Source organism: Streptomyces sp. NPDC093591, from assembly GCF_044764885.1.
Taxonomy (GTDB): Bacteria; Actinomycetota; Actinomycetes; order Streptomycetales; family Streptomycetaceae; genus Streptomyces.
The window spans coordinates 562,062-618,473 of the sequence record NZ_JBIWIY010000003.1 but is presented as its reverse complement, the minus strand read 5'-3'; the positions used below and the strand labels follow the sequence as shown (position 1 = coordinate 618,473).

Here is a 56,412-nt window from a genome sequence, read left to right as displayed (position 1 = left end):
CAGCAGGCGGAGGACTTCGCGCCCGGCACGGGGATGTCGAAGGAGACGCTGCTGGCGTGGGTGACCGGCGTGGGCGCGGTCGTGTCACTGCTGGCCAACCCGTTCTTCGGCGCGCTGTCGGACCGCACCACGGCCCGCTGGGGTCGCCGTACGCCGTGGATCGTGACCGGCGCGACGGGCGGCGCACTGTCGCTGCTGCTGCTCGGCGGGGCGGACGGGCTGTGGACGATGGCGGTCGGCTGGTGCCTGGTCCAGCTGACCCTGAACGCGGCCTTCGCCGCGGTGACGGCCGCGGTGCCGGACCGGGTGCCGCGGCTCCAACGGGGCGTGGTGGGCGGCTGGTTGGGGGCCGCGCAGATCCTCGGCGCGGTCGCCGGGACGGCGCTGGCGACGGCGGTGGGCGGGATCGCGGCGGGATACGCGGCGTGCGCGGTGTTCGCGGTGGCGGGGGTGCTGCCGTACGTGCTGCGGTACGGGGACCTCAGGCTGGGCGCTGCGAACCGGCCGCCGTGGTCCTGGGGGGCGTTCGTCCGCGGCTTCTGGCTGAGCCCGCGCCGCTACCCCGACTTCGGCTGGGCCTGGCTGACCCGCTTCCTGATCAACCTCAGCAACGCGCTCGTGATCCTCTACCTGCTGTACTACCTGCGGGACGGTCTGCACTACGCGGACCCCGAGCAGGGCGTGCTGATCCTGACCGCGGTGAACAGCGTGACCCTGCTCGCCACGGTCGTGGTGGGGGGCATCTGGTCGGACCGGGTGGGGCGCCGTAAACCGTTCGTGATGTGGTCCGGGGTGCTGATGGCGGCGGCCACGGTCCTGCTGTCGGTCTGGCAGACCTGGCCCAGCGCGATCGTCGTGGCGGCACTGCTGGGCCTCGGCCTCGGGGTGTTCATGTCGGTCGACTTCGCCCTGATGACGGACGTACTGCCGAAGGCAGGGGACCGCGGCAAGGACCTCGGCGTCATCAACGTGGCCAACGCCCTGCCCCAGGTGGCGGCACCGGCCCTCGCCGCCCCGATCGTCACCTACCTCGGCGGATACCGGGTGCTGTACCTGGTGGCGGCGGTGGCGGGGCTGGCGGGGGCGGTGTTGGTGGGACGTATCAGAGGCGTGGACTAGAACGCCCCCAGGGGCGCGGGGCTGTATCGATTTGCGGCTCCGCCGCGCGGGCGCGATCAACCCCCACACACCTGCAGACGCCCGACCACCCATCGCGGCACCCCCTCAGAGCGCTCCGGCCTCCCTCGCGGCGTAAACCGACGGATACACCGGCCGATACCCCAGCTCCCGCCGAATCCGCTCCGTGGACGTAATCACAAGCCACGGGTCGGGATCGGTCCGGGCATACAGCTCCTCAGGGACCTCGACCCCGTTCAGCTGGTGCAACTCCACCGCCGTCACAGGCGCGTCGTCGGCGATGTTGTAGATCCGCCCGGCGATCCCCGGCGCATGCAGAATCCGCAGCAACCCCTGGGCCACGTCCGCGTGATGCCCCATGTGCAGCCGCTGGGTCGCCGCCCAGTTCCCGGCCCACATCAGCGACTGGGCGAGATGCGGATCGCCCTCGCCGTAGACGAACGGGAGCCGGGCGACGCGTACGTCGAGGCCTTCGATCCCGAGCAGCTCCCGCTCGGCCTCGGCCTTGGACTCGCCGTAGGCGCCCCACATCGGGCCGCCGGGCCGGGTCTCGTCGTCCTCGGTCAGCGGGCGCCCCCGCCCGACGCCGTACACGATGCCCGTACTGACCTGCACGAAGCGCCGCACGCCGGAGGCCTGCGCGGCGCGCCCCAGCTCCACGGCCGCGTCCCGGTTGACGGCCCACGCCTCCTCGTCCGGCACCCCGCGGAAGGACGCCGCGACGTTCACGACCGCGCCGACCCCGGCGACGGCCTTTCCGAGCGTGTCGGTGTCCCGCAGATCTCCCACGACGACCTGGGCGCCGAGTTCGGCGAAGGGTTCGCCGCGCGAGGCATCACGCACGAGAACCCGTACCTCCTCCCCCGGCCGGCGCTGCGCCAGCAGCCTCGGGACGAAGCGTCGGCCGACCTGCCCCGTCGTGCCGGTCACCAGTGTCAACATGATCGGTTCCTCTCGGTCTGGTGCCACCACCCTCGGACGGAGCCGGTACGAGCGGGAGAGACCCGTTGATCAGGGGATCGGCAGTCCCTGGATAAGCGCGGAGCGCTACCGCAGGCTGGTGAGGTGAACCGAGCCGAACTCGCCGACTTCCTGCGCCGTGGCCGTGCCCGGCTGACCCCGTCCGACGTGGGCCTGACGCCGGGCGCCCGGCGTCGCACGCCCGGCCTGCGCCGCGAGGAGGTGGCGCAGCTGGCGGGCATGTCGGTGGACTACTACACCCGCCTCGAACAGTCCCGGGGCCCGCGCCCGTCCCGCCAGATGCTGACGGCACTGGCCCGCGCGCTGCGCCTGACCGACGTCGAGCAGGACCACCTGTTCCACCTGGCCGGCGAGGAGCCCCCGCGCCGCGAGACGGCGTCGGCGCATGTGCGTCCCGGGCTGCTGCTGATCCTGGACCGGCTGCACGACACCCCGGCGCACGTGGTGAACGACTGCGGCGAGGTGCTGGCCCAGAACGCGATGGCCAAGGCGCTGGTCGGCGACGTGATGTCCCGCCCGCGCCGCTCGCGCAACCTGACCCGTCTGTTCTTCCTGGACCCGGCCGCGCGCACCCTGTTCCCCCCGGAGGACCTCGCCGGCCACGCGCGCACCCATGTGGCCACCCTGCGCGCGGTGGCCGCGGCCCGCCCCGACGACCCGGAACCGGCCGGGCTGGTCGCCGAACTGCGGGCGTCCAGCGAGGAGTTCGCGCGCCTGTGGGACGAGCACGAGGTGTCCCAGCGCAACCGGGCGACGAAACGCTTCGTGCATCCGCTGGTCGGCCTCCTGGAACTGGACTGCGAGGTCATGGTCAGCCACGAGCACCACCACCTGCTGGTCGTCCACACCGCCCGCCCGGGCACGGAGGCCTACGAACGCCTGCGACTCCTGCGTGTGGTGGGCCTGCAGGACATGTCACCCAGCCAGGCCTGACCGGACCGAGGCCGCCGCCCGCCGCGGATCGTCCCCGGCCGCCACCGCGAAGTCCCTCAGCACCCCGGCGAGGACGTCGTCCGGGCCGTAGACGCCGATGATGTAGCCGGCGTGGGCGAGTTGGGCGAGCCCGTGCATCTGGACGAACAGCTGCCGTACGAGGAGATCGGCGTCGGCGTCCGCGCGGAACCGTCCGCGACGCTGGCCGAGGCGGCGTTGACGGAGGCGACGCTGCAGGTGAAGGGGGTTGAGGGGGCCGGTAGTTGACTCGTGGGTAGTTGAGGCCGGAAATCACCCTTGCCGACCCTCGTCCCACGCGCATCAATGGAAACGGCGGTTCCGACGGACCGTCAGATTCAGCTCCACGCAGTGTGTCCGTACCCACCTGCCGAGCAGTTCCCCCACCCTCCACACGCAAGGCAGACGGAAATCCCCCACCCCCGAAAGGGAGCGAATCCCCATGAGACGAACGCGCATCGGAGCAGGTGCGGCGCTGGTGGCCGGGGCCCTCGCGGTCACCGGCCTCGCCTTCGCACCCGCCGCCCTCGCCGTCGCCCCCGGCACCGCCACGATCACCGCCGACTGCGGCAGCTTCGGCGGCGGCGAGGCCACGCTCACGGCGACCCAGGACGGCACCGCCGCCACCATCACCGTCAACTCCTCCGCCATCACCGCGCCGATAGCGCTCGGGGAGGACTCGATCTCCTCGACGCTCACCCTGGTGAAGGCGAGCGGCGGCACCACCAGCTTCACCGGCACGGAGAACCCGGCGATGGCCGCCGGCGACCCCGTCCAGGTCGGCCCGCTCAGCGGCACCGTGGCCTCCGGCGACAGCCTCGAGGCCTTCGGCGGCTCGCTGCAGATGACCGTCTTCGGCATCACCATCACGTGCACGGCGACCGGGCCGCAGTCGCCGGGCCCGTTCGTGTTCGACTGATGCCCGTGCTCGACTGACGCCCATGCCCGACTGAGGCTCTGACGGGCGCGGTCCCGGTGCCCGGCCGACGACGTCGGCTACAGCGCGTCGGGGCCGCGCTCGCCCGTCCGTACGCGTACGACCGTCTCGACCGGCAGCGCCCACACCTTGCCGTCGCCGATCTTGCCGGTCTGCGCGGCCTTCACGATCGCGTCGATGACGTCGTCGGACTCCGCGTCGTCCACGACGACCTCGATCCGGACCTTGGGCACCAGGTCGACCTGGTACTCGGCGCCGCGGTACACCTCGGTGTGGCCGCGCTGCCGGCCGTAGCCGCTCGCCTCGGTCACGGTCAGGCCGTGCACACCGATCTCCTGGAGGGCGGTCTTGACCTCGTCGAGCCGGTAGGGCTTGACGATCGCGGTGATGAGCTTCATGCCTGCTTCTTGACCTTCTGCGCGGCTGGGACGGGGGAGGCGACGGACGCGGAGACCGGGGCGCCGTGCCCCAGGACCCCGTGATCGTAAGCGGTCTCGGCGTGCACCGTAAGGTCCAGGCCGGTGTGCTCCTGCTCCTCGCTCGCCCGGAAGCCCATGACCTTGTCGATGGCCTTGCCGATGCCGTAGGTGACGAGGAAGGCGTAGGCGGCCACGGCGACGACGGCCACCGCCTGCTTGCCGAGCTGCCCGAGCCCGCCGCCGTAGAGGAGACCCTCGGCGCCGCCGGTCATCGTGGCCGTCGCGAAGACGCCGATCAGCAGGGTGCCGATGATGCCGCCGACGAGGTGGACGCCGACGACGTCCAGGGAGTCGTCGTAGTCGAACTTGAACTTCCAGCCGACGGCGTAGGAGCAGACGACACCGGCGGCGAGGCCGACGACGAGCGCGCCGAGCAGGGAGACCGAGCCGCACGAGGGCGTGATGGCGACGAGGCCCGCGACCGCGCCGGAGGCCGCGCCCAGCGTCGTCGGGTGACCGTCGCGCTTCTGCTCGACGAAGAGCCAGCCGAGCAGGCCGGTGCAGCCGGCGGCGAGGGTGTTGAGGAAGGCGGCGGCCGCGAGCCCGTTGGCCCCCAGGGCCGAACCGGCGTTGAAGCCGAACCAGCCGAACCACAGCAGCCCCGCACCCAGCACGACCATCGGCAGGTTGTGCGGCCGCATGGCGTCCTTCTTGAACCCGAGGCGCGGGCCGAGGACCAGGGCGAGGGCCAGGCCGGAGGCGCCGGAGGTGATCTCGACGGGGAGACCGCCGGCGAAGTCGAGGGCGCCGAGGCGGTCGAGGATCCAGCCACCAGGGCCCCAGGTCCAGTGGGCGACGGGAACGTATACGAGCAGCGCCCACACGGGCACGAACACCAGCCACGCCCCGAACTTCGCGCGGTCGGCGACGGCGCCGCTGACGAGCGCGGCGGTGATGATCGCGAACGTGAGCTGGAAGGTGGCGAAGAGGAGGGTGGGCACGGTCCCCTGGACGCTGTCCGGTCCGAGCCCGGCCATACCGGCGTGGTCGAGCCCGCCGATGAGCCCGCCGAACGCGTCGTCCCCGAACGCGAGGGAGTAGCCGCAGGCCAGCCACACGACGGTGACGAGCGCGATCGACACGAAGCTCATCATCAGCATGTTGAGGACGCTCTTCGTGCGGACCATGCCGCCGTAGAAGAGGGCCAGGCCCGGGGTCATCAGCAGCACGAGTGCGGTGGCGGCGAGCAGCCAGGCGGTGTCGCCGGTGTCGGCCTGCGCGGCGGCGAGGGTCACGGTCGTCTCCATCGAGGTGGGGGCTCGTCAGAGATTCACCGGCATGCGTTTCCGGACGCGTACGGATTTGTTTCGGCGAGGTTTCATTGCGCCGGGGTTTCCGAAGTCTCACCGGGCGGGAGGCGGAGTGCCCGTGGTGCGGCGGGCCCTTGTGGATCAGGGAGAATGGGCCCCATGAGCGTTCGAACCCAGTCATCCGAGCAGCCGGCCGAGGCTACCCACCGCGCCGGCTTCGCCTGCTTCGTGGGCCGCCCCAACGCGGGCAAGTCCACTCTCACGAACGCTCTGGTCGGGCAGAAGGTGGCGATCACCGCCAACCAGCCGCAGACGACGCGGCACACGGTGCGGGGCATCGTGCACCGTCCCGACGCGCAGCTGATCCTGGTCGACACCCCGGGGCTGCACAAGCCGCGCACGCTGCTCGGCCAGCGGCTCAACGACGTCGTACGGACCACGTGGGCCGAGGTCGACGTGATCGGGTTCTGCCTTCCGGCGAACGAGAAGCTGGGTCCCGGTGACCGCTTCATCGCCAAGGAACTGGCGTCCATCAAGAAGACGCCGAAGATCGCGATCGTCACGAAGACCGACCTCGTGGACAGCAAGACGCTCGCCGAGCAGCTCATCGCGATCGACCAGCTCGGCAAGGAGCTCGGGTTCGAGTGGGCGGAGATCGTCCCCGTCTCGGCGGTCGGCGCCAAACAGGTGGATCTGCTGGCCGACCTGCTCGTCCCGCTGCTGCCGGAGGGGCCGGCCCTCTACCCCGAGGGTGATCTCACCGACGAGCCGGAGCAGGTGATGATCGCGGAGCTGATCCGCGAGGCGGCGCTGGAGGGTGTCCGCGACGAGCTCCCCCACTCCATCGCCGTCGTCGTCGAGGAGATGCTTCCCCGCGAGGACCGCCCCGCGGACAAGCCGCTCCTCGACATCCACGCCTTCGTCTACATCGAGCGTCCCAGCCAGAAGGGCATCATCATCGGCCCCAAGGGCAAGCGCCTGAAGGAGGTCGGCATCAAGTCCCGTCGGCAGATCGAGGCGCTGTTGGGGACGCCGGTCTTCCTGGACCTGCATGTGAAGGTGGCGAAGGACTGGCAGCGGGATCCGCGGCAGCTGCGCAAGCTGGGCTTCTGAGACGGCTTCCTCGCCCCCGCCGCCCCTACCCGTCCCATCCTCGAAGGGGCTCGGCCCCTTCCACCCCGCCAGGGGGCTCCGCCCCCTGGACCCCCTCTCCTCAAACGCCGGAGGGGCTGACCAACCCAGCCCGTCCGGCGTTTGAGGACGAGGCCCGTTCAGGGCCGAAGCGGGGGTCTGGGGGCCGCAGACCCCCAGGAGGGCGGGGTCGAAGGGGCGGCGCCCCTGGGGATGGGACGGGTAGGGGCGGCGGGGGCGAGGAACCGGACCCGGTGTGACGGGCCTCGTACCGGCCGTGAGCAGCACCGCGCCACCGTGGGAACCGAAAAGGCCTACGGCGTTGTCAGTCCCCCGGCGTACCCTGGAAATCGCCAGGCCGCCCAAGTGGCAGGCGAGTCGTATCGAGGAGGACGAGCAAGGCCTACGAGCCGGCCCATGACTCAGACACCCACAGCTCACACACCCGCGCAGGGGCAGGCGAGAGCACAGTTCACCGTCCCCGCCCAGCACCCCATGGTGACCGTGCTGGGTTCCGGCGACTCCCTGCTGCGCGTGATCGAGAAGGCCTTCCCGGGGGCCGACATCCACGTCCGGGGCAATGAGATCAGCGCGGTCGGCGACGCCGCTGAAGTCGCTCTCATCCAGCGCCTGTTCGACGAGATGATGCTGGTGCTCCGCACCGGACAGCCGATGACGGAGGACGCAGTGGAACGCTCGATCGCCATGCTCAGAGCGAGTGAGAACGGCGAGGGCCCGGCCGAGACCCCGGCCGAGGTGCTCACCCAGAACATCCTCTCCTCGCGCGGCCGCACGATCCGCCCCAAGACCCTCAACCAGAAGCGGTACGTCGACGCGATCGACAAGCACACGATCGTCTTCGGCATCGGCCCGGCCGGTACCGGCAAGACCTACCTCGCCATGGCCAAGGCGGTGCAGGCCCTGCAGTCCAAGCAGGTCAACCGCATCATCCTGACCCGCCCCGCGGTGGAGGCCGGTGAGCGGCTCGGATTCCTCCCGGGCACGCTCTACGAGAAGATCGACCCCTACCTGCGCCCGCTGTACGACGCGCTGCACGACATGCTCGACCCGGATTCGATCCCCAGGCTCATGGCCGCGGGGACCATCGAGGTCGCGCCGCTCGCCTACATGCGTGGCCGCACCCTCAACGACGCCTTCATCATCCTGGACGAGGCCCAGAACACCAGCCCCGAGCAGATGAAGATGTTCCTCACCCGCCTCGGCTTCGACTCGAAGATAGTCATCACCGGTGACGTGACCCAGGTCGACCTCCCGGACGGCACCAAGTCCGGTCTGCGGCAGGTCCAGGACATCCTGGAGGGCGTCGAGGACGTCCACTTCTCCCGGCTCTCCTCCCACGATGTCGTCCGGCACAAGCTCGTCGGCCGTATCGTCGACGCGTACGAGGTGTACGACAGCAAGCACGGCACCCAGAACGGCTCGCACAAGGGCCGGGGCGGCAAGGCCGGGCACAAGGGGAAGTAGAGACACAGCACGACCATGTCGATCGACGTCAACAACGAGTCCGGAACCGAGGTCGACGAGCAGGCGATCCTCGACATCGCCCGCTACGCACTCGCGCGGATGCGCATCCACCCGCTCTCCGAGCTCTCGGTGATCGTCGTGGACGCCGACGCCATGGAGCAGCTCCACATCCAGTGGATGGACCTGCCGGGGCCGACGGATGTCATGTCCTTCCCGATGGACGAGCTGCGGCCGCCGTCCAAGGACGACGACGAACCCCCGCAGGGGCTCCTCGGCGACATCGTGCTGTGCCCCGAAGTCGCCGCCAAGCAGGGGGCGGAAGCGCCCACGCAGCACTCCATGGACGAGGAGCTCCAGCTGCTCACCGTCCATGGAGTGCTGCATCTGCTCGGGTACGACCACGAGGAGCCCGACGAGAAGGCCGAGATGTTCGGCCTGCAGGCCGCCATCGTGGACGGCTGGCGTTCGGAGAAGGGGATGACGGGGCCCTCCCCGGCCCCGACCGTGTCATGAACCTCCCCCTCGTCTCCGGCGCGATCGCCCTCGTGGTCGTCGCCTGGCTCGCCGCCTGCGCGGAGGCGGGCCTGGCGCGCGTCTCCAGCTTCCGCGCCGAGGAGGCCGTACGCGGCGGCCGTCGCGGCAGCGAGAAACTCGCGCTCGTCGCCGCCGACCCGACCCGCTATCTGAACGTGGCGCTGCTGGTGCGCGTGGCCTGCGAGATGGCCGCCGCCGCGCTCGTCACGTACGCCTGTCTGCAGGAGTTCGACAGCACCACCGAGGCCCTCCTGGTCGCGATAGCGGTCATGGTGCTGGTGTCGTACGTCGCCGTCGGTGTCTCCCCGCGCACCATCGGCCGCCAGCATCCGCTGAACACGGCGACGGCGGCGGCGTACGTGCTGCTGCCGCTCGCGCGGATCATGGGCCCGATCCCGTATCTGCTGATCCTCATCGGCAACGCCCTCACCCCCGGCAAGGGCTTCCGGCGCGGCCCGTTCGCCTCCGAGGCGGAGCTGCGGGCGCTGGTCGACCTCGCCGAGAAGGAGTCGCTGATCGAGGACGACGAGCGCCGCATGGTGCACTCGGTCTTCGAGCTGGGCGACACGCTGGTGCGGGAGGTGATGGTCCCGCGGACCGACCTGGTCGTCATCGAGCGTTACAAGACCATCCGCCAGGCCCTCACCCTCGCCCTGCGCTCCGGTTTCTCGCGCATACCGGTCGTCGGGGAGAGCGAGGACGACGTGGTCGGGATCGTGTATCTGAAGGACCTGGCCCGCAAGACGCACATCAGCCGGGACGCGGAGAGCGAGCTGGTGTCCACGGCCATGCGGCCCGCCGCCTTCGTCCCGGACACCAAGAACGCCGGCGACCTGCTGCGCGAGATGCAGCAGGAGCGCAACCACGTCGCCGTCGTCATCGACGAGTACGGCGGCACCGCCGGCATCGTCACCATCGAGGACATCCTCGAGGAGATCGTCGGCGAGATCACCGACGAGTACGACCGTGAGCTGCCGCCGGTGGAGGAGCTGGGCGAGGACCGCTACCGGGTCACCGCCCGCCTGGACATCACCGACCTCGGCGAGCTGTACGGCCTCGACGAGTACGACGACGAGGACGTGGAGACCGTCGGCGGGCTGCTGGCGAAGGCGCTGGGCCGGGTGCCGATCGCCGGGGCGTCGTCCCTGGTCGAGCTGCCGGACAGCCGTGAACTGCGGCTGACGGCGGAGGCGGCGGCCGGGCGCCGGAACAAGATCGTGACCGTGCTCGTGGAGCCGGTGGGCCCAGTCGAGGCCCAGGAGGAGGAGATGAAGGCGGAGTGACCCCTCAGGAGCTGCGTGCTTTCTGTCTGTCCTTCAACGCCGCCGTGGAGGACTTCCCGTTCGCCCCGGAGATCTCGGTCTTCAAGGTCCAGGGCAAGATGTTCGCCTTGAGCTGGATGGACGCCCTGCCCTTGAAGGTCAACCTCAAGTGCGACCCGGAGGACGCGGTCCGGCTCCGCACCGAGCACCCCGGCCTGATCGCGCCCGGCTACCACATGAACAAGCGGCACTGGAACACGGTGACGGTCGACGGCGAGCTCCCGGACCGTGTCGTCCGGGAGCTCATCGAGGACTCGTACGACCTCGTCGTGGCCGGTCTGCCGAGAGCCGAGCGGCTCCGCCTGGACCGCCCCTGAGCCCGCTCGGAGTTCTCTCCTCGGGCCCACCCCCGTCAGGCCCGCGTCCGCTTCCCGCCGCGGGACACCGCACCGAGTGCCACCGCCAGCAGGACGGCCGTGGTCAGCACGATCGCCGCGTTCAGGGCCATCACCGTGCGAGTGCCGGACAGCAGGTCGTCGGAGGTGGTGGCGAGGACGCCCAGCAGGGGGATGCCGATGGTGATGCCGATCTGCTGGGTCGAGGTGACCAGGCCGGTGGCCAGGCCCTGTTCCTCGTCGGGGACGCCCGAGGTGACCGTCAGGCCGTAGGAGATGATCGCGCCCAGGTGGAACATGCTCGCCAGCGAGACGGCGGCCGTGGCGAGCCAGACGGACCAGGTGTGGGCGTTCAGGAACACCAGGGCGGAGATGAAGGCGCCCTGACCGGCGAGTGAGACGACGAGGGTGCGGCGCGCGCCGAGGCGGCTGATGAACCTCGGGGTGAGCGAGCCCGCGATCACCGAGACGACGCCCTGGACGCCGAAGACCAGGCCCGTCTCCCAGGCCGACAGGTGCAGGATCTCCTGCAGGTACAGGGTGAGGACGAAGACGACGGTCGACATCATCGAGAAGGTGACCAGGCCGCCCAGGTTGCCCCAGGCCACCGTGCGGCGGCGCAGCATGGGCAGCGAGACCAGGGGTGCGGACGTGCGGGACTCGACGACCGCGAAGGCCGTGAGGAGCGCGAGGCCCACGATCAGCGTCGAGATGACGTCGGTGCGGGCGAAGCCGTGGTCGGCGGCCGTGGTCAGGGCGTAGATCAGGGAGAGCAGACCGCCGGTGACGGTGATCGCCCCGGGGACGTCCAGGTGGGGGCGCTGCGGGGTGCGGGACTCGGGCAGCAGGCCGGGGGCCAGCGGCAGCACGATCAGCGCGAAGACGGCGAGCAGGCCCATCGTGGAGCGCCAGCCGAGCGCGTCGGTGAGGACGCCGCCCGCGACGACGCCGATGGTGAAGCCGAGGGACATGAGCGTCCCGGAGATGCCGAGGGCGCGGTCCCGGGCGGGGCCCTCGGCGAACGTGGTGGTGAGCAGGGACATGCCCGTGGGGACGATGACCGCCGCGCCGAGGCCCTGCAGGGCGCGGCCCGCGAGGAACGACGCCGGGTCCCAGGCGAACGTCGCGAGTACCGAGGCCGCGGCGAACAGGGCGAGGCCGGTGAGGAACAGCTTGCGGCGGCCGTAGAGGTCGCCGATGCGGCCGAACAGGAGCAGGAAGCCGCCGGACGGCAGCGCGAACGCCGTGACCGCCCACTGCAGTGCCGACTGGCTCATGCCGAGGTCGGCGCCGAGGACGGGGAGGGCGACGTTCAGGACGGAGAAGTCGAGCGCGACCATGAACTGGGCCGCGCACAGGACGAACAGGACGAGTTTGTCGCGCGTCGACAGCCTGGGGGTGTCGAACGCTGGGGTCGTGGTGGGACTGGTGGTTGTACTGGTGGTGTCGATCGCCATGGGCAAGAGACTGCTCGTGCCGGAATAGCCGTGGGGAGCGGGAAGTTGTCCTGGTGGTGGCACCACCAGCCAACGGGACGAGGGGGATTCGTACGTGTCCGAGGGCGCGCTGAAGAGCAGGCGGCGGCACGAGCTGCGCGAGTTCCTGATGAGCAGGCGGGCCCGGGTGACACCGGCCGAGGCGGGTCTGCCGGACGGCGGGGCGCGGCGCCGTACGCCGGGGTTGCGGCGCGAGGAGGTCGCCGTGCTCGCCGGGGTGGGCGCCTCCTGGTACCAGTGGCTGGAGCAGGGGCGGGACATCTCCGTCTCGCCGCAGGTGCTGGACTCGGTGGCCCGCGTGCTGCGGCTGAGCAACGCCGAGCGCCGGCATCTGTATCTGCTGGCCGGGATGAATCCGCCGGTGCGTGAAGTGGCGCCCGAGAAGCGGGACATGTGCGACGGGCTGCAGCGGCTGATCGACGCGTGGATGCCGTATCCGGCGCACATCATGGACAGGTACTACAACGGCGTGATGCACAACGACGCGGCCGCGACCGTGCTCGGCATGCGGCCGGGCAGGAACTGGAACTGCCTGATCGACTTCTTCACGGATCCGCTGTACCGGGCGCGGTCGAAGAGCTGGGAGCGGAACGCCCGTACGGTCGTGGCGCAGTTCCGCGCGCTGTGCTCGGCCTCCCCCGACGACGAGGGCTTCTTGGCCGTGCTGGCCGAGGCGAGGGCGTCCAGCCCGGAGTTCAGCGAGCTGTGGGAGCGGCGGGACATCGAGGACGCCGGGCAGATCCGCAAGGAGCTGGACCATCCGCTGGTCGGGCTGCTGTGCCTGGAGTCGAGCGTGATGCAGATGCCGGCGCGGCCGGATCTGTCGATCGTGCTGCACACTCCGCTGGACGAGGCGAACACGGCGGCGAAGCTCGAGTGGCTGGCGTCGCCCGAGGGGCGGCGCGGGGCGATGTACCCCGTGGCCGGGTAGGCGGGGCGGCGCTTCGTATGCTCAGGTCATGACCGACAACAGCGCGCTTGACCCCGAGGACCGCAAGATCGTCACCCTGGCCCGTTCCGCGCGGGCCCGCAACGGTGTGCCCGAGGGGGCGGCCGTACGGGACGAGACCGGCCGTACGTATGTCGCCGGGACCGTTGCCCTGGACTCCCTGAAGCTGAGTGCGCTGCGGACGGCGGTGGCGATGGCGGTGGCGTCCGGGGCCAAGTCGCTGGAGGCGGCGGCGGTCGTGACGGAGGCGGAGGGGGTCTCGGAGGGGGACCTGGCGGCTGTGCGGGACCTTGGCGGGGCTGGGACTCCGGTGCTGGTGGCGGGGCCGGACGGGGCGGTGCGTTCCACGGTTACGGCGGGCTGAGGGGCGGGGCGTTTTTTCGCCCCCGCCGCCCCTACCCGTCCCATCCCTGGGGGCTGCCGCCCCCGGACCCCCGCTGTCGGCCCTTCGGGCCTCGTCCTCAAACGCCGGACGGGCTGAAATCCAGCCCCTCCGGCGTTTGAGGAGCGGGGTCTGGGGCGGAGCCCCAGAAGGATGGGACGGGTAGGGGCGGCGGGGGCGAGTGTCGGCGGGGCTGCGAGTGGGCGGGGCCGGTGTCACCCTGAGGGCAGAGAAGATCTGCGAAGGGACTCGTCATGATCACCACTGACCTCGCTCCCGGCTCCCCCTGTTGGCTCGACCTCGGTGCCCCAGACGTCCGGGCCGCCGCGGCCTTCTACGGCGCGGTGCTCGGCTGGGAGTACGAGTCCATGGGTGAGGCGGAGGACTTCGAAGGCGGGATGTTCAAGAAGGACGGCAAGACCGTCGCCGGGCTCGGCAAGCTCACCGAGGAGGGGGCGCGATCGGCCTGGATGATCTACTACACCGTCGATGACGCGGACGCGACGACCCAGGCCGTCGAGCGCGCGGGCGGCTCGGTGCGGGTGGCGCCGCGGGACCTCGACGACTGGGGGCGGATGGCGCAGTACAACGATCCGCTGGGCGGCCAGTTCGCGGTCTGGCAGCCGGGGAAGAACTCCGGCTTCGAGCTGGCGGACGCGCCGGGCTCGCTGTCGTGGACCGAGCTGTACACGAGCGACGCGGCGGGCGCGAAGGAGTTCTACGGCGGTGTCCTCGGCTGGCAGTTCAGTGAGATGGCGCTGCCGGGCGGCGGGGGCGCGTACACCCTCATCACGCCGGCCGGGCTGCCCGAGGAGCGTATGCAGGGCGGTCTCATGGAGCTGCCCGAGGAGAACCTCACGCTGACGAACGGGCGGCCGTACTGGCACCCGGTCTTCAACGTCACCGACTGCGACGCCGCGGTCGCCAAGGTCACCGAGAACGGCGGCAGTGTGCAGATGGGGCCGGAGGACGCGGAGGGCGTCGGCCGCCTGGCCGTCTGCGTGGACCCGTCGAAGGCGGACTTCGTGGTGCTGACACCGTCCACCCCGAGCTGACTTCAGCCTGGCGGTCACGCCGACCGGCGGAACCCGATCGTCGGCACCGCCCGCCGCAGCGGCCACGGTCTGCCCTCCTCCTCCGGCACCAGATCCGCCAGGAACGCGTACCGGCGCAGGGCCTCGGGGTCCTGCCGGTCGAGGGACCTGACCTTGCGCCACCAGGCGCCGATCTCGGCCCAGCCGGGGGCGGACAGGGAGCCGCCGAACTCCTGCACCGAGAGTGCTGCCGTCAGGCCCGCGAAGGCCAGCCGGTCGGCCAGCGGCCAGTCGGCCAGGGTGCCGGTGACGAAGCCCGCCACGAAGACGTCTCCGGCGCCGGTCGGGTCGAGGGCCTCGACGGCGATGGCGGGGACCTCAGCCGTCTCCCCGGTCCGTCCGTCCACCGCGTACGCGCCCTGTGCGCCGAGGGTGACCACGGCGACGGGGACGTGCGCGGTGAGGGCGTGGGCCGCCTCGCGCGGGCAGTCGGTGCCCGTGTACCGCATGGCCTCCTGGGCGTTCGGCAGGAAGGCCTCGCAGTGCTCCAGGTCGGCCAGCCCCGCCAGGTCCCACGCCCCCGTGTCGTCCCAGCCGACGTCGGCGAAGATGCGGGCGCCCTTGCTCGCGGCCTGCGCGATCCAGGGGGCCCGCTTGCCCGGCTCCAGAGAGGCCACGGCGGCACGCGCGCGCGGGGGGCAGTCCGGCGCCGGCTCCTCCGGGGGCGGCTCGTGGCCGTGGGAGACCATGGTGCGCTCGCCCTCGTACGCCATCGAGACCGTCACCGGCGAGTGCCAGCCCGGCACCGTGCGCGACGGCGAGAGGTCGATGCCCTCGCCGTGCTCCAGCGCGTCCCAGCAGTACTCGCCGTAGTGGTCGTCACCGAAGGCCGCCGCGAGGGAGGTCCGCAGGCCGAGGCGGGACAGGGCCGTCGCCATGTTCGCCACGCCGCCGGGGCTCGACCCCATCCCGCGCGCCCAGGACTCCGTCCCGCGCACCGGGGCCGAGTCGAGGCCGGTGAAGATGATGTCGAGGAAGACCGTGCCCGTGAGGTACACGTCCCAGGGCGGGTCGGCGGGCGTGCGCAGGCCGGCGAGGGGGTCGACCCGGGCCCGGCGGTACGGCGCCCCTGCCATGGACGACGGCCCCTGGGGCGAGGCTCCCTTTCCGTTGGTCGCGGTGGGCGTGGTCACGGTGCGCTCCCTGACGTGGTGCTGATCTGGCCAGTGTGCACCACGCCACCGACAACGCCACCGCATCAGCGACAACGCCACCGCGAACCGGCCCGAGCCCCCGGTGGACGACCTCACCGAGGCCGTCGGCGTGCCGCTACCAGCGGGGCACCGAGGGCGTGATCCAGCCGGGGTCGGCGACCCGCATGGCGGCCGCGTCGTCGCGGTCCCGCAGCGAGCCGTCGTCTTCCAGCCACCGCCGGTGCAGCTCCGCCAGCCTCTCGCGGTCCAGCTCGACACCGAGGCCGGGCGCGTCGGGCACGGTGACCCTGCCGCCCTCGAAGGTGAGGCGCTCGGTGAGGACGTCCTCGGACTGCCAGGGGTAGTGGGAGTCGCAGGCGTGGTGCAGGTTCGGGACGGTCGACGCCACGTGGGTCATCGCGGCCAGGGAGATGCCCAGGTGGGTGTTGGAGTGCATGGACACCCCGACGCCGAAGGTGCGGCAGATCGCCGCCAGCTGCTGGGTGTTGCGCAGCCCGCCCCAGTAGTGGTGGTCGGAGAGGACGACCTGCACGGCGTCCTTGGTGAACGCCTCCTTGACCTCCGCGAACGTCGTCACGCACATGTTGGTCGCCAGCGGCACCCCGGCCCGCGCGGCGACCTCGGCCATGGCGGCCGTACCGAGTGTCGGGTCCTCCAGGTACTCCAGGACCTCCCCGAGCTCCCGCGCCACCTTCAGCGAGGTCTCCACGGACCACGCCCCGTTGGGGTCGAGGCGCAGGGGGTGCCCGGGAAAGGCCGCCGCGAGGGCCCGTACGGCGGCGATCTCCTCGTCCGGCGGGAAGACGCCGCCCTTGAGCTTGAAGGAGGTGAACCCGTACCGCTGCGTGAACCTCCGCGCCTGCTCCACGACCCCGGCCGGGTCGACGGCGGCGCCCCAGTCGTCCTTCTCGGCGCGGACGCCCTCCGGGTGCGCGGCCCACTTGTAGAACAGGTACGCGCTGTACTCGACCGTGTCGCGCACCTTGCCGCCGAGCAGCGCGTGCACGGGCAGCCCGAGCGCCTTGCCGAGTGCGTCGAGGCAGGCCACCTCGAAGCCGGAGACGACGGACAGCCGCAGCTTGTCGGCGGTCTGGACACCGCGCAGCCCTCCGACGTCGACCTGGCCTGAGACCCGGGCGTCGTCCACGGTCACCTCGTCGGCGACGGTGAACAGTCCGTTCGCATCACTGATCTGACGACCGATCAGCTTTGCGGCGAACGGCCGTGCCAGCTCCAGGTACTTGGTGTCGCCGTAGGTCTCGCCGACCCCGGTGATCCCGTCGGCCGTGACGACCTCGATGATCAGCCGGGGCGTGTACGGCTGGTGCACACCCTGCGTGTTGAGCAGCGGCGGGTCGGCGACCAGGATGGGCGTCAGCCGTACGTCCGTGATGGCGAGGTTCACAGGGTCGCTCCTACGAGGTCGAGTCCGGTGGTGAGCAACTGCTTCAGCTCGGCCAGGTCGGCGGCCGACGGGTCGGTGAGCGGGGCGCGTACGGGGCCGACGGGGCGGCCGCGCAGCCGGGCCGCCGCCTTCACCAAGGACACGGCGTAGCCGGGCACCCGGTCGCGGAGTTCGACGAGCGGGACGTAGAAGTCGCGCAGCAGCTTGTCGACCGTGCCGTGGTCGCCGCGCCGGAGGGCGGCGAAGAAGGCGTCGGCGATCTCGGGGGCGAAGGCGTGGACGGCGGAGGAGTAGGCAGGGACGCCGACGGCGGCGTAGGCGCGGGCCTGGATCTCGGCGGTGGCGGCGCCGTTGAAGAAGAGGAAGCCCTCGGGGGCGGCGAGGGTGAGGCGCTGGAGCCGGTCGAGGTCGCTGTGGCCGTCCTTGAGCCCGATGACGTTCGGGATGCGGGCGATGCGCCTCAACGACTCGGCGGTGAAGGCGACTTGACCGCGCTGGTAGGCGATGAGCGGCAGCCGCGTCCGGGCCGCGAGCCGCTCCAGCTGGGCGACCAGGCCGTCCTGCGGGGCGGCGACCAGGTAGTGCGGCAGGACGAGGAGGGCGTCGGCGCCGACCTCCTCGGCGATCCGGGCGAAACGCGCGGCCTGCGCCCAGCCGTAGCCGACCCCGGCGACGACGGGCACGCGCCCGCCCGCCTCGCCCGCCTCCTCGACGGCGATCGAGACGACCTGCCGGTACTCGTCCTCGTCCAGCGAGAAGAACTCGCCGGTGCCGCAGGCGGGGAAGATCGCGCCGGGAGCGGTGGCGAGCTGGGCGGCGATGTGGGCGCGGAAGCCGTCCGGGTCCAGAGTGCCGTCCTCGTGGAAGCTCGCGAGCGGGAACGACAGCACTCCTTGCGCCATGCCGTCCCGCAAACGCCGGGCCGTGTCCGTGTCCGTGTCCGTGTGGAGGCTCACCCTGGTCTCCCTATGTAGACGTCATCCACGTATGAAAATGGAGATTAGATAGGCGAACCCCGACCGTCAATGGCCCGGCCCATCCGACACGTCCACCCGATGCGATCCGTTTACGATCGCCCCATGTCAGACACAGGCGGCGTCCGCGAGGTGAAGTCGGCGGCGCGGACGGTCGAGTTGCTGGAACTGCTCGCCGCGCGCGGCGACCGCCCCGCCCGCCTCCAGGAGCTGGCGGACGAGCTGGAGGTGCCGCGCAGCTCCATGTACGCCCTGCTGCAGACCCTGATCTCCCGCGGCTGGGTCCGCACGGACATCACCGGCTCGCTCTACGGCATCGGCATCCACGCCCTGCTCACCGGCACCAGCTACCTCGACTCCGACCCGCGCGTGCGGGTCGTACGCCCGTATCTCGACGAGGCGTCGGAGGCGCTCGGCGAGACGATCCACATGGGGCGGCTGGACGGCCGGGACGTGGCCTATCTGGCGACGCGCGAGTCGCACGAGTACCTGCGGACGATCAGCCGGGTCGGCCGACGCCTCCCGGCGCACGCGGGGGCCCTGGGCAAGGCGCTGCTCGCCGAACGCCCCGACGGCGACCTCCCCGAGGGCCCGTACGAGTCCCTCACTCCCCGCACCCACACCACCCGCGAGTCCCTCGCCGCCGACCTCGCCGAGGTGCGGGTGCGCGGCTACTCGGTCGACCGCGAGGAGGGCGTCACCGGCATCGTCGGATTCGGCTTCGCCCTGCGCTACGACTCCCCGGCCCAGGACGCGATCAGCTGCTCGGTGCCGGTGGCCCGGCTGTCGGCGGGGCACGAGGAGCGGATCGTCGCGGTGATGCGGGAGACCAGGGCGAAGATCGAGGCGACGGTTCCCGGCGGGGCCGGCGGCAGCGGGTCGGTGCACTGGCGCAGGTGAGGGCGCCTTCTACCCGCATTCCCTCGCCCCAAACAGAACGTGCCCCAGATCACACCACCCTCGCTTCTTCACACCACTCCCTGCTTGATACAAATTCCTCGCGCGTTCCTGTCCGTCGACGGCCTGCGCCCTCCCCCTCTTGAGCCGCTTCTTTCGCATGCCCTGGGAACGCCCGTGTTCGCCCCCCGCACCACTGCCTGGCCCCTCGTCGCCCTTTTCACGGCCGGGTACCTCGCCCCGTATCTGCTGCCGACGGTCGTCGGCAGGCTCGACTCCGGTCTTCCGCTCTCCCCCACCCAGGCGGGCGCCGTCGGCAGCGCGTTGCTGCTGAGTTCGGCGTCGGCCGGGTTCGCGCTGGCCTCGCGCGTCGAGCGCATCGGGGCGCGGCGGCTGGCCCGCATCGGCCTCACGCTCGCGGCCCTCGGCTACGGCGGGGCGGCATGCGCACACGCCGTACCGGCCGTCGTCGTGGGCGTGCTCGTCGGCGGCTTCGGATCCGGTACGGCCACCGCGGTCGCCGCCACCCGCATCGCCGCCCAGCCCGACCCGCACCGGCCCACCACCCTCGGCCTCCTCGGCGTCTCCGCCCTCGCGGGCGCCGTCTATCTGACGGTCCCCCATCTCGGCCCCGGGCACGGCCTCCCGCTCGCCGCGATCGCCCTCACGGCGCTCGCCGTATGGCCGCTGACGGGCCGGCTCCCCGCCGCCACGAGCACCTCACGACAGGGCTGGGACGCCTCCCCCCTCCCGCACCGCCGCCAGGGCCTGACCCTCGCCGCCTGCATGCTGTGCTGGTCCCTCGCCCAGAACTCCCTGTGGGGCGTCAGCGGCCGGATCGGCCTGGACCAGGCGCATCTGACGGAGGCCACGGTCGGCGCGGTGTTCGCGGTGGCGCTCGGCGCCGGGCTGCTGGGCGTCACCGGGGCGGGCGCGCTCGGCCCGCGCCTCGGCCGCGCGCTGCCCATCGGCGCGGGTACGGCCCTCATCGCGGTCTGCATCGTGCTCAGCGCGTCCGCCACCGACCTGACGAGCTTCGCGACCGGCGAGATCGCCTGGAACACGCTCTACCCGATCGTCCTGTCGTACGTCATCGGCCTCGCCGCCTCCCTCGACGGGCGCGGCCGTTGGGCGGTGCTCGTCGGCTCGGCGTCGTCGCTGGGCACGGCGGCGGGACCGCTGACCGGGAGCGTGCTGTCGGCGCAGGCCGGGTTCCCGGTCATGGGCGCGGCGCTGGCGGCCGGGCTGCTGGTGATCGCCGTGCCGATGACGGCGGTGGCGCTGGGCCTGCGGTCCCGGAAGACCGTCGCGGTCACGGAAGGCGCCGAGGTGGTCGAGGTCGTCGAGGTGGTCGAGATCCCCCTGGACACCGCCGAAGCGACCCCCGCCGCCCCCGACCGCCTCACCGCGGCTACCTGAACTCGTACGCCTCCACCTCGGCCAGGTACCGCGCCCGCAACTCCTCGTCGTCCTCCAGGAAGGAGGCGAGGAACGAGTTGCGGGCGAGCTCCCGGAGCCGTTCGTCGGTCAGGCCGAGGCTCTGGCGTACGGCGTCGAAGTTGTCGCCCGCGTAGCCGCCGAAGTAGGCCGGATCGTCGGAGTTGACCGTGCACATCAGCCCGGCGTCGAGCATCGCGGGCAGGGGGTGCTCGGCGAGGACGTCGACGGTCCGCAGCCGTACGTTCGACAGCGGACACAGCGTCAGCGGCACCCGCTCCCGCACCAGCCGCTCGACCAGCGCCGGGTCCTCCACGCAGCGCAGCCCGTGGTCGACGCGCTCCACGCCGAGGATGTCGAGGGCCTCGGTGATGTAGGCGGGCGGCCCCTCCTCGCCCGCGTGCGCGACGCGCCGCAGACCGAGCGCTGCGGCGGCCTCGTACACCTCGCGGAACTTCACCGGTGGGTGGCCGACCTCGGCCGAGTCGAGACCGACGCCGGTGATCCGGTCGAGATACGGCTCGGCGGCCCGCAGCGTCTCCATGGCCGACTCGGCGGAGTCGTCGCGCAGGAAGCACATGATGAGCCGCGTGGAGACGCCGTGCTTCGCCTCGCTGCCGCCCAGCGCCCGCCACAGCCCCTCGACGACCGTCCCCAGCTCCACGCCCCGCTTGGTGTGGGCCTGCGGATCGAAGAAGATCTCCGCGTGCCGCACACCCTGCGCGGCGGCGCGGGCGAGGTAGGCGTTCGCGAGGTCCTCGAAGTCCCGCTCGGTGCGCAGGACGGCCATGAGCTCGTAGTACAGGTTCAGGAAGGACTGGAGGTCCTCGAACTGATAGGCCTTGCGGAGCTCTTCGGTCTCGGCGTACGGCAGCTCGACGCGGTTGCGGGCGGCCAGTTCGAAGGCGAGCTCGGGTTCGAGGGTGCCTTCGATGTGGAGGTGCAGTTCTGCTTTCGGGACGGACATCAAAGCATCGTACGGGGGTGTCACCGACGTTTCGGTAGCGGCACCCGCAGCAGGTCGTGCGCGACCGTCAGCTCCCCGTCGAACCCGGCGGCCCGCGCCTGCCGTTCGAACTCGTCCGGCTCGGTGTAGCGCTGGCTGAAGTGCGTGAGCACGAGATGCCGTACGCCGCAGTCGAGCGCGACCCGAGCGGCCTGACCGGCGGTCAGATGACCGTGTTCCACGGCGAGTTCGACGTCCTCGTCCAGGAAGGTGGACTCGATGACGAGCATGTCGCAGCCGTCGGCGAGGGTGTACACCCCGTCGCACAGCCGGGTGTCCATGACGAACGCGAACCGCTGTCCGCGCCGCACCTCGCTGACGTCCTGCAGGGAGACCCCGCCGAGCACCCCTTCCCGCTGGATGCGCCCGACGTCGGGCCCCTTGATGCCGTGCGCGGCGAGCCGTTCTGGCAGCATGCGGCGACCGTCGGGCTCGACGAGGCGGTAGCCGTACGACTCGACGGGGTGCGACAGCCGGGCGGTGTGGAGGGTGTAGCCACCGGTGTCGGCGATGACGCCGTCCTCGCTGACCGGCACCTGCGCGATGTCGACGGTCTCCCGGTAGGCGGTGGCGTACCGCAGCCGGTCGAAGAAGCGCTGACCGGAACGCGGGTAGTGGGCGGTGACCGGATGCGGAACCTTGTCGAGGTTTATCCGCTGGATGACGCCGGCGAGGCCGAGCGAGTGGTCCCCGTGGAAGTGGGTGACGCAGATCCGGTTCAGGTCGTGCGCCGCGACTCCGGCCCGGAGCATCTGCCGCTGGGTGCCCTCGCCGGGGTCGAAGAGGATGCCCTCGCCGTCCCACCGCAGCAGATACCCGTTGTGGTTCCGGTGCCGGGTCGGGACCTGGCTCGCTGTCCCGAGGACGACCAATTCACGTACGGACACGGCTGGTTACCCGGGGGGCCACTGCATGCCGCGGCCGCCGAGGATGTGGGCGTGGGCGTGCCAGACGGTCTGCCCGGCGCCGGCGCCGGTGTTGAAGACGATGCGGTAGCTCTCCAGCTTGTCCTCGTCGGCGACGGCCTGGGCCTCGCGCAGGACGTCCGCGGCGAGCGTCGGTTCGGCGGTGGCGAGGGCGGCGGCGTCGCGGTAGTGCGCCTTGGGGATGACCAGGACGTGGGTGGGCGCCTGCGGGTTGATGTCCCGGAACGCGACGGTCGTGTCCGTCTCCCGCACGATCGTCGCCGGGACATGGCCCCCGACGATCTTGCAGAACAGGCAGTCGTCCTGCGGCTCCCCTGCCATTTTCCCTCCGGGGGTTGAGCGGGTGGGTTTACGGGGGGCATCGTATCGTCGTCGGGTGCGGGTGCGTGGGGGGTGATCGCGCAGTTCCCCGCGCCCCTAGGTGGGCACACTCGGCGGCGTTTTCGCCGGCCGTTCCTCCAGCGTCGTCAACGCTATCCGGATCGCCTCGTCCAGTTGGGTGTCGCGGCCCGCCGCCCAGTCCTGCGGACGCTGGACCACCTCCACGTCCGGGTCCACGCCGTGGTTCTCCACGTCCCAGCCGTAGCCGTCCAGCCAGATGGCGTACTTCGGCTGGGTGATCAGGGTGCCGTCGACCAGGTGGTAGCGGCTGTCGATGCCGATCACGCCGCCCCAGGTCCGCGTCCCCACCACGGGGCCGAGGCCCAGTGCCTTGATCGCCGCGTTGACGATGTCCCCGTCCGACCCGGAGAACTCGTTCGCCACCGCCACCACGGGGCCGCGCGGTGCGTCCACCGGGTAGCTGTACGGGCGCATGCCGCGCGGCAGTTCCCAGCCGACGATGCGCCGTGCCAGCTTCTCCACGACGAGTTGCGAGGTGTGCCCGCCGCCGTTCTCCCGGATGTCCACGACGAGGCCTTCGCGGGCCACCTCGACGCGCAGGTCGCGGTGGATCTGGGCCCAGCCCGGCGCCTGCATGTCGGGCACGTGGAGGTAGCCGAGCCGGCCGCCGGACTTCTCGTGGACGTACGCCCGCCGGTCCGCCACCCAGGCGTGGTACCGCAGGGGCTGCTCGTCGGCGATCGGGACCACGACGGCGTGCCGTACGTCCCCGCCGCCGGCCGGCGAGATCGTCAGCTCCACCGCCTTGCCCGCCGTGCCGACGAGCAGCGGGCCGGGCCCGGCCACCGGATCCACCGGTACCCCCGCCACCGCCACGATCGCGTCCCCGGCCCGCACCGCGACCCCCGGCGCGGCCAGCGGTGCCCGTGCCTCGGGGTCGGAGGTCTCGGACGGCAGGATGCGGTCGATGCGCCAACTGCCGTCCGCATGGCGGGCGATGTCGGCGCCGAGCAGTCCCTGCCGGGCCCCGCCGCCGTATCCGCCGCGCCCGGCGACGTACGCGTGCGAGGTGCCGAGTTCGCCCTGCACCTCCCACAGCAGGTCGATCAGGTCGTCGTGGGTGGCGACCCGGTCCACGAGCGGGCGGTAGCGGTCCAGCACTGCGGCCCAGTCCACGCCGTTCATGTCCGGCCGCCAGAAGTGGTCCCGCATGATGCGGCCGGTCTCCTCGAACATCTGCCGCCACTCCGCCGACGGGTCGACCGTCTGCCGTACGCGCGTCAGGTCCACGGTGATGTTCGAGTCGCTGTCGTCGTCCCCGGAGGCCCGCCGGTCGCTGGGGACGACCTTGAGGCGGCCGTCGGTCCACAGCAGCAGCCGCTTGCCGTCGCCGCTGACCTCGAAGTGGTCGGCGTCGTCGGCGAGATGCTCCGCGCGCCGCTGGAGGAGGTCGTAGCGTTCCAGTTCGGACTTGGGCTCGGGGTCGTCGGGCGTGGCGCGGGAGGCGCCGAGCGCGCCGCGTACGGGGTGCCGTAGCCACAGCACGCCGTCCTTCGCGGCCCGCAGGTTGCTGTAGCGGGCGGCCTCGACCGGGAACGGCACGATCCGGTCGGCAAGCCCTTCGAGGTCGATGCGGGTGGTCGGGGTGCCCTCGCTGTCGGGGGTCTCGTCCTTGTCCGGCGCGTCGAAGGGGCGGCCGTGCCGTTGCGGGCCGAAGGGGGACGGGGTGGTGGCGGCGAGGGTGATCAGGTGGGGGCGGGAGCCGACCACGAACGCGAGGTCGAAGACGTGCTCGTCGTAGACGGGGTCGAAGGCGCGCGTCGAGAGGAAGACCAGGTGCTTGCCGTCCTGGGTGAACGCCGGCGCGTAGTCCTGGAAGCGCAGCGGGGTCGCCTCGGAGACCGACAGGTCGGTGGTGTTGGCGAGCTTGAGCTGGCTCAGCGGGCGCGGGCCGGGATGCGACCACGCCAGCCAGGCCGAGTCGGGCGAGAAGACCAGCCCGGACACATCCCCGTCCACGCTGCGGTCGACCTCACGGACCTCGCCGCTCTCCCGCTCGACGAGCAGCAGCCGCCCGTCGTGCGCGGCGACCGCCGCCCTGCTCCCGTCGGGCGCCATGGCGAGCTCCAGGACACGGCCCAGCTGCCCGGCGCCGAGCCTGCGCGGCGTGGCCCCCGGGGCGAGCCCGGTCGCGGGCGCGAACTCCAGGGCGTCGTCGCCCTCCGCGTCCGTCACCCACACCACCCACTCCTCGCCCTCCGCCCGGAAGGTGCGCGGCAGCCGGGCCCGTACGCCGGGCTCGGCGGCGAGCGCGCGGGTGGGACCGGAGCGGTGGGTGACCCAGTGCACGGCGCCCCGGACGGAGACCGCGCTGCCGCGCGCGGTGTGGTCGGGCGCCGCCTCCCCGAACGAGCGGGCGGCGTTCAGCGGGTACGGCTGCCGGTCGGTGCGCTGCCCGCCGAGCCGGATGTCGAGCGGGCGCGGCTCGGCCCCGTCGAGGTCGTCCAGGAGCCACAGTCGTCCGGCGGAGGCGTAGACGACCCGGCTGCCGTCGCCGGCGGCGTGCCGGGCGTAGAAGCCGTCGGTGGGGGTGTGCCGTCGTAGGTCGGACCCGTCGGCGAGGGACGAGTACACCGCCCCCACGCCCTCGTGGTCGGAGAGGAACGCGATCCGCTCCCCCACCCACACGGGGTACTCGATGTTCCCGTCCAGCTCCTCATGCAGCCGTACGAAGTCGCCGTCGCCCGCGCGGTCGATCCACAGCTTGCCCGCCGTGCCGCCCCGGTAGCGCTTCCAGCGTGCCGCCTCCAGGCCCATGGGCGCGGACGCGAGCACGAGCTGTGGCCCGTGCACGACGTCGGCGACGGGGCCGTACGGCAGCGTGGTGGCCGGTCCGCCGTCGAGCGGGACCGTGTGGGCCCAGGTGCGGCGGCTGCCCGCCTGGGCCTGGCTGCTGATCGCGAGGACCTCGCCGTCGGGGGTCCAGCCACGCACCCGGGTCTGCCAACTGCCCCAGTGCGTGAGGCGCTTCGAGGGGCCGCCGTCGACCGGCGCGATGTGCACCTCGGGGGCGCCGTCGCGGGTGGAGGTCCAGGCGACGGTCGTACCGTCGGGCGAGATGCGCGGCAGGCTGACGGGCACGTTGTCGGCGCTGACCCGCCAGGCCCGGCCGCCGTCGAGCGGGGCGAGCCATACGTCGTCCTCGGCGGTGAAGGCGACCAGGTCTCCGTGCAGATGCGGATACCGGAGATACGAAGACGATCCAGGCGTCGCGGACTGAGTCACCCGATCACCATAAGCAGGGGCGGCGTCCGGGGACAGACCTTCGGATCACTTGCCCAACTCACGTGCGGGTGCGGTCACTTGCCCTCCGGCCAGCAGTTCGGATGCTGCTTGCAGTAGACGGTCTTGGTGACGGTGACCGTGACGGTGGGCCCCGGCTGCTGCCCGCCGCCGCCCGGGTTGACCGGCGAGGGCGTGGCGTCGCAGTCGCCCAGCCCGTTCACGTGGAACCACTCCTTGCCGCCGACCTTGGCGACGAGGTCGCCGCGCACACAGGAGCCGCTGACGGCCCGGGTGATCCTGCCGGTGACGGTGATGTCCTTGCCGTCCCTGGTCTCGCCCTCGCAGTCGACCTTGACCACGGTGTTCTCGCTCGCCGTCGGCGCGGCGGAACCGCCCTTGCCGTCACCGTCGTAGGAGCCCGTGCAGTTGAGCCACTGCACGTCGGCCTTCTGCCGCTCCAGCTCCGCGGTCACCGTCTGGTCGGTCGTGAACGCCACGGTCGCACTGCTCAGCCCGCCCGGATCACACCCGACCGCCCCACCGACACCGAGCACGGCGAGACCCGCCACGCCTGCCACCCGGACACGCCTGCGCTCCGTGCGACCGGCTCGACCCCAAATCCTCCTGAACGCCCCCATGGAGGGCAGCCTGCCACTGTCCCCGCCGACGCGGTAGGGCACATACGGACACTCCCTGCTCGCGCACGTCACAATCGAGTGCTGCCCGATCACCCCTGCCCGGAGGACCGTTGCCCCCCTCACGGATCCCCGCCCGCGCCCTGCCCGCGCCACGCACCTCCAACGACGCCGATCAGGTCGGCGCGGACCCGGTGACGGACCCCGCGGGGCCACCCGCGCCGCCCCGCCGGCGCCGGGTGCGGATGCTCGTCGACGTGGTCGACCATCCGGATGAAGTGGCTTATGTGACAGACCTGTTCGAGGAGCGCGGCTGGGCCGTACGCCCGGCGGGGGCCGACGAGGCGGTGCCCGGCGTGGCACACCGCACCACGCTCGTCGTCGAGGTCCGCCTGCACGGAGCCCGCCTCGGCGCCCTGCGCACGGCCACGCTCGAGGTGGAACGGCTCGCCAGACAGGCCGAGTTGGGCGCATGGGTGCGGGACGCGGCGCTGGTCGAGTACGAGCGGCCGGCCCGCACGACGTACTACGTGCACCGCGCGCTGCCGACGCTGGGGCGGGTGTGGATCTGGCTCGGCGGTGCGGACGAACAGCGTGCCGTGACCGTGCCGGCCGGTCCGCGCTCCCGGGAGGAGGCGGCGGCCGAACTGGCGGCGCGCCCGCTGGGTGGCCGCCCCTTCGACGCCGAGGCGCACGGGCTGCGGGTGCCGGGCCACTCGGACGCGAACCCGCCGCGCGACGAGACCCCGCACGAGCGCCGGGTCCGGCTGGTCTGGCTGGCGGCGGGTGTGGCCGGCGTCGTCCTCGCCGTCCTGTGCGGCATGTACGTCGTCTGGGCCGACGGGGCCTGGAAGCTGCTGCCCGCACTGCTCAGCCCGGCGGGGGCACTGCCGCTGGGCCGCACGCTCAAGGAGACTCGGGCGAGCGCTCGCGGGGTCCAGTGGGCCGCGGGGATCGCGGGCACCACGGCCCTGGCCGCCTTCGGGGCCCTGGTGGGCCAGGGCACCCAGTCCCGGGTGCTGTGGGCGGGTGCGCTGGTGCTCGCCGTCGGTGTGTTCACGGGCGCGGGCGTGGTCCTCGCGCTGCGCCGCACCGTCTTCACCCGGCATGCCGCCTGGCTGGTGCCGCTGTCCGTGCCGGTGCTGTGGTCGATGGTGGGCTGGCTGGGCCGGCAGATGCACGACGCCTACCTGGACCGGTTCGACATCCGTGTGGAGGCGGTGCCCACGGCGAGGCTCGGCACCTATCTGGTGGCCGCCGAGCCGATGGGCCTCGCGCTCGGCAGCGCGCTGTTCTTCGTGGCGATCGTGGGCTGGCTGCGCCACTTTCATCTGGGCCGGGACGCCAGCAACCGCTTCTTCGCCATCGTGCTGGCGACGCTGGTCATCGTCGTCTACGGCCTGAGCGCCGTCGCGCTGGGCACCGGACAGGCGGCGAGCGCGGCCGGCCGGGCCGCCGAGAACGCCGCCCGTGGGGGCGCCCAGCCGCCCGACTACTTCGGTGTCTACGGCCACTTCATGTGCGTGCAACCGGTGGACGCCGCCCGGCCCCTGGCGGTGGAGAACGGCCCGGTCCCCCTCGACCACCCCGTGGTCTCCTTCGGCGCCACCGGCGAGTGGATCTGGCTCTGGGACCCCGCCCGCAACAACGGCAAGATCCAGGAGTCCTTCGCCGTCCGCCGCGAGGACATCCGGCTCATCCCCGCGAAAAACCCCGAGACCAAGCGCTGCCCGGCCCCGTAGCGTGGCCGAATGCGTAACGACCGCCGGCTGCGAAGGCTCGTCGTGGACGAGCGGACGACATACCTGTGGAGCGTGCGGCACAAGCACGGGGACGGTGACGCGTGCCGCGAGGTTCTCCACCTGCACCTGGACGCGGTGCGGACCCGCATCGTCTTCCGGGAGGGCGCGGGCCGGGCCGTCTCCGACGGCTACTCCTACGTCGGATGCGTGGCGACCGGCCCCGGGAAGCTGCTCAACCTGCGCGAACCCGGTGTCGTACGGGGTCTCGTCGACGAGGCGACGGACCGCGGACTCCTGCCGGGAGATGGAGAGTTGGACGGCTGGGAGCTGTTCGACGCCGTCCTCAGCCGCGCAGCAGCAGCCACTCCTGCAGCTCCACCAGATTGCCCTCCGGGTCCTTGAGGTGGGCGACGCGCATGCGGTCGGTCATCGGGGCGGGGCCGTGGAGCAGAGTCGCGCCGCGTGCGGTGACCCGCTCGCAGCAGGCGTCCAGGTCGTCCACCCGCAGCACCACCAGGGAGCGGTGCCCGTCGGCGGTGCCGGCCAGTTCGCCCAGGACCTCGGCCATCATCGCCCGGTCCTGAAGCGCGATGCCCGCCGAACCGACGGCGGGGCTGAACTTCTCGTACGGCCCGTTCGTCGCTCCCGACTGCGGCTTGAGGCCGAGGACATCGGCGTAGAAGCGGTAGCAGGCGGCGAAGTCGCTGACCAGGAGCCGTACTTGGGCGAGTTCCACGGTGAGCGTCCCTCCGGAGGTCAGGACCAGCGGCCGGTGCGGCCGAGGAGCAGTGCCGTCGCCGCGGTTCCGGCGGTGGAGGTCCGCAGGACGGTACGGCCCAGACGGTACGCCTTCGCACCCGCCTCCTCGAAGAGGGCCAACTCCTCGGGGGACACGCCGCCTTCGGGTCCGACGACGACCACGATCTCGCCCTCGGCGGGCAGTTCGGCGGTGGCGAGGGGCTCGCTGCCGTAGTCCCGCTCCTCGTGCAGTACGGCGGCGAAGTCGGCCTTGGCGAGCAGCGCCGCGACCTGCTTGGTGGTGGCCGCGTCCGTCACCTCCGGGAACCGCACCCGGCGCGACTGCTTGCCGGCCTCGCGGGCGGTGGCCCGCCACTTGCCGAGGGCCTTCGCCCCCCGCTCGCCCTTCCACTGCGTGATGCACCGGGCGGCGGCCCAGGGCACGATCGCGTCGACGCCGGTCTCGGTCATGGTCTCGACGGCCAGCTCGCCGCGGTCGCCCTTGGGGAGGGCCTGGACGACGGTGATGCGGGGCGACTCCGGCGCTTCCTCGGCCACCGAGCTCATGTGCACGACGAGCCGGTCCTTGCCCTCCGTGTCGACGACCTCGCACTCGGCCCAGCGACCGTTGCCGTCCGTGAGGACGACGGTCTCCCCGGGCCGCAGCCGCTTGACCGAGACGGCGTGCCGCCCCTCGGGCCCGTCGAGGACGTACCGCCCGCCACCGCCGGCCTCGAAGTGGTCGACCACGAAAACGGGAGCGGTCATCGCCCCGCGCCCCCCTTCGGATGGGCGGACAACGCTGTCGCCGCGGCGTCCAGCTCGGCGGCCAGCACCTCCACCAGCTGCCCGGCGGGCAGTTCTCGCGCCATCCGGTGCCCCTGCCCGGCCCACAGCGCCATGCCCTGCGCGTCACCGGACGCGGCGGCCTTCTTGCGCAGCGGCGAGGTGAGGTGGTGGACCTCGGGGTAGGCGGCGGGGGCGTACGGCCCGTGCTCGCGCAGGAAGCGGTTGACGAGGCCGCGGGCGGGGCGCCCGGAGAAGGCGCGCGTCAGCTCGGTGCGTACGAACAGGGGGTTGGTCAGCGCCTGCTTGTGCAGGGCGTTGGCGCCGGACTCGGGGGTGGCGAGGAAGGCGGTCCCGAGCTGGGCGGCACTGGCGCCGGCGGCGAGCGCGGCGGCGATCTGGCTGCCGCGCATGATGCCTCCGGCGGCGACGAGGGGCAGGCTCACGGCCTCACGGACCTGCGCGACGAGGGAGAGCAGCCCGATGCCGGTGCCGTCGGTCTCGGGGTTGTCGCGATGGGTGCCCTGGTGGCCGCCCGCCTCGACCCCCTGCACGATCACGGCGTCGGCGCCGGCCCGCTGCACGGCGAGCGCCTCGTCCGGGGTGGTGGCGGTGACGAGGGTGAAGGTTCCGGCACGCCGCAGCGCCTGGAGCACCTCACCGCTGGGCACGCCGAAGTGGAAGGAGACGACGGGCACGGGATTGTCGAGCAGCACGGCGAGCTTGGCGTCGTACCCGTCGTCCCGCCCGCTGTCCGGGTCCCCCAGCTCGATCTCGTACCAGGCGGCCTCGCCGGCGAGCTGATGGGCGTAGACGTCGACGGCCGCAGATGAGGGCGCGGCGTTAGCCGCTCCAGTGGAGCCGGTGCTTGCACCGGGGTACTCGGGTTGCGGCATGAAGAGGTTGACCCCGAAGGGCCTCCCGGTCAGCCCCCGCAGCTGCTTGATCTCCTGGTACATCCCGTCGGCGGTCTTGTACCCGGCGGCGAGAAACCCCAGCCCACCGGCCTCGGACACGGCAGCGGCGAGCTGCGGCACGGAGACGCCGCCTGCCATGGGGGCCTGCACGATCGGAAGGGGGAAGAGATCGGTCAGTGCGGAGGACATGACGGCATGTTGTCACGTCCCCCGAACAAGTCCGAATCGGCCCTTCCCCTTGGGAGAGGCCGACTCAATTCAGCCCCTCCGGCGTTTGAGGAGCGGGGGTCCAGGGGGCAGAGCCCCCTGGCGGGGTCGAAGGGGCGGAGCCCCTTCAGGATGGGACGGGTAGGGGCGGCGGGGGCGAGAAAACCGGCCCGCAGCCACCCGTCAGCGCCCGTTGAACGCGTCCTTCAACCGCGAGAACAGCCCCTGCTGCCCCGGCTGGAACTGCCCCTGAGGCCGTTCCTCACCCCGCAGCTTGGCCAGCTCGCGCAGCAACCGCTCCTGCTCGGGATCCAGCTTCGTCGGTGTCTGCACCTCGACGTGCACGATCAGATCGCCACGCCCGCCGCCCCGCAGATGGGTCACGCCCCGCCCGTGCAGCGGAATCGACTGACCGGACTGCGTACCCGGCCGGATGTCGACCTCCTCCAGCCCGTCCAGCGTCTCCAGCGGCACCTTCGTGCCGAGGGCCGCCGCGGTCATCGGGATCGTCACCGTGCAGTGCAGGTCGTCGCCGCGCCGCTGGAACATCGCGTGCGGCAGCTCGTGGATCTCGACGTACAGGTCACCGGCGGGACCGCCACCCGGACCGACCTCGCCCTCACCGGCGAGCTGGATCCGCGTGCCGTTGTCGACACCGGCCGGGATCTTGACGGTCAGGGTCCGACGGGACCGTACGCGCCCGTCACCCGCGCACTCGGGACACGGCGTCGGGACGACGGTGCCGAAGCCCTGGCACTGCGGACAGGGACGGGACGTCATGACCTGGCCCAGGAAGGACCGCGTCACCTGCGACACCTCACCGCGGCCGCGGCACATGTCACACGTCTGGGCGGAGGTGCCGGGGGCGGCCCCCTCACCGTTACAGGTGTTGCAGACGACAGCCGTGTCGACCTGGATGTCCTTCGTCGTACCGAAGGCCGCCTCGTCGAGCTCGACCTCCAGCCGGATCATCGCGTCCTGGCCCCGCCGCGTACGCGAGCGCGGACCACGCTGGGACGCCGTACCGAAGAACGCGTCCATGATGTCCGAGAAGTTCCCGAAGCCGCCCGCGCCGAAGCCGCCGGCTCCCGCGCCGCCCGCCTGGGACAGCGGGTCGCCGCCGAGGTCGTAGACCTGCTTCTTCTGCGGGTCCGACAGCACCTCGTAAGCGGCGTTGATCTCCTTGAACCGCTCCTGGGTCTTCGGATCCGGATTGACGTCCGGGTGCAGCTCGCGCGCGAGCCGCCGGAAGGCCTTCTTGATCTCTTCCTGCGACGCGTCGCGACGCACGCCGAGAACGGCGTAGTAGTCCGTGGCCACTTACGACTCCGCCAGGATCTGTCCGACGTACCGTGCCACTGCGCGTACCGCTCCCATCGTTCCCGGGTAATCCATGCGGGTCGGTCCGACCACGCCGAGCTTGGCGACTGCCTCGCCGCCCGAACCGTAGCCGACCGACACGACGGACGTGGAGTTGAGTCCCTCGTAGGCGTTCTCGTGCCCGATGCGCACGGTCATGCCCGAATCCCCCGCCTCGCCAAGGAGTTTGAGGAGGACGACGTGCTCCTCCAGGGCCTCCAGGACGGGGCGGATGGTGAGGGGGAAGTCATGCCCGAAGCGGGTGAGATTGGCGGTGCCGCCGATCATCAGCCGCTCCTCGTTCTCCTCGACGAGTGTCTCCAGCAGGGTGGAGAGCACGGCCGAGACGGTGCCGCGGTCCTCCATGTCGAAGCCCTCGGGGAGGTCCTCGACGAGGGTCGGCACATCGGTGAAGCGCCGCCCCGCGACCCGGCTGTTGAGCCGCGCGCGTAGATCCGCGAGCGAGGCCTCACCGAAGGGCGCGGGGCAGTCCACCATCCGCTGCTCGACCCGTCCGGTGTCCGTGATCAGGACGAGCATCACGCGCGCGGGCGCGAGAGAGAGCAGCTCGACGTGCCGGACGGTGGACCGGGTCAGCGACGGGTACTGCACGACGGCGACCTGCCGGGTGAGCTGCGCGAGCAGCCGTACCGTGCGCGCCACGACGTCGTCGAGGTCTACGGCGCCCTCCAGGAAGTTCTGGATCGCGCGCCGCTCCGGCGGGCTCATCGGCTTGACACCGGCGAGCTTGTCGACGAACAGCCGGTAGCCCTTGTCGGTGGGGATGCGCCCGGCGCTGGTGTGCGGCTGGGCGATGTAGCCCTCGTCCTCCAGGGCAGCCATGTCGTTGCGGACGGTCGCCGGGGAGACGCCGAGGTTGTGCCGCTCGGTGAGCGCCTTGGAGCCCACCGGCTCCTCGGTCCCGACATAGTCCTGGACGATGGCGCGCAGCACCTGAAGCCTGCGTTCACTCAGCATCGCGCGCACCTCCAGTTTCGTCCGCTTGGCGCCTTGCCTGGCACTCTGTCCGCCCGAGTGCCAGCCGTCCCCGGCCCAGTGTACGGCGGTGGGGTACGCCCCGGGCAAGGCCGGTCGGCACCGCCGTGCCCGACGGTGGTGTGTTCGTTAGCGTCGCCGTATGAGGGTGACTTGGGAAGAGCTCGGATGGGAGCGGCTGGCGGCCGGGGTGGGCCGGTGCCGGCTGCCCGGCTGGGACTGCACGGCGGGGCTGGTCGTCGGGGAGGGCGGCGCGCTGCTCGTCGACGCGGGGTCGAGCCTCGCGGAGGGGGTGCGGCTGCGGACCCAGGCGCAGTGGCTGGCGGGTCACCGTGTGACTCATCTCGCGCTGACCCATCCCCACTTCGACCATGTCTTCGGGGCGGCGGCGTTCGCGGGCGCGCAGGTGTACGGGGCGGTGGGCCTGGACACGGTGTTCGCGCACGAGCGGGCGGAACTGCGCGCGGACGCGGTACGCAACGGGCTGGACCAGGACGCGGCGGACGAGGCGATCGACGCCCTGGTCCACCCGCACCACCAGGTGAGCGGCGAGTGGACCCTCGACCTGGACGCCGGCCGCCAGGTCCTGCTGGCGAACGTGGGCCCCGCCCACACGGCCCACGACCTGGTCGTGCTCGTGCCGGGCGCCCCCGGCTCCCCGGAGGTGGTCTTCTGCGGCGACCTGGTGGAGGAGTCCGGCGAACCGCAGGCCGGTCCCGACGCCGTGCCGTCGCACTGGCCGGCGGCCCTGGACCGCCTGCTGGACCTGGGCGGCGAGGACGCGCTGTACGTGCCCGGTCACGGAGCGGTGGTGGACGCGGAGTTCGTCCGCCGCCAGCGAGACGCTCTGGCGGCGCGCTTCGGCGTGTCGCGTTGATCCGCGGGACGTGTGGGCCGGGCTTCTCCTATCGTCACTCGAATGCGCCAGTACTCCGCCGACCTGACCCCGCCCTGGAAGAAGCCCAAGTCCGTCCCCGAGGTCCCGGCGGATCCGGGTCTGGTGGTGGAGGAGCCGGGTACGGGATTCTGCGGCGCGGTGATCCGCTGCGAGGCGGGCACGGTGACCCTGGAGGACCGCTTCGGCAAGCACCGGGTGTTCCCGCTGGAGCCGCGGGGGTTCCTGCTGGAGGGCAAGGTGGTGACCCTGGTCCGGCCGTCGTCCTCCGCTCCGGTACGTCCCACCCGTACGGCCTCCGGTTCGGTCGCCGTCCCGCAGGCACGCGCGCGCGTGGCCCGCGCCGGCCGTATCTATGTCGAGGGCCGGCACGACGCCGAACTGGTCGAGAAGGTGTGGGGCGACGACCTGCGCGTCGAGGGTGTGGTGGTGGAGTACCTGGAGGGCGTCGACGACCTGCCGTTGATCGTCGCCGACTTCGCGCCCGGCCCGGACGCGCGGCTGGGGGTGCTGGTGGACCACCTGGTGCCGGGCAGCAAGGAGTGGCGCATCGCGGAGGCGGTGACGAGCGAGCATGCGCTGGTCGTCGGCCACCCGTACATCGACATCTGGGAGGCGGTGAAGCCGTCGTCCCTGGGGATTCCGGGGTGGCCGAAGGTGCCGCGCGGACAGGACTGGAAGACGGGGGTGTGCCGGGCGCTGGGGTGGCCGTCGGAGAACACCGGGGCGGTGTGGCAGGCGATTCTGGGGCGGGTGGGGTCTTACAAGGATCTGGAGCCGGAGTTGTTGGGGCGGGTGGAGGAGTTGATCGACTTCGTTACGGTCGGCGGTGCGCCTTGACGCCCTTGTAGGTGCCAAACTCGGTGGTGTCGAGTTCGATGCTGAGTGGCGCCAGAGGCACCCGTTCGCCGAACTTGGTCACCCGCTGCAACTCGTAGTCGGCCTCTTCCCCTGCGCCCTTCGGCTCGGTGAGCAGGACGCAGTGCCCCATGATCGGGTCGATGATCAGATAGATGGGCACGCCGCCGGCTGCATAGATCGAACGTTTGACGACGTAATCGCGCTCCACACTGGTCTTGGACACGACCTCGACAAGCATGCTGATGACCTTGGACGGCATCAGCTGCCCTTCACTAGGCCCTACGCCCCTCTCGACCAACACGAGGTCCGGCATGGGCTCGCTGGTCTCTTGCAGGACGGCGACGGCCACCATTTGAAGCCTTCGCCAATCCCGCCGCGGAAACTGGTCGAGAACCGCCTCGACGATGTCCGAGTGCACCAGATCCGGCGGCGCCATCATCACGATTTCCCCCCGGAGGAGCTCGGCCTTGTATCCCTCGGGAACCTCGAGGTTCTCGAAGAACTCCACAACGTCGGTGGTCATCGGTCGGTCGTCCACAGCGGTCATCTCCGCAGCCCTCCGGTTTCCGCCACCGTCAACTACAGCGGCAGACTACGAACCAGGTTAGGGACCGAACCTGCGTTCCGCACCGATTCACCCGCCGGAGTGATCAGTCCACCAAATCCCTGACCACCGCATCCGCCAACAACCGCCCCCGCAACGTCAGCACCGCACGCCCCTGCGCATACGGCCCCTCCTGAAGCAGCCCCTCCCCCAGCGCCCGCCGAGAAGCCGCAAGCCCCTCCTCCCGCAGCAACTCCAGCGGCACCCCCTCCCGAAGCCGCAGCTCCAGCAGGATCCGCTCCACCCTGCGGTCCTCCTCCGACAGCAGTTCCCGCCCCGCCCCCGGCGACCGCCCCTCCGCCAGCGCAGCCGCATACGCGCCCGGATGCTTCACGTTCCACCACCGCACCCCGCCCACATGCGAGTGCGCTCCCGGCCCCGCGCCCCACCAGTCGGCGCCCCGCCAGTACAGCTCGTTGTGCAGGCAGCGGCCCGCTTCCGAGGTCGCCCAGTTGGAGACCTCGTACCAGTCGAAACCGGCCGCCGTGAACGTCTCCTCGGCGATCAGGTACCGGTCCGCGTGGACGTCGTCGTCCGTCATCGGCACCTCGCCCCGGCGGATCCGGCGGGCCAGCTGCGTGCCTTCCTCGACGATCAGGGCGTACGCCGACACATGGTCCGGCCCGGCGCCGATCGCCGCCTCCAGCGAGGCCCGCCAGTCGTCGTCCGACTCGCCCGGGGTGCCGTAGATCAGGTCCAGGTTGACGTGCTCGAACCCCGCCGCGCGGGCCTCCCCGACACACGCCTCCGGGCGCCCCGGGGTGTGGGTCCGGTCCAGCACCTTCAGCACATGCTGCCTCGCGCTCTGCATGCCGAAGGACAGCCGGTTGAAGCCGCCCTCCCGCAGCCTGGCCAGATACGCCGGGTCCACCGAGTCCGGGTTCGCCTCCGTGGTGATCTCCGCGTCCGGCGCCAGTCCGAACTCGTCGCGGATCGCCTCCAGCATCCGTACGAGATCGTCGGCGGCCAGCAGCGTGGGCGTACCGCCGCCCACGAAGACCGTGCGGACCTCGCGCGGGTCGTCGCCGAGGACCTTGCGAGCCAGGCGGATCTCGTCGATGAGCGTCTCGGCGTAGTTGTCGCGGGACGCCAGCACCCCGCCCGTGCCGCGCAGCTCGGTCGCCGTGTAGGTGTTGAAGTCGCAGTAACCGCAGCGGGTCGCGCAGTACGGGACGTGCAGGTAGAAGCCGAGGGGGCGGTCGGCGGACCCGGCGAGCGCGGACGCGGGGAGCGCGCCGTCGCCGGGGACGGGCTCGCCGTCGGGGAGTGCGGAGGGCATGGGTCCCATTGTCCAGCACCTCGGCGATTCCCTGTCCGGCCGACCACCGCCCTCACCGCACCACCAGCTACTCGGCCTGCAACACCAGCAGCGCCAGATCATCCTCCGGCGGACGGCCGCTGAACTCGTGCACCAGCCTGCGGATGCGCTCCGCGATCAGCTGGGCGTTCAGGCCCGCGCAGCCGGCGAGTGCGGTCGCGAGGCCGTCGCCGTCGTCGAACTGGCGGGAGCCGCTGCGCCGCTCCGTCACCCCGTCGGTCACGCACAGCAGGGTCTCGCCGGAGCGCAGCTCGAAGGTCTCGCTGGTGTACGTGGCGTCCTCGATGACGCCGAGGAGGGTCTGCGGGTGCGCGGCCGTGTGGACCTCGCCGCCCGCGCCCAGCAGCAGCGGCAGCGGGTGTCCGGCGGAGGCGAGGGTGCAGCGGATGCCGCCGTCGACGGGGGTGAGTTCGCCGTAGAGGAGGGAGAGGAAGCGGGTCTGGGGGCCGTCGCCGGGTGGGGCCGGGCCGACCAGGGCGCGGGCGGCGGCGTCGGCGGCCTCCGTGGCGTCGTCGAGGAGGAGCTGGTTGAGGCGGTCGAGGACGTCGGCGACTCGGTAGCCCTCGCGGGCGAGGAGACGGAGCCAGGGGCGGGCGATGCCGATCACCACGGCCGCCTCGGGGCCCTTGCCCTGGACGTCGCCGATGGCGAAGCACCAGCGGCCGTCGCCGGCCGGGAACAGGTCGTAGAAGTCGCCGCTCGGGCCGCCCTTGTCGCACGGCTCGTAGACCAGGGCGCTGGCCACCCCGGGGATCTCCGCTACGGCGCCGGGCAGCAGCCCGCGCTGCAGGACGCGGCTGATGGTGGCCTGCCGGGCGTACTGGCGAGCCGCGCCGATGGCGAGGGCCACCCGCCGGCTGAGGTCCTCGACGAGCCCGGTGACCTCGTCGGGGAAGCGCATGAGGTCGGCCCGCCCGATGACCAGCGTGCCGAGCGGGCGGCCACCGGCGATCAGGCGGTACGCGAGCGCGGTGCCGTGCGCCCCGCGCGCGCCGAGCGCCTCACCGGGCCAGGGGTAGGGGACGGGCCCGGTGCGGTGGCTGTCGGGGGGACTGCGGTGGCTGTCGGCGGGATGCGGCGGCTCCTTCTCCAGGGCGCACCGGAGTTCCTCGATGAGGTTCTCGGAGCCGTGCCAGACGCGGGCGAGCCGGGGCCCGGTGCCCGCGACGACGTCCGCCGCCCAGCCTCCTCCGCCCTCGGCGTCACCGGATCGGGGGTATCCCCAGCGCCCGGCCATCTCGTCCTCCAGCCACACCGCGCACCAGTCGGCCAGCCGCGGCACGATCAGCTGGCCGGCGAGGGCGGCGACCAGGTTCTCGTCGAGCTGCCCGGCGAGCAGGTCGGAGGCCTCGGCGAGGAACGACAGGGCGCCCCGGTTGAGCCAGTCCCGGTCCCGCTCGGCGCGCTGCGGCTCCGGGGCGAGGATCTCGGCGACGCGCAGCCCGCGCTCCAGCGCGCGCTCCTCGGCGTACGCCTCGATGTCGTCCCGGGCCGCGATGGGGTCCTCGGCGGGCAGCCGCGCCCACACGATCTTGGCGCCGGTGCGGTAGGTGACCCCCCAGGACTCGGCGAGCCGGGACACCAGCCGCAGGCCGCGTCCGTACTCCGGGGTCTCGTACGGCGCCTCGATCTCGGCGTCGCGCGGGGCCCGGGAGGGGTGGTGGTCCAGGACCTCGACGACGAGGGCGCCGGTGTCCTCCTCGAGGCGGCAGGTGAGCTCGACATCGGTGCCGGCGTGCACGACCGCGTTGGTGACCAGCTCGCTGACGGCGACGACGGCGTCGTCGACGAGACGGTCGGTGAGGTGTTCGGTGCCGGGGACACCGGAGGCGGCCCAGTCGGTGAGGGTGGTGCGCACCAGGGTGCGGGCGGAGCCCGGGGAGAGGGGGCTGCCGGGGAGGGTGGTCCGCGTTTCGGGCCACCCTCGCCCATGCGCGGGCACACCAGAGGCACGGGTAACGGTCTCCCGTTGCGCCGGAATGGCCCCCATGGACAGCTCCCCGAACGGTTCGGACGAATACGCCTCAGTCGACGCCGACAGAGTGACAGACTGGCCACGCCCATAAGCACCGAGTTACCGAAGTGGGCCGCCATGAGTGAGAACCGTGCTACGCGAGTGCTCGAAGACGGACATAAAGACGGTCAAATTCGAGCATCGGATCTGCGCCCCCTGCTCGCCGTGATGACGGCGGCCCGCGACGGCGACTTCCGCAGGCTGCCGGAGGCCGGTGAGGGAGTGGTCGCCGAGCTGACGGCGGTGTTCAACCAGATCATGGACCGCAGCACTCACTTCAACGGCGAAGTGCAGCGCGTCAAGCGGGAGTTGGTGCGCCACGGCCGACTCGACGAGCGGCTCTCGGCGAGCCCGGGGCAGGGCGACTGGACGACCCGCGTCAACGACGTCAACCAAGTGCTCGACGCCCTGGTGGCCCCGGCGGCGAACGCGACACGCGTGCTCGACGCGGTGGCCGGCGGCGACCTCACCCAGCGCGTCGATCTGCACGACGGCTCCCGCCAGTTACGCGGCGACCTGCGCCGCCTGGGCCGGGCCGTGAACAAGATGGTCGACCAGCTGTCCCTGTTCACCGGCGAGGTCACCCGCGTGGCCCGCGAGGTCGGTACCGAGGGCCGGCTCGGCGGCCGGGCCAAGGTGCAGGGGCTGTCGGGCAGTTGGCGGCACGTCACCGAGGCCGTCAACACGATGGCGTCCCGGCTGACGGCCCAGGTGCGTGACATCGCCCTGGTGACGACGGCGGTGGCCCGCGGCGACCTGACCCGTACGGTCACCGTCGAGGCGACCGGTGAACTGCTCGAACTGAAGCTGACCGTCAACACGATGGTGGACCAGCTCTCCGCCTTCGCCGACGAGGTGACGCGGGTCGCCCGCGAGGTGGGCACGGAAGGGCAGCTGGGCGGGCGGGCCCAGGTGCGGGGCGTCAGCGGCGTGTGGAAGGACCTCACCGACAACGTCAACTTCATGGCGTCGAACCTGACCTCCCAGGTCCGCAACATCGCCCAGGTGACGACGGCCGTGGCCAACGGCGACCTGAGCCAGAAGATCACCGTCGACGCCCAGGGCGAGATCCTCGAACTCAAGTCGACCATCAACACGATGGTGGACCAGCTCTCCGCCTTCGCCGACGAGGTCACCCGCGTCGCCCGCGAGGTCGGCACCGAAGGCAACCTCGGCGGGCGGGCGCAGGTCCGAGGCGTCTCCGGCGTCTGGAAGGACCTCACCGACAACGTCAACTTCATGGCGGACAACCTGACCTCCCAGGTCCGCAACATCGCCCTCGTCTCCACCGCCGTGGCCCAGGGCGACCTCGGCAAGAAGATCACGGTGGAGGCGAAGGGCGAGATCCTGGAGCTGAAATCGACGATCAACACGATGGTGGACCAGCTCTCCGCCTTCGCCGACGAGGTCACCCGCGTCGCCCGCGAGGTCGGCACCGAAGGCAACCTCGGCGGCCAGGCGCAGGTCCGAGGCGTCTCCGGCGTCTGGAAGGACCTCACCGACAACGTCAACTTCATGGCGCTGAACCTGACTTCGCAGGTGCGGAACATCGCCCAGGTGACGACCGCCGTGGCCAACGGCGACCTGTCGAAGAAGATCACCGTCGACGCGCGCGGCGAGATCCTCGAACTCAAGGACACCGTCAACACGATGGTGGAGCAGTTGCGCGCCTTCGCCGACGAGGTGACGAGGGTCGCCCGCGAGGTCGGTACCGACGGCCGGCTCGGCGGCCGGGCCCAGGTCCTGGGTGTCTCCGGTGTGTGGCGGGACCTGACCGACAACGTCAACTACATGGCGGACAACCTGACCTCCCAGGTCCGCAACATCGCCCAGGTCACCACCGCCGTCGCCAACGGCGACCTCTCCAAGAAGATCGACGTGGACGCGCGCGGCGAGATCCTGGAGCTGAAGACCGCCATCAACACCATGGTCGACACGCTCTCCTCCTTCTCCTCCGAGGTCACCCGCGTGGCCCGCGAGGTGGGCTCCGAGGGCCAACTGGGCGGCCAGGCACGGGTGGAGGGCGTCTACGGCACCTGGAAGCGCCTGACGACGAACGTGAACGAACTCGCGTCGAACCTGACCACCCAGGTCCGCGCGATCGCCGAGGTGGCCTCCGCCGTGGCGCAGGGCGACATGTCCCGCTCCATCACCGTGGAGACCCAGGGCGAGGTCGCCGAGCTGAAGGACAACATCAACCTGATGGTGGCCAACCTCCGCGAGACGACCCGCGCGAAGGACTGGCTGGAGTCCAATCTGGCCCGCCTGGCCGCCCTGATGCAGGGCCACCGCGACCTGATGGAGGTCGCCGACCTGCTGCTGCGCGAGCTGACGCCGCTGGTGAACGCCCAGTACGGCGCGTTCTTCCTGGCCGACCCGGACGAGGAGAGCGCCGCGCTGCGCACCACGGTGCCCGCGAAGGGGCTGGCCTTCATCGCCGGATACGGCTCGGCGCAGGGCGCGACCGTCGAGACCGGCGGCCTTCCGGTGCACGGCCTGGTGCGGCAGGCGGCCCGCGAGAAGAAGCGGATCCTCGTCGAGGAGGCCCCGCCGGACTACATCAAGATCAACAGTGGGCTCGGCGAGGCGGCCCCCACCAGCGTCGTCATCATCCCGATCCTCTTCGAGGACAAGCTCCTCGGGGTGATCGAGCTGGCGTCGTTCTCCCGCTTCTCCGACGTGCACCTGGCGTTCTTCGACCAGTTCGTGAACACCATCGCCGTCGCGATCAACACGATCATCGCCAACTCCCGCACGGAGTCCCTGCTCGGCGAGTCCCAGCGCCTGGCCATGCAGCTCCAGGAACGCTCGGACGAACTCCAGATGCAGCAGGCGGAGCTGCAGCGCTCGAACGCGGAGCTGGAGGAGAAGGCGGCCCTGCTGGCGACGTCGTCCCAGTACAAGTCGGAGTTCCTGGCGAACATGTCGCACGAGCTGCGGACGCCTCTGAACTCGCTGCTGATCCTCGCGAGGTTGCTGTCGGACAACCCGGACGGCCACCTCTCCGACCAGGAGGTGCAGTTCGCGACGACGATCCACAGGTCGGGCTCGGACCTCCTGCAACTGATCAACGACATCCTGGACCTGTCGAAGATCGAGGCCGGCCGGATGGACGTACGCCCGAAGCGGCTGCCGCTCATCAAGCTGCTGGACTACGTCCACGCCACCTTCCGCCCGCTCACCCTGGACCGGGGGCTCGCCTTCGAGGTGTCGGTCGGCGAGGACGTGCCGCGCGAGATGTACTCGGACGAGCAGCGCCTCCAGCAGATCCTGCGCAACCTCCTGTCCAACGCGATCAAGTTCACCGCGACGGGCCGGGTCGAGCTGCGGGTGAACCGGGTCAAGGACCCCGAGCACCACTACGTCCGCGAGGGCGACGAGGTGATCGCGTTCGCGGTGTCCGACACCGGTATCGGCATCGCGCCGGAGAAGCTCCCGGTGATCTTCGAGGCGTTCCAGCAGGCCGACGGCACCACCAACCGCAAGTACGGCGGCACGGGCCTGGGCCTGTCCATCAGCCGGGAGATCGCGGGCCTGCTGGGCGGCCGTATCGTCGCCGAGAGCGAGCCCGGCAGGGGCTCCACGTTCACGCTGTACGTCCCGGTCGTCAGCCCCGGCCACGCGGCGACCGGCCCGGTGCCCGAGGACCGCCCGCTGCCGGTGCCGGAGCAGCTGTCGGCCGAGCGCTTCTCGGCCGCCCACGACGCGGAGGACGCCTGGCCGACCCCGACCAAGCTGGAGGCGTGGCAGACGGGCCGCGCGGGCCAGGTGCTCCCGGGCCGGCGGGTGTTGATAGTGGACGACGACATCCGCAACGTCTTCGCGCTCACCCATGTCCTGGGCCGGGTCGGCATGCCGGTCCTGTACGCCGAGAACGGCCGCGAGGGCATCGAGACACTGGAGCGGAACCCGGACGTCGAACTCGTCCTGATGGACATCATGATGCCGGAGATGGACGGCTACGAAACGATCTCCGCCATCCGCCGCACCCCGCGCTGGGCGGACCTGCCCATCGTCGCGCTGACCGCGAAGGCCATGCCCGGAGACCGGGAGAAATCCATCGCGCGGGGCGCCAACGACTACGTACCGAAGCCGGTGGACGTGGATCAGCTCCTGACCGTCGTCTGCGACCTCCTGGACCCCGAGGGCGCGCCGACTTCGGCGGAACCGGAGAAGACAGAGACTGAATGAGGCACAGTCATCATGATCGCTGAGGCAACGACCGACGAGCGTGCCGGAATCCTCCTGGTCGACGACATGGAGGACAACCTGATCGCGCTGGAGGCCGTCCTGGGGTCCCTCAACGAGCCGCTCGTGCGCGCGCGTTCCGGCGAGGAGGCGATGAAGGCGCTGCTCCGGCAACGCTTCGCGCTGGTCCTGCTCGATGTCCGTATGCCGGGCATGGACGGCTTCGAGACCGCCACGAACATCAAACGGCTCGACCAGACCAAGGACGTCCCGATCATCTTCCTGACCGGCGCGGAGGACGACCCCGGCTACGCCTTCCGCGGCTACGCGACGGGCGCCGCGGACTACTTGACCAAGCCGTTCGATCCGTGGGTACTACGCGCGAAGGTGACGGTGTTCCTGGACCTGTACCGCAAGAACAGGCAACTGGAGCACCTGCTGAGCCGTGAGCACGTGCACAGCCGGGAGCTGAGCACGCAGGTGGAGGCCCTGGAGAAACAACTTTCCGGGGACAATCCGCCGGACGTGCCGGCCTTACGCGCACAGGTCCACGAGATACGCCGGCTTATCGGTTAGGGCTGCGGTCCCGACCTCAAGGGGCGCGGGGAACTGCGCGACCAGCCACAACGGGCCGTCAGCCGCCACACAGTCCCCCGCCACCCCCTACGCTTCGCGCGTACCGGCGTACATTTCTTCGATCAGCCCCTTGTACTCCCGCTCCACAACCGGCCGCTTCAACTTCAGACTCGGCGTGATCTCCCCGTGCTCCACATCGAGATCCCGAGGCAGCAACCGGAACTTCTTGATGGTCTGCCACTTCTGAAGCCCCTCGTTGAGCTTCTTGACGTACCCGTCGACCATCTCGACCGTCTGCGGCGCGGCCACGATCTCCGCGTACGACTTCCCGGCGAGCCCGTTCTCCTCGGCCCAGGCGAGAATCGAGACCTCGTCCAGCGCGATGAGCGCCGTGCAGAAGTTCCGGTCGGCCCCGTGCACCAGGATGTTCGACACGTACGGGCACACCGCCTTGAACTGCCCCTCGACCTCGGCCGGCGCGATGTACTTGCCGCCCGACGTCTTGATGAGGTCCTTCTTGCGGTCGGTGATACGCAGGTACCCGTCCGGGGACAGCTCCCCGATGTCGCCGGTGTGGAACCAGCCGTCGCTCTCCAGCACCTCGGCGGTCTTGTCCGGCAGCCCGTGGTAGCCCTCCATGATGCCGGGGCCGCGCAGCAGGATCTCCCCGTCGTCGGCGATACGGACCTCCGTGCCGGGCAGCGGCTTGCCGACCGTGCCGGTGCGGTAGGCCTCGCCCGGGTTCACGAACGACGCGGCGGAGGACTCCGTGAGGCCGTAGCCCTCGAGGATGTGGATGCCGGCGCCGGCGAAGAAGTAGCCGATCTCCGGGGAGAGTGCGGCGCTGCCGGAGACACACGCGCGCAGGTTGCCGCCGAAGGCCTCGCGGATCTTGGCGTACACGAGCACGTCGGCGACCTTGTGCTTGGCGCCGAGCCCGAACGGCACGGAGTGGGCCCCGGTGCGCCGGAAGTTGTCCTGGGAGACCTTGGCGTACTCGCGGGCGACCTCGGCGGCCCACTGGAAGATCTTGTACTTGGCGCCGCCGGCCGCACGGGCCTTGGCGGCGACCCCGTTGTAGACCTTCTCGAAGATGCGCGGGACGGCGGCCATGTACGTCGGCTGCACGACCGGCAGATTCTCGATGATCTTGTCGACCCGGCCGTCGACGGCGGTGACGTGGCCGACCTCGATCTGGCCGGAGGTGAGCACCTTGCCGAAGACGTGCGCCAGCGGCAGCCACAGGTACTGGACGTCCTCCGGGCCGACCAGGCCGGTCGCGGCGATCGCCTTCGCCATGTACGCCCAGTTGTCGTGCGGCAGCCGTACGCCCTTGGGGCGGCCGGTGGTGCCGGAGGTGTAGATGAGGGTGGCGAGCTGGTCCTTGGTGATCGCGCCGACCCGCTCCTTGACGAGGTCGGCGTCCTTCTCCAGCCGGGCGGCGCCGCGCTTCTCCAGCTCGTCGAGGGTGAGGATCCAGTCGGCGGTCTCGACGCCGGCCGGGTCGATGACGACGACGTGGGTCAGGTTCGTCAGCTCGGCGCGCTTCTCCCGCGCCTTGGCCAGCTGCGCCGCGTCCTCGGCGATCAGCACCCGGCTCTCGGAGTCGGAGAGGATGAACGCCGACTCGTCGGCGTTGGTCTGCGGATACACGGTGGTGGTGGCCGCCCCGGCGCACATGATGCCCAGGTCGGCGAGGATCCACTCGATCCGGGTCGAGGAGGCGAGGGCGACCCGCTGCTCGGGCTGGACGCCCAGCTCGATGAGGCCGGCCGCGATGGCGTACACCCGCTCGGCGGCCTGCCCCCAGCTCAGCGACTTCCAGTCGTCCGGGCCCTCGCCCGCGGCCGGCGGCACCGGATAGCGGTACGCCTCGGCGTCCGGCGAGGCCGCCACGCGCTCCAGGAAGAGAGTCGCCACGCTCGGCGGACGGTTCTCGATCAGTGTCTGTGTGTCGCTCACGACATCCTCCGGGGGCCCGCGACTGTGCGGCTGGCTCAGGGTGCGGCTGGTTCTCCCACGCGAGCGTTGTTTAACTCGCGAGTAACTATCGAGCAGGGATCAGAGTAGAGCGCGACCGGCCACCACGTAAGGGGCAGCGGCCTGCCATCTCGCGAATCCCCGGATTTTTCACGTTCGCGCCGGTACGCTGCGTCAACCGGGCTGGTTCCAACCCGGTTGGCGCTGATCGTGTAAGACTCGGTCGTTCGCTGAACGGCTGAGCAGCGTGAGCCAGGAATCCCCCTGCTTCGGCTGGGGGAGGGTTCAATTCCTCCAGAGAGCTACCACTCTCGCTCGTTAAGGGGCCCGCCGCACTCTCTCGCGACGGGCCCCAAAGCGCTCCCCCTGTAAAGCGCGGTTACTTCTTGCCCTTGCCCGACCCCGCGCTGTCATCGCTGCTCAGCACGGCGATGAAGGCCTCCTGCGGAACCTCCACGGAACCCACCATCTTCATCCGCTTCTTGCCTTCCTTCTGCTTCTCCAGCAGCTTCCGCTTACGGGAGATGTCACCGCCGTAGCACTTGGCGAGGACGTCCTTGCGGATGGCGCGGATGGTCTCGCGGGCGATCACCCGGGAGCCGATGGCGGCCTGGACCGGCACCTCGAAGGCCTGCCGCGGGATCAGCTCCTTGAGCTTGGCGACGAGCCGTACGCCATACGCGTACGCCTGGTCCTTGTGGGTGATCGCCGAGAAGGCGTCGACCTTGTCGCCGTGCAGCAGGATGTCGACCTTGACCAGGCTGGAGGTCTGCTCACCGGTGGGCTCGTAGTCGAGCGACGCGTAACCGCGCGTCTTCGACTTCAGCTGGTCGAAGAAGTCGAAGACGATCTCCGCGAGCGGGAGGGTGTAGCGGATCTCCACGCGGTCCTCGGAGAGGTAGTCCATGCCGAGGAGGGTGCCGCGCCTGGTCTGGCACAGCTCCATGATCGAGCCGATGAACTCGGTCGGAGCGAGGATCGTGGCGCGTACGACGGGCTCGTACACCTCGTTGATCTTGCCCTCGGGGAACTCGCTCGGGTTGGTGACGGTGTGCTCGGTGCCGTCCTCCATCACGACCCGGTAGACCACGTTCGGCGCGGTCGCGATCAGGTCGAGCCCGAACTCGCGCTCCAGTCGCTCCCGGATCACGTCGAGGTGGAGCAGGCCGAGGAAACCGACGCGGAAGCCGAAGCCGAGCGCGGCGGAGGTCTCCGGCTCGTAGACGAGCGCGGCGTCGTTGAGCTGGAGCTTGTCCAGGGCCTCGCGCAGTTCGGGGTAGTCGGAGCCGTCCAGCGGATAGAGCCCGGAGAAGACCATCGGCTTCGGGTCCTTGTACCCGCCGAGGGCCTCCGTCGCGCCCTTGGCCTGGCTGGTGACGGTGTCACCGACCTTGGACTGGCGGACGTCCTTCACACCGGTGATGAGGTAGCCCACCTCACCGACCCCGAGGCCGTCGGCGGACAGCATCTCGGGCGAGTTCGTGCCGATCTCCAGCAGCTCGTGGGTGGCACCCGTCGACATCATCCGGATGCGCTCGCGCTTGTTGAGCTGGCCGTCGATGACACGGACGTACGTGACCACACCCCGGTAGGAGTCGTAGACCGAGTCGAAGATCATCGCGCGGGCGGGGGCGTCCTTGACGCCGACCGGCGCGGGGACCTCCTTGACCACCCTGTCGAGCAGGGCGTCGACACCGACACCGGTCTTGGCGGAGACCCGCAGGACGTCGTCGGGCTCGCAGCCGACCAGGTTGGCGAGCTCCTCGGCGAACTTCTCGGGCTGCGCGGCCGGCAGGTCGATCTTGTTCAGCACGGGGATGATCGTGAGGTCGTTCTCCATCGCCAGGTAGAGGTTGGCGAGGGTCTGGGCCTCGATGCCCTGGGCGGCGTCGACGAGGAGGATGGTCCCCTCGCAGGCGGCGAGCGACCGGGAGACCTCGTAGGTGAAGTCGACGTGCCCCGGGGTGTCGATCATGTTGAGGATGTGCGTGTTGCCGGGTTCGTGGGTGGGAGCCCACGGCAGCCGCACCGCCTGGGACTTGATCGTGATGCCGCGCTCGCGCTCGATGTCCATCCGGTCGAGGTACTGAGCACGCATCTGCCGCTGCTCGACCACACCGGTCAGCTGGAGCATCCGGTCGGCGAGCGTGGACTTGCCGTGGTCGATGTGCGCGATGATGCAGAAATTGCGGATCAGAGCCGGGTCGGTACGGCTCGGCTCGGGCACATTGTTAGGGGTCGCGGGCACGCAGGGTCCTGTCTCTTGAGGCGCCTTATGCCTCGGGTCGGATCGATACGTAGCTTCCATGGTCCCACGGGCGGGGACCGGGGACCGTTTTGGGCCGTCCGCCGGGCCACTGGTAGTCTGGGTGGCTGTGCCTCATGCCCTCTCAGCGCGAGGCACATCCTCAGAAAATCACCTGGTACGGGACCCGGTCTCCCCTCGGGGAAGCTCCTGGCTCCGTGCCTGAACCTGAAAAGGCTCATTCGTGGCGAACATCAAGTCCCAGATCAAGCGGATCAAGACCAACGAGAAGGCTCGGCTGCGCAACAAGGCCGTCAAGTCCTCCCTGAAGACCGCGATCCGCAAGGCCCGTGAGGCCGCTGCCGCGGGTGACGTCGAGAAGGCCACCGAGTACCAGCGCGCCGCGTCGCGTGCGCTCGACAAGGCCGTCTCGAAGGGCGTCATCCACAAGAACCAGGCTGCCAACAAGAAGTCGGCCCTGGCTTCGAAGGTTGCTTCCATCAAGGGCTGAACCTCTTCTTTGATCTGACCGCCGGAGGGAATCGAGCGGGCCCTCTCTCATCCGCTCCCGTCCGGCACCCCGAGCCTGTACGCGGCCTGCGTTCGCCACGCGGGTACGGGCTCAGCAGCTTGAACCGAAGGCCCCGGCACCTCGCCCTTCCCCAGGGCGGGTGCCGGGGCCTTCGGCGTGCACGCGCGTGACCGTCGCCCGTCACGACCAGAATTCGTTGTTCTTCTCGATGTCGGCGACGCACTCGTCGATGTCACTGATCCTGTCTCCGACGATCCGGAAGACGAGCGCTCCCTCGTCATCGATGCTCTTGCCCTGTCGCTGCGCCGAGAATCGGGCCATGCCGACCGCGTGACCGCGGCCGTCCACGGCGATGCCGCGCAACTGGACCTGCATGTTCCCGCCCGTCTCCTCGAAGAGCCGGCGGTACATGTCGATACACGCGTCCTGCCCCTTGAAGTCACCCGACAGCGGGTGTGTGCCCGGCACATGGTGCGTACAGTCCGACGTCATCAGCCCTCGCAGGGCATCCATGTCGCCGCGCGTGAAGGCTTCGAAGCCCTTGCGGACCAGCTGGGCGTGCGGGTGTTCAGCCATGGCGACCGCCACCTCTCCGTCGCATCGGTGCGTTACGGCTGATACACCTGATTCTCCTCTGCGGCGGGGGGAAGACCAGTTGGATCACGACCAGAAGTCGTCGAGCCTGCCCAGGTCGTCGAAGCACTCGTCGAGATCGGTGACTTTGTTCCCGACGATCCGGAAGACGATGCCTCCGGTCAGCTCGACGCGCTTGCCCCGGCGCTCAGCCGTGGAATGGTGCAGGGACACCGCGTGACCCCGGCCGTCGACGACGTCGTGCCGCAGCTCCACGTTCAGCGTCCCGCTCGTTCCTCGAAGATCCGCCGGAACACGTAGAGGACCGCGTCCTGGCCCTTGTAGTCGCCCGCCAGCGGATGGGTGCCGGGGAAGTGGTACGTGCAGTCTCCCGCCAGCGACTCGCGCAGGCCGTCCAGATCACCGCGGGTGAAGGCTTCGTAGCCCTTGCGGACCAGCCGGGCGTGCGGGTGTACGGCCATGGCGACCGCCACCTCTCCGTCGCATCGGTGCGTTACGGCTGATACGCCTGATTGTCCTCCGGGACGGGACGAAGACCAGCGGATCAAGGCCCGCCTGGATCCGGGTGGCCCCGGAGGACCGGCGCCATGACGTGTTCGCGGGGCGCCTCATGAAGGGACGCGGTTCACGACCAGAAGTCGTTGAGCTTGTCCATGTCGGCGACGCACTCGTCCAAGTCGCTGACCTTCTCACCGACGATCCGGAAGACGATGCCTCCGTCCATGTCCAGGCGCTTGCCCTGACGCTCGGCGGTGGCATGGTGCACGGACATCACATGTCCACGGCCATCGGCGAAGAGGTGCCGCAGCTCGACCTTGAACGTCCCGGCCGTCTCCTCGAAGAGCCGTTGGTACATGTCGATACACGCGTCCTGGCCCTTGTAGTCGCCCGCCATCGAGTGATCGCCCGGGAAGTGATGCGTGGCGTCCCCCGTCAGCAGAGTGCGCAAGGTGTCCATGTCACCGCGCGAGAAGGCCTCGTAGCCCTTGCGGACGAGCTGTGCGTGCTGGTGTTCAGCCATACCGATCGCCACCTTTCCGCCATATCGATCATGTTCGGCGATTTCACGCTGCACGTTCGATTGTCCTCGGGGCCGCTCCGACGGCCACTGGATCATGACCGGGGCGTGCCTTCGGCCCGGTCCCCCTCTGTCACCCTCGGCCTCTGGAACGCGCCGCACGCGCGATCGCCACGACCGCCTTCTCCAGCGCGTACTCGGGGTCGTCCCCGCCGCCCTTCACACCGGCGTCGGCCTCGGCGACCGCCTGCAGCGCGGCCGCCACACCGTCGGGCGTCCATCCCCGCATCTGCTGCCGGACGCGGTCGATCTTCCAGGGCGGCATGCCCAGCTCGCGCGCGAGGTCGGCGGGGCGGCCCCCGCGGGCCGAGGACAGCTTGCCGATGGCCCGTACGCCCTGCGCGAGCGCGCTCGTGATCATGACGGGCGCCACGCCCGTGGCCAGCGACCACCGCAGCGCCTCCAGCGCCTCCGCCGCCCGCCCCTCGACCGCCCGGTCGGCAACGGTGAAGCTCGACGCCTCGGCGCGCCCGGTGTAGTACCGCCCCACGACGGCCTCGTCGATCGTCCCCTCGACATCGGCGACCAACTGACTCACCGCGGAGGCCAGCTCCCGCAGATCACTCCCGATGGCGTCGACCAGCGCCTGGCAGGCCTCCGGCGTCGCGGACCGTCCGGTCGTCCGGAACTCACCGCGCACGAACGCCAGCCGGTCCGCCGGCTTGGTCATCTTCGGGCACGCCACCTCCCGCGCCCCCGCCTTGCGCGCCGCGTCGAGGAGCTTCTTGCCCTTGACTCCACCGGCGTGCAGCAGCACCAGGGTGATCTCCTCGGCGGGCGCCGCGAGATACGCCGTCACGTCCTTGATCGTGTCGGCCGACAGATCCTGCGCATCGCGAACGACCACGACCTTGCGCTCCGCGAACAGCGAGGGACTGGTCAACTCGGCCAGCGTGCCGGGCTGCAACTGCTCCGGGGTCAGCTCCCGCACATCCGTGTCGGCATCGGCGGCCCTGGCGGCAACCACCACCTCCCGCACGGCACGATCGAGCAGCAGCTCCTCCTGACCCACGGCGAGGGTCACGGGAGCGAGGAGGTCGTCAGCAGCACTCTTCCTGGCCATCGCGACAAGCATGGCACGGACCACTGACAACGCGTCTCGCCCGGGGCACCGCCGCCCCGCGCCCACCCTGGACGTGTGCCTGGCCTGGGTCACCGTCGCCCGCGCCCGCGCCTGGGCCTGGGCCTGGCTTGGGCCGCGGCACCGTCACCGCAACGGCGATGGCGACGGCAGGCCTACGGCTCCTCCCGCCAGCCGTCCCACTCCCCCGCGAACTCGTCCAGCTCCCCCGGATCCAGCCGCCCTTCCTCGTCCCGCAGCACCACCAACCACTGCGCGTCCTCGGCATCGTCCTCGCCGGCCAGCGCATCCCGCACCAGCCGCGGCTCCTCGTCGATCCCGAACCGCTCCCCGAGCGCCTCCACGACCTCCTCCGCAGCGTCACGATCGGGCAGCACCAGCACATGTCTCACATCGCTCACGGAGCAATTCTCAGCCACCCAGGAGAGTCGAACCTGTGCCGGGGGGCCAGCGCCCCGCACGAGCGCCCCCGCGCGGCCCCGAGGAGCCCTGAACGGCCTCGGCACCCTGAACTTCCTGAGCGGACTGAGCCTCCCCTCCCCCCAGGAGTCCCGCTCCCGAATCAGCCGTCCCGTCCCGATCTGCGCACCGTCGGCACCTGATCCAACTCGATCCCGAACCGCTCCCGGTACACCCGCAGCACCTCCTCGTCCGTGCCCAACTCCCGCTCCTCACGCGTCCCGTCGGCCGCCGTCTCCTTGAAGGTGCGCCCGCTGAGCGTGATCCGCCCGCCCTCCTCCGTCACCCGCGAGCACACCAGCGACTGTGTGAAGTGCGAGCCCGGCGAGGTGCTGTGCCACCACGCCCCGGCCACGAAGTCGCCGAGCACCCGCGGCCGCCGCTCCAGCCGGTACTCCGGTGTCCCGTCCATGACGACGTCCAGGTCCGCCGCCTCCGCCACGTCGTGCCCACCGCGCACACCGGCCGAGTCCGGCCCTGCCTCGACGATCCGGAACACGCCCGCCGGATCAACCTGCTCGCCCCGCGCCTCGAACGCCAGCGGATAGTGACTGTGCGCCCCGAAACCGACGTCCGCCAGCCATGTGCCCCCGTCCACCGTCCGCACCTTCAGCGCCATGTGGTCGTAGGGAATCCCGAGCCGCCCCTCCTTCCCGTGGACCCGTGCCGCGAGCAGCGTCACGTCGAAACCCAGCGCGGTGAGCAACGCCCCGAACGCCCCGTTCAGTTCGTAGCAGAACCCGCCCCGCCCGGCCCCCACCACCTTGTCGAGCAGCCGCTTCTCCTCCAGCACGATCTCCTCGCCGAGGTGGATCGACAGGTTCTCGAAGGGCACGGTCTGCAGATGGCGCAGATGCAGCTCGCGCAGCACGTCCACGGTCGGCCACGCCGGGTGCTCGACCCCCAGGCGGCTGAGATAGGCATCAACCTCAACGGAATCCATGCCCTCAGTCTCCCGCCACCCGCAGCTCCGCGCCCGTACCCGCGACCGCCAGCGCCCCGTCCTCGTCCGTCCGCAGCACCACCGCGCCCTGCGCCCGCAGCGCCGCGACGGTGCTGGGGGCCGGGTGCCCGTACGGGTTGTCCTCACCGCAACTGATCAACGCCAGCCGCGGTGCCGCCCTGCGTATGAGCTCAGGGTCCTGGTACGCCGAGCCGTGATGGGCGACCTTGAGCACGTCCACGCCGTCCAGCAGCGCCCCCGCCGGCGATCTCAACAGCGCCCGCTGGGCCGGAGGTTCGAGATCCCCGAGCAGCAGGAGCCGCAGCCCTGCCGAGCGGACGAGCAGGGTGACGCTGGCGTCGTTCGGACCGTCCGGGGCCAGGGCGGGGTGTGCCGGGGGCCAGACGACCTGCCAGCTCAGTGCCCCGGTGCGCCGCTCCTCCCCGGCGGCGGCCCGCGTCACGGGAATGTTCCGGGCGGCCGCCTCCCTGCGGACGAACTCCACCTGGTCCACCGGCTCTTCGTGCCCCGTCGTCTCGATCGCGCCCACCGTCCGCCCGCGCAGCACGCCGGGCAGGCCCGCCACATGGTCGGCGTGGAAGTGGGTGAGCACGACGAGCGGGATCCTGGTGATCCCGAGTGTGCGCAGGCACCGGTCGACCAGCGTCGGATCGGGTCCGGCGTCCACGACCACGCCCGTCCCCTCACCCGCCGCGAGCACTGTCGCGTCGCCCTGCCCCACGTCGCACATCGCGAACCGCCATCCGGGCGGCGGCCACCCCGTGACCACCCTGGCCAGCGGTGGCGGCTGCAGTACCACCAGCAGGAGCAGCGCCCCGCAGGCACCACACCACCAGGGGTGCCGCAGCAGCCGCCGGCCGACGAGCACGACGACCACCGTGGCGAGGGCGAGCAGCGCCGCCCCGGTCCAGCTGCCGGGCCAGTCCACGCCCGCCCCGGGCAGTGCGGCGCCCGTCCGGGCGACGTCCGCGATCCATCCGGTCGGCCAACTCGCGCACCAGGCCAGCACCTTGGCCAACGGCATCGCGAGTGGCGCCGTCGCCAGCGCCGCGAAGCCCAGCACTGTGGCCGGTGCGATCGCGAACTCCGCGAGCAGATTGCACGGCACCGCCACCAGGCTCACCCGGGCCGACAGCACCGCCACAACGGGCGCGCACAGCGCCTGCGCGGCAGCCGCGGCCGCCAGCGCCTCGGCCAGCCGGGGCGGCACCCGGCGCCGCCGCAGTGCCGCGCTCCAGCGGGGCGCGAGCGTGAGCAGGGCGCCCGTGGCGAGGACGGAGAGCAGGAAGCCGTAACTGCGGGCCAGCCAGGGGTCGTACAGCACCAGCAGCAGTACGGCCGTCGCCAGCGCCGGGATCAGTGATCTGCGGCGTCCGGTCGCCAGGGCCAGCAGCGCGACGGCCCCGCAGGCCGCGGCCCGCAGCACGCTCGGGTCCGGTCGGCACACGACGACGAACGCGAGGGTGAGCCCTCCGCCGAACAACGCGGTCGTCCGCAGGGAGATGCCGAGGCGGGGCGCGAGGCCCCGGCGCTCGGCCAGCTGGGACAGCCCGGGCGGGCCGATGAGCAGGGCGAGGATGATGGTCAGGTTGCTGCCGGAGACAGCGAGCGTATGCGCCAGGTCGGTCTCCTTGAACGCCTCGTCCAGCTCCGGAGTGATCCGCGAGGTGTCGCCCACCACCAGCCCCGGCAACAGCGCCCGCGCGTCCGCCGGCAACCCGTCGGTCGCCTCCCGCAGCCCGGCCCGCAACCGCCCCGCCAGCCGCTGCGCCTCCGACGGCTCCCCCACAACCTCCGGCACCCCCGGATCCCGCACCCGCAGCACGGCAGCGATTCGGTCCCCGCCGGCCAGGGCGGGCGCCAGCGTCGCGGTCACCCGCAGCCGCGTGGAGGGCAGCACCCTCAGCCAGGGCGAACGCCGACCATCAGCGGACTGAGACGCCTCGCTGACGTCCCCAGCCCCAGGAGGTCTCGGCGCCCCGTTGGGGTGTCCAGACCCAGGGGATCTCGACGCCCCATTCACATCCCCCGCCCCAGAAGACATCGACGTCGCGTCGACGATCACCAGCACCGGCGCCCGCGTCACCACCGCCGTGCCGTGCGCCTCCTCGACGCGTCGCACGTCCGCGTTGATCAGCACGGAGGTCGGCGCCATGTGATTCCCCTTGACCCGGGGCCTGGTGAGCCGAGGGTCGGAGGTGACCTCGACCTCGGCGGTCACGGTGGCGTACTGCCGCGCCAGCCCGGGCACCGGCCCACGCCGCAGATCGGCCCCGTGCAGCCCGGCGGAGGCAGCGGCCGCCGCGACGCAGAGCAGGACAGCAGCGACCGAAATCCGTGGCCAAGCGACCGAGGCGCGCGGCCAGATGAGCCGCAGGCGCGCTGAGCCCTGCCTGCGCGGCCGCGTGAAGCGCCCCGGCGCAGAGCCCGGCCCAGGCGCGGAGTCCCGCTCGGACAGGGGCTCCTGCCCCGGCACGGAATCCGCCCCAGACACGAAGCCCCGCCCAGGCCCAGAATCCCGGCCAGGCCCAGAATCCCGGCCAGGCTCAGAATCCTGCCCGGGCCCGGCCGCACCGCTGGCACCCACCCCGCCGCGCCGCCGCAGCAGTACGCCCGCCGCGACCAGACAAACGACCACCGCCCCGCCCACCCACACCGTCGGGGCGTCCAGCATCAGCGCCGCCGTCGCCCAGGCGGCGAGCGCGGGTGGGACGAGTCGGAGATCCGTCAGTCCTTCCTGTCGGGGGTGGGAGGCACCCAGCCGGTTCCCGGAGGCGGCATGAACGGGGGCGCGGGAAGGCGTGAGGTGGGGTGCGCGGACGTCGTGCCTCATGGCTGTACGAGATTTCGTAGATCGGCGAAGCGGCGGTCGCCGATGCCATTGACCTCGCGCAGTTCGTCCACCGCACGGAAGCCACCGTGCTGGGTGCGGTAGTCGATGATGTGCTGGGCCAGCACCGGGCCGACGCCCGGGAGGGTGTCGAGCTGGTCCACGGTGGCCGTGTTGAGGGAGACGGGCCCGGCAGGCGCGGCCCCGGCGACCGCCGCACCGCCCGAACCCGCAGCTGCCCCGGGGGCGGCAGCCGGGCCACCGACGATCACCTGCTCGCCGTCCACCAGGAACCGGGCCCGGTTCAGGCTGTCGGTGTTCGTGCCGGGACGCACCCCACCGGCCACACGCAACGCGTCGGCGACCCGCGAGCCGGCCGGCAGGCGATGGATCCCCGGCTCACGCACCTTGCCGCTGACGTCCACGACGATCTCCGCCGCGGCCGTACCCACGGCCCCCGGCGCAGCGGCCGCCGACGCACCCGCCACGACCTCCTCACCCGGCTCCCCTCCTCCGAACGGAGCCGCCGCCCGCACTACCTCGGGCGCCCGCACGGACTGCGCCCGGCCGGTCCAGAAGTGCTGCACGGCGAACCCGGCGGCGAGGACGAGCACCACGGTGAGCGCGACCACGCTCCGCCGCTCCAGCCCACACCTCGCCTGCAACCACACCGGCATCCGCTCCCGCAAAGCCGGCCCGACGCGTGCCCGCCAGTCCCCGGCCCCCGCGTCACCGGCCCCAGGCCGGGACCCGGCCCGGTCACCCATGGCGGCATCCGGCGTCTCCGAGTCGCGCGCCGTATCCCCGCGCGAAACAGGGGCGCCCGGCGGCACATCGGATCCCAGAGACACATCGGAGTCCAGCGGCGCATCGGGGGCCAGCGGCACATCGGCGTCCAGCGGCAGGTCAGCACACGGCACATCA

Annotated in this window: 53 protein-coding genes (2 of these 53 running past the window's edge); 21 read left to right on the top strand and 32 right to left on the bottom strand. The window is 71.3% G+C overall.

Translation table 11 applies throughout. From position 1 onward, the window contains the following. Positions 1–1,119: the 3' portion of an MFS transporter gene (locus ACIREI_RS09380; RefSeq protein ID WP_403329387.1), read on the top strand. It extends 123 nt beyond the left edge of the window; 1,119 of the gene's 1,242 nt are visible here — the last part of the coding sequence; its start codon lies off the left edge, out of view; the stop codon is at positions 1,117–1,119. A gap of 105 nt (positions 1,120–1,224) precedes the next feature. Here the strand turns inward: ACIREI_RS09380 and ACIREI_RS09375 are convergent, their stop codons facing one another. Beyond that, positions 1,225–2,079, bottom strand: coding sequence for an NAD-dependent epimerase/dehydratase family protein (locus ACIREI_RS09375; RefSeq protein WP_403329384.1), 855 nt, complete (start codon positions 2,077–2,079; stop codon positions 1,225–1,227). Positions 2,080–2,202: 123 nt separating this feature from the next. On the opposite strand from ACIREI_RS09375, the gene ACIREI_RS09370 reads away from it, so the two are divergent. Then, the gene (locus ACIREI_RS09370) at positions 2,203–3,051 is read left to right on the top strand and encodes a helix-turn-helix transcriptional regulator (protein WP_403329381.1); all 849 of its coding nucleotides are present in this window, start codon (positions 2,203–2,205) and stop codon (positions 3,049–3,051) included. On the opposite strand, the gene ACIREI_RS09365 is transcribed toward ACIREI_RS09370, so the two are convergent. Further along, positions 3,034–3,189 (bottom strand): hypothetical protein, encoded by a 156-nt coding sequence (locus tag ACIREI_RS09365; RefSeq protein ID WP_403329378.1) that lies wholly within the window; start codon positions 3,187–3,189, stop codon positions 3,034–3,036. The genes ACIREI_RS09370 and ACIREI_RS09365 overlap by 18 nt on opposite strands. On the opposite strand from ACIREI_RS09365, the gene ACIREI_RS09360 reads away from it, so the two are divergent. Continuing rightward, entirely contained in the window at positions 3,184–3,318 is a 135-nt protein-coding gene (locus tag ACIREI_RS09360) for a hypothetical protein (protein WP_403329375.1), read from the top strand. The genes ACIREI_RS09365 and ACIREI_RS09360 overlap by 6 nt on opposite strands. 193 nt (positions 3,319–3,511) lie before the next feature. Further along, positions 3,512–3,988, top strand: a complete 477-nt coding sequence (locus ACIREI_RS09355) for a hypothetical protein (RefSeq protein ID WP_403329372.1) — start codon at positions 3,512–3,514, stop codon at positions 3,986–3,988. Positions 3,989–4,065: 77 nt separating this feature from the next. On the opposite strand, the gene ACIREI_RS09350 is transcribed toward ACIREI_RS09355, so the two are convergent. Continuing rightward, positions 4,066–4,404, bottom strand: coding sequence for a P-II family nitrogen regulator (locus tag ACIREI_RS09350; protein ID WP_302000812.1), 339 nt, complete (start codon positions 4,402–4,404; stop codon positions 4,066–4,068). Continuing rightward, a complete protein-coding gene (locus tag ACIREI_RS09345; RefSeq protein WP_403329369.1) occupies positions 4,401–5,732 on the bottom strand; it encodes an ammonium transporter in 1,332 nt (443 codons plus the stop codon). Before ACIREI_RS09345 ends, ACIREI_RS09350 begins: the two co-directional genes overlap by 4 nt. Before the next feature lie 153 nt (positions 5,733–5,885). On the opposite strand from ACIREI_RS09345, the gene era reads away from it, so the two are divergent. The 5 genes from era (at position 5,886) to ACIREI_RS09320 (ending at position 10,524) form a co-directional block, all read left to right on the top strand. Continuing rightward, positions 5,886–6,848 (top strand): GTPase Era, encoded by a 963-nt coding sequence (gene era, locus ACIREI_RS09340; protein WP_403329366.1) that lies wholly within the window; start codon positions 5,886–5,888, stop codon positions 6,846–6,848. 435 nt (positions 6,849–7,283) lie between these two features. Continuing rightward, complete coding sequence (locus ACIREI_RS09335; protein ID WP_403329363.1) at positions 7,284–8,351, top strand: PhoH family protein; 1,068 nt, start codon at positions 7,284–7,286, stop codon at positions 8,349–8,351. 15 nt (positions 8,352–8,366) lie between these two features. Then, a complete protein-coding gene (ybeY, locus tag ACIREI_RS09330; protein ID WP_383450981.1) occupies positions 8,367–8,864 on the top strand; it encodes an rRNA maturation RNase YbeY in 498 nt (165 codons plus the stop codon). Beyond that, a complete protein-coding gene (locus tag ACIREI_RS09325) occupies positions 8,861–10,168 on the top strand; it encodes a hemolysin family protein (protein WP_403329360.1) in 1,308 nt (435 codons plus the stop codon). The genes ybeY and ACIREI_RS09325 overlap by 4 nt, the downstream gene beginning before the upstream one ends. Further along, positions 10,165–10,524 carry an MmcQ/YjbR family DNA-binding protein gene (locus ACIREI_RS09320; protein WP_403329357.1) on the top strand — a complete coding sequence of 120 codons (360 nt, stop codon included), beginning with the start codon at positions 10,165–10,167 and terminating at the stop codon, positions 10,522–10,524. Before ACIREI_RS09325 ends, ACIREI_RS09320 begins: the two co-directional genes overlap by 4 nt. A gap of 35 nt (positions 10,525–10,559) precedes the next feature. Here ACIREI_RS09320 and ACIREI_RS09315 read toward each other — a convergent pair whose 3' ends face one another. Further along, on the bottom strand, positions 10,560–11,999 hold the full coding sequence (locus tag ACIREI_RS09315) for an MFS transporter (RefSeq protein WP_403329354.1): 1,440 nt from the start codon (positions 11,997–11,999) through the stop codon (positions 10,560–10,562). Positions 12,000–12,147: 148 nt separating this feature from the next. Here ACIREI_RS09315 and ACIREI_RS09310 point away from each other — a divergent pair, with 148 nt between their 5' ends. From ACIREI_RS09310 to ACIREI_RS09300, 3 genes are all read left to right on the top strand, one after another. Beyond that, entirely contained in the window at positions 12,148–12,969 is an 822-nt protein-coding gene (locus ACIREI_RS09310; protein WP_403329478.1) for a helix-turn-helix transcriptional regulator, read from the top strand. A 28-nt stretch (positions 12,970–12,997) separates the two neighbouring features. Beyond that, on the top strand, positions 12,998–13,351 hold the full coding sequence (locus tag ACIREI_RS09305; RefSeq protein ID WP_403329351.1) for a cytidine deaminase: 354 nt from the start codon (positions 12,998–13,000) through the stop codon (positions 13,349–13,351). A 272-nt stretch (positions 13,352–13,623) separates the two neighbouring features. Continuing rightward, positions 13,624–14,424 (top strand): VOC family protein, encoded by an 801-nt coding sequence (locus tag ACIREI_RS09300; RefSeq protein ID WP_403329348.1) that lies wholly within the window; start codon positions 13,624–13,626, stop codon positions 14,422–14,424. 14 nt (positions 14,425–14,438) lie between these two features. Here the strand turns inward: ACIREI_RS09300 and ACIREI_RS09295 are convergent, their stop codons facing one another. From ACIREI_RS09295 to ACIREI_RS09285, 3 genes are all read right to left on the bottom strand, one after another. Beyond that, positions 14,439–15,539 carry a carbohydrate kinase family protein gene (locus ACIREI_RS09295; RefSeq protein ID WP_403329475.1) on the bottom strand — a complete coding sequence of 367 codons (1,101 nt, stop codon included), beginning with the start codon at positions 15,537–15,539 and terminating at the stop codon, positions 14,439–14,441. Between the two features lie 193 nt (positions 15,540–15,732). Then, on the bottom strand, positions 15,733–17,022 hold the full coding sequence (locus ACIREI_RS09290) for a glucarate dehydratase family protein (RefSeq protein ID WP_403329345.1): 1,290 nt from the start codon (positions 17,020–17,022) through the stop codon (positions 15,733–15,735). Then, positions 17,019–17,924: a 5-dehydro-4-deoxyglucarate dehydratase gene (locus tag ACIREI_RS09285; protein WP_403329472.1), complete on the bottom strand. Its 906-nt coding sequence runs from the start codon at positions 17,922–17,924 to the stop codon at positions 17,019–17,021. Before ACIREI_RS09285 ends, ACIREI_RS09290 begins: the two co-directional genes overlap by 4 nt. 177 nt (positions 17,925–18,101) lie before the next feature. Between ACIREI_RS09285 and ACIREI_RS09280 the strand changes: the two genes are divergently transcribed. Next, positions 18,102–18,896: an IclR family transcriptional regulator gene (locus ACIREI_RS09280; RefSeq protein ID WP_403329342.1), complete on the top strand. Its 795-nt coding sequence runs from the start codon at positions 18,102–18,104 to the stop codon at positions 18,894–18,896. Between the two features lie 174 nt (positions 18,897–19,070). Then, the gene (locus ACIREI_RS09275) at positions 19,071–20,312 is read left to right on the top strand and encodes an MFS transporter (protein ID WP_403329339.1); all 1,242 of its coding nucleotides are present in this window, start codon (positions 19,071–19,073) and stop codon (positions 20,310–20,312) included. On the opposite strand, the gene ACIREI_RS09270 is transcribed toward ACIREI_RS09275, so the two are convergent. From ACIREI_RS09270 to ACIREI_RS09250, 5 genes are all read right to left on the bottom strand, one after another. Beyond that, positions 20,305–21,297 carry an adenosine deaminase gene (locus tag ACIREI_RS09270; RefSeq protein WP_403329336.1) on the bottom strand — a complete coding sequence of 331 codons (993 nt, stop codon included), beginning with the start codon at positions 21,295–21,297 and terminating at the stop codon, positions 20,305–20,307. The two genes, ACIREI_RS09275 and ACIREI_RS09270, sit on opposite strands and share 8 nt — an antisense overlap. Before the next feature lie 20 nt (positions 21,298–21,317). Further along, on the bottom strand, positions 21,318–22,223 hold the full coding sequence (locus tag ACIREI_RS09265; protein ID WP_403329333.1) for a ribonuclease Z: 906 nt from the start codon (positions 22,221–22,223) through the stop codon (positions 21,318–21,320). Positions 22,224–22,229: 6 nt separating this feature from the next. Next, complete coding sequence (locus ACIREI_RS09260; protein ID WP_403329330.1) at positions 22,230–22,583, bottom strand: histidine triad nucleotide-binding protein; 354 nt, start codon at positions 22,581–22,583, stop codon at positions 22,230–22,232. A gap of 96 nt (positions 22,584–22,679) precedes the next feature. Further along, on the bottom strand, positions 22,680–25,889 hold the full coding sequence (locus tag ACIREI_RS09255) for a S41 family peptidase (protein ID WP_403329327.1): 3,210 nt from the start codon (positions 25,887–25,889) through the stop codon (positions 22,680–22,682). A gap of 74 nt (positions 25,890–25,963) precedes the next feature. Beyond that, the gene (locus tag ACIREI_RS09250) at positions 25,964–26,527 is read right to left on the bottom strand and encodes a hypothetical protein (RefSeq protein ID WP_403329325.1); all 564 of its coding nucleotides are present in this window, start codon (positions 26,525–26,527) and stop codon (positions 25,964–25,966) included. Between the two features lie 110 nt (positions 26,528–26,637). Between ACIREI_RS09250 and ACIREI_RS09245 the strand changes: the two genes are divergently transcribed. Continuing rightward, complete coding sequence (locus tag ACIREI_RS09245; protein WP_403329322.1) at positions 26,638–28,266, top strand: hypothetical protein; 1,629 nt, start codon at positions 26,638–26,640, stop codon at positions 28,264–28,266. 9 nt (positions 28,267–28,275) lie between these two features. Beyond that, entirely contained in the window at positions 28,276–28,668 is a 393-nt protein-coding gene (locus tag ACIREI_RS09240) for a hypothetical protein (RefSeq protein ID WP_403329319.1), read from the top strand. On the opposite strand, the gene ACIREI_RS09235 is transcribed toward ACIREI_RS09240, so the two are convergent. The 5 genes from ACIREI_RS09235 to hrcA all read right to left on the bottom strand — a co-directional run bounded on the left by ACIREI_RS09235 (position 28,610) and on the right by hrcA (position 33,251). Then, positions 28,610–29,002, bottom strand: a complete 393-nt coding sequence (locus ACIREI_RS09235; protein ID WP_403329316.1) for a VOC family protein — start codon at positions 29,000–29,002, stop codon at positions 28,610–28,612. The two genes, ACIREI_RS09240 and ACIREI_RS09235, sit on opposite strands and share 59 nt — an antisense overlap. A gap of 20 nt (positions 29,003–29,022) precedes the next feature. Then, positions 29,023–29,772 carry a 16S rRNA (uracil(1498)-N(3))-methyltransferase gene (locus ACIREI_RS09230; RefSeq protein ID WP_403329313.1) on the bottom strand — a complete coding sequence of 250 codons (750 nt, stop codon included), beginning with the start codon at positions 29,770–29,772 and terminating at the stop codon, positions 29,023–29,025. Beyond that, the gene (locus ACIREI_RS09225; RefSeq protein ID WP_403329310.1) at positions 29,769–30,896 is read right to left on the bottom strand and encodes a nitronate monooxygenase; all 1,128 of its coding nucleotides are present in this window, start codon (positions 30,894–30,896) and stop codon (positions 29,769–29,771) included. Before ACIREI_RS09225 ends, ACIREI_RS09230 begins: the two co-directional genes overlap by 4 nt. A gap of 201 nt (positions 30,897–31,097) precedes the next feature. Next, positions 31,098–32,234 carry a molecular chaperone DnaJ gene (gene dnaJ, locus ACIREI_RS09220; protein WP_388799114.1) on the bottom strand — a complete coding sequence of 379 codons (1,137 nt, stop codon included), beginning with the start codon at positions 32,232–32,234 and terminating at the stop codon, positions 31,098–31,100. Next, positions 32,235–33,251 (bottom strand): heat-inducible transcriptional repressor HrcA, encoded by a 1,017-nt coding sequence (gene hrcA / locus ACIREI_RS09215; RefSeq protein WP_403329307.1) that lies wholly within the window; start codon positions 33,249–33,251, stop codon positions 32,235–32,237. It lies immediately after the preceding gene. A 160-nt stretch (positions 33,252–33,411) separates the two neighbouring features. Here hrcA and ACIREI_RS09210 point away from each other — a divergent pair, with 160 nt between their 5' ends. Together ACIREI_RS09210 and ACIREI_RS09205 are read left to right on the top strand one after the other, a co-directional pair. Next, on the top strand, positions 33,412–34,146 hold the full coding sequence (locus ACIREI_RS09210) for an MBL fold metallo-hydrolase (RefSeq protein ID WP_403329304.1): 735 nt from the start codon (positions 33,412–33,414) through the stop codon (positions 34,144–34,146). A gap of 42 nt (positions 34,147–34,188) precedes the next feature. Next, complete coding sequence (locus ACIREI_RS09205; protein ID WP_403329301.1) at positions 34,189–35,004, top strand: DUF3097 domain-containing protein; 816 nt, start codon at positions 34,189–34,191, stop codon at positions 35,002–35,004. On the opposite strand, the gene ACIREI_RS09200 is transcribed toward ACIREI_RS09205, so the two are convergent. The 3 genes from ACIREI_RS09200 to ACIREI_RS09190 form a co-directional block, all read right to left on the bottom strand. Continuing rightward, positions 34,982–35,572: a Uma2 family endonuclease gene (locus ACIREI_RS09200; protein ID WP_403329298.1), complete on the bottom strand. Its 591-nt coding sequence runs from the start codon at positions 35,570–35,572 to the stop codon at positions 34,982–34,984. The two genes, ACIREI_RS09205 and ACIREI_RS09200, sit on opposite strands and share 23 nt — an antisense overlap. A 103-nt stretch (positions 35,573–35,675) precedes the next feature. Further along, on the bottom strand, positions 35,676–36,908 hold the full coding sequence (gene hemW / locus ACIREI_RS09195) for a radical SAM family heme chaperone HemW (RefSeq protein WP_403329295.1): 1,233 nt from the start codon (positions 36,906–36,908) through the stop codon (positions 35,676–35,678). A 67-nt stretch (positions 36,909–36,975) separates the two neighbouring features. Then, on the bottom strand, positions 36,976–38,937 hold the full coding sequence (locus ACIREI_RS09190) for a SpoIIE family protein phosphatase (RefSeq protein WP_403329292.1): 1,962 nt from the start codon (positions 38,935–38,937) through the stop codon (positions 36,976–36,978). A 102-nt stretch (positions 38,938–39,039) separates the two neighbouring features. Here ACIREI_RS09190 and ACIREI_RS09185 point away from each other — a divergent pair, with 102 nt between their 5' ends. Both ACIREI_RS09185 and ACIREI_RS09180 read left to right on the top strand, forming a co-directional pair. Further along, complete coding sequence (locus tag ACIREI_RS09185) at positions 39,040–43,152, top strand: HAMP domain-containing protein (protein WP_403329290.1); 4,113 nt, start codon at positions 39,040–39,042, stop codon at positions 43,150–43,152. Between the two features lie 12 nt (positions 43,153–43,164). Next, positions 43,165–43,725, top strand: coding sequence for a two-component system response regulator (locus ACIREI_RS09180; protein WP_403329287.1), 561 nt, complete (start codon positions 43,165–43,167; stop codon positions 43,723–43,725). 87 nt (positions 43,726–43,812) lie between these two features. On the opposite strand, the gene ACIREI_RS09175 is transcribed toward ACIREI_RS09180, so the two are convergent. Together ACIREI_RS09175 and lepA are read right to left on the bottom strand one after the other, a co-directional pair. After that, on the bottom strand, positions 43,813–45,687 hold the full coding sequence (locus ACIREI_RS09175; protein WP_403329284.1) for an AMP-dependent synthetase/ligase: 1,875 nt from the start codon (positions 45,685–45,687) through the stop codon (positions 43,813–43,815). A 397-nt stretch (positions 45,688–46,084) separates the two neighbouring features. Beyond that, positions 46,085–47,953, bottom strand: a complete 1,869-nt coding sequence (gene lepA / locus ACIREI_RS09170; protein ID WP_403329281.1) for a translation elongation factor 4 — start codon at positions 47,951–47,953, stop codon at positions 46,085–46,087. Positions 47,954–48,194: 241 nt separating this feature from the next. On the opposite strand from lepA, the gene rpsT reads away from it, so the two are divergent. Beyond that, entirely contained in the window at positions 48,195–48,461 is a 267-nt protein-coding gene (rpsT, locus tag ACIREI_RS09165; protein ID WP_403329278.1) for a 30S ribosomal protein S20, read from the top strand. Positions 48,462–48,662: 201 nt separating this feature from the next. Here rpsT and ACIREI_RS09160 read toward each other — a convergent pair whose 3' ends face one another. The 9 genes from ACIREI_RS09160 to ACIREI_RS09120 form a co-directional block, all read right to left on the bottom strand. Then, the gene (locus ACIREI_RS09160; RefSeq protein ID WP_403329276.1) at positions 48,663–49,058 is read right to left on the bottom strand and encodes a nuclear transport factor 2 family protein; all 396 of its coding nucleotides are present in this window, start codon (positions 49,056–49,058) and stop codon (positions 48,663–48,665) included. 84 nt (positions 49,059–49,142) lie between these two features. Beyond that, the gene (locus tag ACIREI_RS09155) at positions 49,143–49,331 is read right to left on the bottom strand and encodes a hypothetical protein (protein WP_403329273.1); all 189 of its coding nucleotides are present in this window, start codon (positions 49,329–49,331) and stop codon (positions 49,143–49,145) included. 2 nt (positions 49,332–49,333) lie between these two features. Beyond that, positions 49,334–49,537, bottom strand: coding sequence for a nuclear transport factor 2 family protein (locus tag ACIREI_RS09150; RefSeq protein ID WP_403329270.1), 204 nt, complete (start codon positions 49,535–49,537; stop codon positions 49,334–49,336). A gap of 164 nt (positions 49,538–49,701) precedes the next feature. Further along, positions 49,702–50,097: a nuclear transport factor 2 family protein gene (locus ACIREI_RS09145; protein ID WP_403329267.1), complete on the bottom strand. Its 396-nt coding sequence runs from the start codon at positions 50,095–50,097 to the stop codon at positions 49,702–49,704. Between the two features lie 130 nt (positions 50,098–50,227). Then, positions 50,228–51,217: a DNA polymerase III subunit delta gene (holA, locus tag ACIREI_RS09140; protein WP_403329264.1), complete on the bottom strand. Its 990-nt coding sequence runs from the start codon at positions 51,215–51,217 to the stop codon at positions 50,228–50,230. A 173-nt stretch (positions 51,218–51,390) separates the two neighbouring features. Next, positions 51,391–51,636, bottom strand: coding sequence for a hypothetical protein (locus ACIREI_RS09135; protein WP_403329261.1), 246 nt, complete (start codon positions 51,634–51,636; stop codon positions 51,391–51,393). 161 nt (positions 51,637–51,797) lie between these two features. Then, positions 51,798–52,637: an arylamine N-acetyltransferase gene (locus tag ACIREI_RS09130; RefSeq protein ID WP_403329258.1), complete on the bottom strand. Its 840-nt coding sequence runs from the start codon at positions 52,635–52,637 to the stop codon at positions 51,798–51,800. Between the two features lie 4 nt (positions 52,638–52,641). Then, entirely contained in the window at positions 52,642–55,491 is a 2,850-nt protein-coding gene (locus ACIREI_RS09125; RefSeq protein ID WP_403329255.1) for a ComEC/Rec2 family competence protein, read from the bottom strand. Further along, positions 55,488–56,412 carry the 3' portion of a helix-hairpin-helix domain-containing protein gene (locus ACIREI_RS09120; protein WP_403329253.1) on the bottom strand. 83 nt of this gene lie beyond the right edge of the window, so only the last 925 of its 1,008 coding nucleotides appear in the window; its start codon lies off the right edge, out of view — the gene reads right to left on this strand; it ends in the stop codon at positions 55,488–55,490. The genes ACIREI_RS09125 and ACIREI_RS09120 overlap by 4 nt, the downstream gene beginning before the upstream one ends.

Coding starts and splice junctions, on each gene's coding strand:
- ACIREI_RS09375 (WP_403329384.1), bottom strand. CDS start 2,079: ATGTTGACACTGGTGACCGGCACGACGGGGCAGGTCGGCCGACGCTTC.
- ACIREI_RS09365 (WP_403329378.1), bottom strand. CDS start 3,189: ATGCACGGGCTCGCCCAACTCGCCCACGCCGGCTACATCATCGGCGTC.
- ACIREI_RS09355 (WP_403329372.1), top strand. CDS start 3,512: ATGAGACGAACGCGCATCGGAGCAGGTGCGGCGCTGGTGGCCGGGGCC.
- ACIREI_RS09350 (WP_302000812.1), bottom strand. CDS start 4,404: ATGAAGCTCATCACCGCGATCGTCAAGCCCTACCGGCTCGACGAGGTC.
- ACIREI_RS09345 (WP_403329369.1), bottom strand. CDS start 5,732: ATGGAGACGACCGTGACCCTCGCCGCCGCGCAGGCCGACACCGGCGAC.
- era (WP_403329366.1), top strand. CDS start 5,886: ATGGGCCCCATGAGCGTTCGAACCCAGTCATCCGAGCAGCCGGCCGAG.
- ACIREI_RS09335 (WP_403329363.1), top strand. CDS start 7,284: ATGACTCAGACACCCACAGCTCACACACCCGCGCAGGGGCAGGCGAGA.
- ybeY (WP_383450981.1), top strand. CDS start 8,367: ATGTCGATCGACGTCAACAACGAGTCCGGAACCGAGGTCGACGAGCAG.
- ACIREI_RS09325 (WP_403329360.1), top strand. CDS start 8,861: ATGAACCTCCCCCTCGTCTCCGGCGCGATCGCCCTCGTGGTCGTCGCC.
- ACIREI_RS09315 (WP_403329354.1), bottom strand. CDS start 11,999: ATGGCGATCGACACCACCAGTACAACCACCAGTCCCACCACGACCCCA.
- ACIREI_RS09310 (WP_403329478.1), top strand. CDS start 12,148: ATGAGCAGGCGGGCCCGGGTGACACCGGCCGAGGCGGGTCTGCCGGAC.
- ACIREI_RS09305 (WP_403329351.1), top strand. CDS start 12,998: ATGACCGACAACAGCGCGCTTGACCCCGAGGACCGCAAGATCGTCACC.
- ACIREI_RS09300 (WP_403329348.1), top strand. CDS start 13,624: ATGATCACCACTGACCTCGCTCCCGGCTCCCCCTGTTGGCTCGACCTC.
- ACIREI_RS09295 (WP_403329475.1), bottom strand. CDS start 15,539: ATGGCAGGGGCGCCGTACCGCCGGGCCCGGGTCGACCCCCTCGCCGGC.
- ACIREI_RS09285 (WP_403329472.1), bottom strand. CDS start 17,924: ATGGCGCAAGGAGTGCTGTCGTTCCCGCTCGCGAGCTTCCACGAGGAC.
- ACIREI_RS09280 (WP_403329342.1), top strand. CDS start 18,102: ATGTCAGACACAGGCGGCGTCCGCGAGGTGAAGTCGGCGGCGCGGACG.
- ACIREI_RS09270 (WP_403329336.1), bottom strand. CDS start 21,297: ATGTCCGTCCCGAAAGCAGAACTGCACCTCCACATCGAAGGCACCCTC.
- ACIREI_RS09260 (WP_403329330.1), bottom strand. CDS start 22,583: ATGGCAGGGGAGCCGCAGGACGACTGCCTGTTCTGCAAGATCGTCGGG.
- ACIREI_RS09250 (WP_403329325.1), bottom strand. CDS start 26,527: ATGGGGGCGTTCAGGAGGATTTGGGGTCGAGCCGGTCGCACGGAGCGC.
- ACIREI_RS09240 (WP_403329319.1), top strand. CDS start 28,276: ATGCGTAACGACCGCCGGCTGCGAAGGCTCGTCGTGGACGAGCGGACG.
- ACIREI_RS09230 (WP_403329313.1), bottom strand. CDS start 29,772: ATGACCGCTCCCGTTTTCGTGGTCGACCACTTCGAGGCCGGCGGTGGC.
- ACIREI_RS09225 (WP_403329310.1), bottom strand. CDS start 30,896: ATGTCCTCCGCACTGACCGATCTCTTCCCCCTTCCGATCGTGCAGGCC.
- hrcA (WP_403329307.1), bottom strand. CDS start 33,251: ATGCTGAGTGAACGCAGGCTTCAGGTGCTGCGCGCCATCGTCCAGGAC.
- ACIREI_RS09210 (WP_403329304.1), top strand. CDS start 33,412: ATGAGGGTGACTTGGGAAGAGCTCGGATGGGAGCGGCTGGCGGCCGGG.
- ACIREI_RS09205 (WP_403329301.1), top strand. CDS start 34,189: ATGCGCCAGTACTCCGCCGACCTGACCCCGCCCTGGAAGAAGCCCAAG.
- ACIREI_RS09200 (WP_403329298.1), bottom strand. CDS start 35,572: ATGACCGCTGTGGACGACCGACCGATGACCACCGACGTTGTGGAGTTC.
- hemW (WP_403329295.1), bottom strand. CDS start 36,908: ATGCCCTCCGCACTCCCCGACGGCGAGCCCGTCCCCGGCGACGGCGCG.
- ACIREI_RS09190 (WP_403329292.1), bottom strand. CDS start 38,937: ATGGGGGCCATTCCGGCGCAACGGGAGACCGTTACCCGTGCCTCTGGT.
- ACIREI_RS09185 (WP_403329290.1), top strand. CDS start 39,040: ATGAGTGAGAACCGTGCTACGCGAGTGCTCGAAGACGGACATAAAGAC.
- ACIREI_RS09180 (WP_403329287.1), top strand. CDS start 43,165: ATGATCGCTGAGGCAACGACCGACGAGCGTGCCGGAATCCTCCTGGTC.
- ACIREI_RS09160 (WP_403329276.1), bottom strand. CDS start 49,058: ATGGCTGAACACCCGCACGCCCAGCTGGTCCGCAAGGGCTTCGAAGCC.
- ACIREI_RS09150 (WP_403329270.1), bottom strand. CDS start 49,537: ATGGCCGTACACCCGCACGCCCGGCTGGTCCGCAAGGGCTACGAAGCC.
- ACIREI_RS09145 (WP_403329267.1), bottom strand. CDS start 50,097: ATGGCTGAACACCAGCACGCACAGCTCGTCCGCAAGGGCTACGAGGCC.
- holA (WP_403329264.1), bottom strand. CDS start 51,217: ATGGCCAGGAAGAGTGCTGCTGACGACCTCCTCGCTCCCGTGACCCTC.
- ACIREI_RS09130 (WP_403329258.1), bottom strand. CDS start 52,637: ATGGATTCCGTTGAGGTTGATGCCTATCTCAGCCGCCTGGGGGTCGAG.
- ACIREI_RS09125 (WP_403329255.1), bottom strand. CDS start 55,491: ATGAGGCACGACGTCCGCGCACCCCACCTCACGCCTTCCCGCGCCCCC.